55 protein-coding genes and 1 pseudogene (1 of these 56 only partly in view) are annotated in these 54,290 nt (G+C 69.7%); 28 read left to right on the top strand and 28 right to left on the bottom strand.

The window, feature by feature from the left end; translation table 11 throughout:
• On the top strand, positions 1-270 hold the final stretch of the coding sequence (locus E8D38_RS05980; protein ID WP_140626848.1) for a response regulator transcription factor. 387 nt of this gene lie to the left of the window's left edge; 270 of the gene's 657 nt are visible here — the last part of the coding sequence; the start codon falls outside the window, past its left edge; it ends in the stop codon at positions 268-270.
• A 15-nt stretch (positions 271-285) separates the two neighbouring features.
• Here the strand turns inward: E8D38_RS05980 and E8D38_RS05985 are convergent, their stop codons facing one another.
• The 5 genes from E8D38_RS05985 to E8D38_RS06010 all read right to left on the bottom strand — a co-directional run bounded on the left by E8D38_RS05985 (position 286) and on the right by E8D38_RS06010 (position 5,954).
• Positions 286-2,496: a hybrid sensor histidine kinase/response regulator gene (locus tag E8D38_RS05985; RefSeq protein WP_181178948.1), complete on the bottom strand. Its 2,211-nt coding sequence runs from the start codon at positions 2,494-2,496 to the stop codon at positions 286-288.
• A 92-nt stretch (positions 2,497-2,588) separates the two neighbouring features.
• Positions 2,589-3,467, bottom strand: a complete 879-nt coding sequence (locus E8D38_RS05995) for a hypothetical protein (protein WP_140626852.1) — start codon at positions 3,465-3,467, stop codon at positions 2,589-2,591.
• 105 nt (positions 3,468-3,572) lie between these two features.
• Positions 3,573-4,628, bottom strand: coding sequence for a tRNA preQ1(34) S-adenosylmethionine ribosyltransferase-isomerase QueA (gene queA, locus E8D38_RS06000; protein ID WP_140626854.1), 1,056 nt, complete (start codon positions 4,626-4,628; stop codon positions 3,573-3,575).
• 97 nt (positions 4,629-4,725) lie between these two features.
• Complete coding sequence (locus E8D38_RS06005; protein WP_140626857.1) at positions 4,726-5,313, bottom strand: hypothetical protein; 588 nt, start codon at positions 5,311-5,313, stop codon at positions 4,726-4,728.
• 17 nt (positions 5,314-5,330) lie between these two features.
• Complete coding sequence (locus tag E8D38_RS06010; protein WP_246099368.1) at positions 5,331-5,954, bottom strand: YgdI/YgdR family lipoprotein; 624 nt, start codon at positions 5,952-5,954, stop codon at positions 5,331-5,333.
• Positions 5,955-6,057: 103 nt separating this feature from the next.
• Between E8D38_RS06010 and recG the strand changes: the two genes are divergently transcribed.
• Complete coding sequence (gene recG, locus E8D38_RS06015) at positions 6,058-8,133, top strand: ATP-dependent DNA helicase RecG (RefSeq protein WP_140626859.1); 2,076 nt, start codon at positions 6,058-6,060, stop codon at positions 8,131-8,133.
• 17 nt (positions 8,134-8,150) lie between these two features.
• Here recG and E8D38_RS06020 read toward each other — a convergent pair whose 3' ends face one another.
• From E8D38_RS06020 to E8D38_RS06030, 3 genes are all read right to left on the bottom strand, one after another.
• The gene (locus E8D38_RS06020; RefSeq protein ID WP_181178949.1) at positions 8,151-8,663 is read right to left on the bottom strand and encodes a tetratricopeptide repeat protein; all 513 of its coding nucleotides are present in this window, start codon (positions 8,661-8,663) and stop codon (positions 8,151-8,153) included.
• Positions 8,664-8,841: 178 nt separating this feature from the next.
• Positions 8,842-9,585: an anti-sigma factor gene (locus tag E8D38_RS06025; RefSeq protein WP_140626861.1), complete on the bottom strand. Its 744-nt coding sequence runs from the start codon at positions 9,583-9,585 to the stop codon at positions 8,842-8,844.
• A 3-nt stretch (positions 9,586-9,588) separates the two neighbouring features.
• On the bottom strand, positions 9,589-10,182 hold the full coding sequence (locus E8D38_RS06030; RefSeq protein WP_140626863.1) for a sigma-70 family RNA polymerase sigma factor: 594 nt from the start codon (positions 10,180-10,182) through the stop codon (positions 9,589-9,591).
• A 278-nt stretch (positions 10,183-10,460) separates the two neighbouring features.
• On the opposite strand from E8D38_RS06030, the gene E8D38_RS06035 reads away from it, so the two are divergent.
• The 3 genes from E8D38_RS06035 to E8D38_RS06040 all read left to right on the top strand — a co-directional run bounded on the left by E8D38_RS06035 (position 10,461) and on the right by E8D38_RS06040 (position 12,180).
• Positions 10,461-11,384 (top strand): LysR substrate-binding domain-containing protein, encoded by a 924-nt coding sequence (locus tag E8D38_RS06035; RefSeq protein WP_140626865.1) that lies wholly within the window; start codon positions 10,461-10,463, stop codon positions 11,382-11,384.
• Between the two features lie 76 nt (positions 11,385-11,460).
• On the top strand, positions 11,461-11,595 hold the full coding sequence (locus E8D38_RS29275) for a hypothetical protein (protein WP_281286084.1): 135 nt from the start codon (positions 11,461-11,463) through the stop codon (positions 11,593-11,595).
• Between the two features lie 63 nt (positions 11,596-11,658).
• A complete protein-coding gene (locus E8D38_RS06040) occupies positions 11,659-12,180 on the top strand; it encodes a Dps family protein (protein ID WP_140626868.1) in 522 nt (173 codons plus the stop codon).
• A 31-nt stretch (positions 12,181-12,211) separates the two neighbouring features.
• Here the strand turns inward: E8D38_RS06040 and E8D38_RS06045 are convergent, their stop codons facing one another.
• From E8D38_RS06045 to E8D38_RS28800, 3 genes are all read right to left on the bottom strand, one after another.
• A complete protein-coding gene (locus E8D38_RS06045; protein WP_140626870.1) occupies positions 12,212-13,096 on the bottom strand; it encodes an Fpg/Nei family DNA glycosylase in 885 nt (294 codons plus the stop codon).
• 29 nt (positions 13,097-13,125) lie between these two features.
• Positions 13,126-13,959 carry an outer envelope protein gene (locus E8D38_RS06050; protein WP_140626872.1) on the bottom strand — a complete coding sequence of 278 codons (834 nt, stop codon included), beginning with the start codon at positions 13,957-13,959 and terminating at the stop codon, positions 13,126-13,128.
• 332 nt (positions 13,960-14,291) lie between these two features.
• Positions 14,292-14,918 carry a hypothetical protein gene (locus tag E8D38_RS28800; protein WP_246099369.1) on the bottom strand — a complete coding sequence of 209 codons (627 nt, stop codon included), beginning with the start codon at positions 14,916-14,918 and terminating at the stop codon, positions 14,292-14,294.
• Between the two features lie 32 nt (positions 14,919-14,950).
• On the opposite strand from E8D38_RS28800, the gene E8D38_RS28805 reads away from it, so the two are divergent.
• Both E8D38_RS28805 and ubiA read left to right on the top strand, forming a co-directional pair.
• The gene (locus E8D38_RS28805) at positions 14,951-15,691 is read left to right on the top strand and encodes a reverse transcriptase family protein (protein ID WP_246099370.1); all 741 of its coding nucleotides are present in this window, start codon (positions 14,951-14,953) and stop codon (positions 15,689-15,691) included.
• Positions 15,692-15,699: 8 nt separating this feature from the next.
• Positions 15,700-16,581 carry a 4-hydroxybenzoate octaprenyltransferase gene (gene ubiA / locus E8D38_RS06060; protein WP_140626874.1) on the top strand — a complete coding sequence of 294 codons (882 nt, stop codon included), beginning with the start codon at positions 15,700-15,702 and terminating at the stop codon, positions 16,579-16,581.
• Positions 16,582-16,624: 43 nt separating this feature from the next.
• On the opposite strand, the gene E8D38_RS06065 is transcribed toward ubiA, so the two are convergent.
• The 4 genes from E8D38_RS06065 to E8D38_RS06080 are packed head-to-tail and all read right to left on the bottom strand — an operon-like array spanning position 16,625 to position 19,543.
• Complete coding sequence (locus E8D38_RS06065; protein ID WP_140626876.1) at positions 16,625-17,104, bottom strand: anthrone oxygenase family protein; 480 nt, start codon at positions 17,102-17,104, stop codon at positions 16,625-16,627.
• 5 nt (positions 17,105-17,109) lie between these two features.
• Positions 17,110-17,616, bottom strand: a complete 507-nt coding sequence (locus tag E8D38_RS06070; RefSeq protein ID WP_246099371.1) for an SLOG cluster 4 domain-containing protein — start codon at positions 17,614-17,616, stop codon at positions 17,110-17,112.
• Positions 17,617-17,621: 5 nt separating this feature from the next.
• Entirely contained in the window at positions 17,622-18,083 is a 462-nt protein-coding gene (locus E8D38_RS06075; protein WP_140626880.1) for a methyltransferase family protein, read from the bottom strand.
• 20 nt (positions 18,084-18,103) lie between these two features.
• A complete protein-coding gene (locus E8D38_RS06080) occupies positions 18,104-19,543 on the bottom strand; it encodes a short-chain fatty acyl-CoA regulator family protein (RefSeq protein WP_140626882.1) in 1,440 nt (479 codons plus the stop codon).
• A 167-nt stretch (positions 19,544-19,710) separates the two neighbouring features.
• Between E8D38_RS06080 and E8D38_RS06085 the strand changes: the two genes are divergently transcribed.
• From E8D38_RS06085 to mmsB, 5 genes are read left to right on the top strand one after another with little or no spacing between them, the layout of a single operon-like run.
• Positions 19,711-21,222: a CoA-acylating methylmalonate-semialdehyde dehydrogenase gene (locus E8D38_RS06085; RefSeq protein WP_140626884.1), complete on the top strand. Its 1,512-nt coding sequence runs from the start codon at positions 19,711-19,713 to the stop codon at positions 21,220-21,222.
• Between the two features lie 60 nt (positions 21,223-21,282).
• Positions 21,283-22,443 carry an acyl-CoA dehydrogenase family protein gene (locus E8D38_RS06090; RefSeq protein ID WP_140626886.1) on the top strand — a complete coding sequence of 387 codons (1,161 nt, stop codon included), beginning with the start codon at positions 21,283-21,285 and terminating at the stop codon, positions 22,441-22,443.
• Positions 22,440-23,231 (top strand): enoyl-CoA hydratase, encoded by a 792-nt coding sequence (locus E8D38_RS06095; protein ID WP_140626888.1) that lies wholly within the window; start codon positions 22,440-22,442, stop codon positions 23,229-23,231. The genes E8D38_RS06090 and E8D38_RS06095 overlap by 4 nt, the downstream gene beginning before the upstream one ends.
• Entirely contained in the window at positions 23,224-24,348 is a 1,125-nt protein-coding gene (locus E8D38_RS06100; protein ID WP_140626890.1) for an enoyl-CoA hydratase/isomerase family protein, read from the top strand. Before E8D38_RS06095 ends, E8D38_RS06100 begins: the two co-directional genes overlap by 8 nt.
• A gap of 22 nt (positions 24,349-24,370) precedes the next feature.
• Entirely contained in the window at positions 24,371-25,276 is a 906-nt protein-coding gene (gene mmsB / locus E8D38_RS06105) for a 3-hydroxyisobutyrate dehydrogenase (protein ID WP_140626892.1), read from the top strand.
• A gap of 13 nt (positions 25,277-25,289) precedes the next feature.
• On the opposite strand, the gene E8D38_RS06110 is transcribed toward mmsB, so the two are convergent.
• From E8D38_RS06110 to E8D38_RS06125, 4 genes are all read right to left on the bottom strand, one after another.
• Complete coding sequence (locus E8D38_RS06110; protein ID WP_140626895.1) at positions 25,290-26,597, bottom strand: Glu/Leu/Phe/Val family dehydrogenase; 1,308 nt, start codon at positions 26,595-26,597, stop codon at positions 25,290-25,292.
• Between the two features lie 257 nt (positions 26,598-26,854).
• A complete protein-coding gene (proC, locus tag E8D38_RS06115; RefSeq protein ID WP_140626897.1) occupies positions 26,855-27,670 on the bottom strand; it encodes a pyrroline-5-carboxylate reductase in 816 nt (271 codons plus the stop codon).
• Between the two features lie 12 nt (positions 27,671-27,682).
• On the bottom strand, positions 27,683-28,138 hold the full coding sequence (locus E8D38_RS06120) for an Sbal_3080 family lipoprotein (RefSeq protein WP_140626899.1): 456 nt from the start codon (positions 28,136-28,138) through the stop codon (positions 27,683-27,685).
• Between the two features lie 34 nt (positions 28,139-28,172).
• Positions 28,173-29,024 (bottom strand): LysR family transcriptional regulator, encoded by an 852-nt coding sequence (locus tag E8D38_RS06125; RefSeq protein WP_140626902.1) that lies wholly within the window; start codon positions 29,022-29,024, stop codon positions 28,173-28,175.
• A 109-nt stretch (positions 29,025-29,133) separates the two neighbouring features.
• Between E8D38_RS06125 and E8D38_RS06130 the strand changes: the two genes are divergently transcribed.
• Positions 29,134-29,529, top strand: a complete 396-nt coding sequence (locus tag E8D38_RS06130) for a tautomerase family protein (protein ID WP_140626904.1) — start codon at positions 29,134-29,136, stop codon at positions 29,527-29,529.
• 720 nt (positions 29,530-30,249) lie between these two features.
• On the opposite strand, the pseudogene E8D38_RS06135 reads toward E8D38_RS06130, so the two are convergent.
• A pseudogene (locus E8D38_RS06135) lies at positions 30,250-33,156 on the bottom strand (L-glutamate gamma-semialdehyde dehydrogenase); the annotation flags it as partial.
• A gap of 87 nt (positions 33,157-33,243) precedes the next feature.
• Here E8D38_RS06135 and E8D38_RS06140 point away from each other — a divergent pair.
• From E8D38_RS06140 to E8D38_RS06155, 4 genes are all read left to right on the top strand, one after another.
• Positions 33,244-33,732 (top strand): Lrp/AsnC ligand binding domain-containing protein, encoded by a 489-nt coding sequence (locus E8D38_RS06140; protein WP_140626906.1) that lies wholly within the window; start codon positions 33,244-33,246, stop codon positions 33,730-33,732.
• A 131-nt stretch (positions 33,733-33,863) separates the two neighbouring features.
• Positions 33,864-35,024: a branched-chain amino acid ABC transporter substrate-binding protein gene (locus E8D38_RS06145; protein WP_342779513.1), complete on the top strand. Its 1,161-nt coding sequence runs from the start codon at positions 33,864-33,866 to the stop codon at positions 35,022-35,024.
• A 342-nt stretch (positions 35,025-35,366) separates the two neighbouring features.
• Positions 35,367-36,839: an SdrD B-like domain-containing protein gene (locus E8D38_RS06150; protein WP_181178950.1), complete on the top strand. Its 1,473-nt coding sequence runs from the start codon at positions 35,367-35,369 to the stop codon at positions 36,837-36,839.
• Positions 36,839-37,384, top strand: a complete 546-nt coding sequence (locus E8D38_RS06155) for a hypothetical protein (RefSeq protein WP_140626913.1) — start codon at positions 36,839-36,841, stop codon at positions 37,382-37,384. The genes E8D38_RS06150 and E8D38_RS06155 overlap by 1 nt, the downstream gene beginning before the upstream one ends.
• A 9-nt stretch (positions 37,385-37,393) precedes the next feature.
• Here E8D38_RS06155 and E8D38_RS06160 read toward each other — a convergent pair whose 3' ends face one another.
• Positions 37,394-38,299: a helix-turn-helix transcriptional regulator gene (locus tag E8D38_RS06160; RefSeq protein ID WP_181178951.1), complete on the bottom strand. Its 906-nt coding sequence runs from the start codon at positions 38,297-38,299 to the stop codon at positions 37,394-37,396.
• Between the two features lie 103 nt (positions 38,300-38,402).
• Here E8D38_RS06160 and E8D38_RS06165 point away from each other — a divergent pair, with 103 nt between their 5' ends.
• Complete coding sequence (locus tag E8D38_RS06165; RefSeq protein ID WP_140626917.1) at positions 38,403-39,302, top strand: DMT family transporter; 900 nt, start codon at positions 38,403-38,405, stop codon at positions 39,300-39,302.
• A gap of 9 nt (positions 39,303-39,311) precedes the next feature.
• Here E8D38_RS06165 and E8D38_RS06170 read toward each other — a convergent pair whose 3' ends face one another.
• Positions 39,312-40,514 carry a serine hydrolase domain-containing protein gene (locus tag E8D38_RS06170; protein ID WP_181178952.1) on the bottom strand — a complete coding sequence of 401 codons (1,203 nt, stop codon included), beginning with the start codon at positions 40,512-40,514 and terminating at the stop codon, positions 39,312-39,314.
• A 100-nt stretch (positions 40,515-40,614) separates the two neighbouring features.
• Complete coding sequence (locus E8D38_RS06175; RefSeq protein ID WP_140626922.1) at positions 40,615-41,304, bottom strand: YggS family pyridoxal phosphate-dependent enzyme; 690 nt, start codon at positions 41,302-41,304, stop codon at positions 40,615-40,617.
• Between the two features lie 85 nt (positions 41,305-41,389).
• Between E8D38_RS06175 and E8D38_RS06180 the strand changes: the two genes are divergently transcribed.
• From E8D38_RS06180 to E8D38_RS06195, 4 genes are all read left to right on the top strand, one after another.
• The gene (locus tag E8D38_RS06180; RefSeq protein WP_140626924.1) at positions 41,390-42,433 is read left to right on the top strand and encodes a type IV pilus twitching motility protein PilT; all 1,044 of its coding nucleotides are present in this window, start codon (positions 41,390-41,392) and stop codon (positions 42,431-42,433) included.
• An 11-nt stretch (positions 42,434-42,444) separates the two neighbouring features.
• On the top strand, positions 42,445-43,092 hold the full coding sequence (locus tag E8D38_RS06185; RefSeq protein ID WP_246099372.1) for a cyclic nucleotide-binding domain-containing protein: 648 nt from the start codon (positions 42,445-42,447) through the stop codon (positions 43,090-43,092).
• 59 nt (positions 43,093-43,151) lie between these two features.
• Positions 43,152-44,288: a PilT/PilU family type 4a pilus ATPase gene (locus tag E8D38_RS06190; protein WP_140626927.1), complete on the top strand. Its 1,137-nt coding sequence runs from the start codon at positions 43,152-43,154 to the stop codon at positions 44,286-44,288.
• Between the two features lie 144 nt (positions 44,289-44,432).
• Positions 44,433-45,326 carry an NAD(P)-dependent oxidoreductase gene (locus E8D38_RS06195; protein ID WP_140626929.1) on the top strand — a complete coding sequence of 298 codons (894 nt, stop codon included), beginning with the start codon at positions 44,433-44,435 and terminating at the stop codon, positions 45,324-45,326.
• 7 nt (positions 45,327-45,333) lie between these two features.
• On the opposite strand, the gene E8D38_RS06200 is transcribed toward E8D38_RS06195, so the two are convergent.
• The 3 genes from E8D38_RS06200 to E8D38_RS06210 form a co-directional block, all read right to left on the bottom strand.
• Positions 45,334-46,014 carry a BON domain-containing protein gene (locus E8D38_RS06200; RefSeq protein WP_140626931.1) on the bottom strand — a complete coding sequence of 227 codons (681 nt, stop codon included), beginning with the start codon at positions 46,012-46,014 and terminating at the stop codon, positions 45,334-45,336.
• The gene (locus E8D38_RS06205) at positions 46,011-46,607 is read right to left on the bottom strand and encodes a phosphoheptose isomerase (protein ID WP_140626933.1); all 597 of its coding nucleotides are present in this window, start codon (positions 46,605-46,607) and stop codon (positions 46,011-46,013) included. Before E8D38_RS06205 ends, E8D38_RS06200 begins: the two co-directional genes overlap by 4 nt.
• 70 nt (positions 46,608-46,677) lie before the next feature.
• The gene (locus E8D38_RS06210; RefSeq protein ID WP_246099373.1) at positions 46,678-47,046 is read right to left on the bottom strand and encodes a YraN family protein; all 369 of its coding nucleotides are present in this window, start codon (positions 47,044-47,046) and stop codon (positions 46,678-46,680) included.
• A gap of 19 nt (positions 47,047-47,065) precedes the next feature.
• On the opposite strand from E8D38_RS06210, the gene rsmI reads away from it, so the two are divergent.
• Positions 47,066-47,956 (top strand): 16S rRNA (cytidine(1402)-2'-O)-methyltransferase, encoded by an 891-nt coding sequence (gene rsmI, locus E8D38_RS06215; RefSeq protein WP_246099374.1) that lies wholly within the window; start codon positions 47,066-47,068, stop codon positions 47,954-47,956.
• A gap of 18 nt (positions 47,957-47,974) precedes the next feature.
• Here the strand turns inward: rsmI and E8D38_RS06220 are convergent, their stop codons facing one another.
• Positions 47,975-48,319 carry a hypothetical protein gene (locus E8D38_RS06220; protein WP_140626939.1) on the bottom strand — a complete coding sequence of 115 codons (345 nt, stop codon included), beginning with the start codon at positions 48,317-48,319 and terminating at the stop codon, positions 47,975-47,977.
• Between the two features lie 167 nt (positions 48,320-48,486).
• On the opposite strand from E8D38_RS06220, the gene tldD reads away from it, so the two are divergent.
• The 4 genes from tldD to E8D38_RS06240 all read left to right on the top strand — a co-directional run bounded on the left by tldD (position 48,487) and on the right by E8D38_RS06240 (position 52,121).
• On the top strand, positions 48,487-49,950 hold the full coding sequence (gene tldD, locus E8D38_RS06225) for a metalloprotease TldD (protein ID WP_140627072.1): 1,464 nt from the start codon (positions 48,487-48,489) through the stop codon (positions 49,948-49,950).
• Between the two features lie 256 nt (positions 49,951-50,206).
• The gene (locus E8D38_RS06230) at positions 50,207-51,325 is read left to right on the top strand and encodes a 3-deoxy-7-phosphoheptulonate synthase (RefSeq protein ID WP_140626942.1); all 1,119 of its coding nucleotides are present in this window, start codon (positions 50,207-50,209) and stop codon (positions 51,323-51,325) included.
• 34 nt (positions 51,326-51,359) lie between these two features.
• The gene (locus tag E8D38_RS06235) at positions 51,360-51,671 is read left to right on the top strand and encodes a hypothetical protein (RefSeq protein WP_140626944.1); all 312 of its coding nucleotides are present in this window, start codon (positions 51,360-51,362) and stop codon (positions 51,669-51,671) included.
• 138 nt (positions 51,672-51,809) lie between these two features.
• Positions 51,810-52,121 (top strand): EF-hand domain-containing protein, encoded by a 312-nt coding sequence (locus tag E8D38_RS06240; protein ID WP_140626947.1) that lies wholly within the window; start codon positions 51,810-51,812, stop codon positions 52,119-52,121.
• 78 nt (positions 52,122-52,199) lie between these two features.
• Here E8D38_RS06240 and E8D38_RS06245 read toward each other — a convergent pair whose 3' ends face one another.
• Entirely contained in the window at positions 52,200-52,775 is a 576-nt protein-coding gene (locus E8D38_RS06245) for a cob(I)yrinic acid a,c-diamide adenosyltransferase (RefSeq protein ID WP_140626949.1), read from the bottom strand.
• A gap of 75 nt (positions 52,776-52,850) precedes the next feature.
• Between E8D38_RS06245 and E8D38_RS06250 the strand changes: the two genes are divergently transcribed.
• Positions 52,851-54,266: an FAD-binding oxidoreductase gene (locus E8D38_RS06250; RefSeq protein WP_140626952.1), complete on the top strand. Its 1,416-nt coding sequence runs from the start codon at positions 52,851-52,853 to the stop codon at positions 54,264-54,266.
• Positions 54,267-54,290 lie beyond the last annotated feature (24 nt).

Genomic DNA, 54,290 nt, shown 5'->3' on the forward strand with positions numbered 1-54,290 from the left:
CTCGACGCACCCGGCGGTCAGCGGTTCGCCGGCCTGCTGCCGGCCGCCACGACGCCGCTCGACCTGTCGCCGCGGCAGCTCGATGTGCTGCGCCTGCTCATCGAAGGCAAGAGCAACAAGCTCATCTGCCGCGAACTCGACCTGTCGGAGTCCACCGTCAAGACGCACCTTGGCGCGATCTTCCGCCGCCTTGACGTGAACAGCCGCACGCAGGCGGTGCTGGCCGCCGCGCGGCTGGGTCTGCGACTGCAGCCGCGCAGCACAGCCTGAAGCACAGGCTGCCTTCTATTGCCCATGACGCCCCGGCCCGGCACGGGCCGCTTCGATGGCAGCCAGCAACTCGGCGGCGCGAAAGGGCTTGTGCAGCACCGGCACGTCACTGGCAGTCAACGCCGCGAGGTCGGCCGGCGCCGTGTCCCCGGTCACGACCAGTGCAGGCAGCGAGACGCAGATGCGGTGCACCTCGGAGATCACGCGCAGGCTGTCGGCGCCCGGCAGACGGTTGTCGGTGACCAGCAGGCCCCACGGCGGCCTCGTGCCGCGGGACGCATGCGCCGCCAGCACCCGCTGCAGCGCAGGCAGGCCGTCGAATGCTTCCACCTGCGCCCCCCAGCGCTGCAGCTGCAGGGTCATCGCCTCGCGAACTGCCGGCTCGTCCTCGACCATCACGATGCCCAGCCCCGCCAGCGGCTGCCGCTCGACCTCGGCGGGCGCCTGCGGCCGCGGCAGCGCATGCGTGAGGGGCAGTTCAAGGGAGAAGCACGAGCCGCGCTGCGGCACCGAACGCAGCCGCAGGGAATGGTCGAGCAGCAGCGCCGCCCGCTTGACCAGCGCCAGCCCGAGCCCCAAACCGCGCACGCCATCCCGGCTCGCGCCGAGTTGCGCGAACTCCTCGAACACGGCTTCATGCTGCGACTGCGGAATGCCCCGGCCCGTGTCCCACACCTGCAGCAGCACGCGGCCGCTGCCGGCCCGTTTTCGCACGCCGACCAACACCCCGCCGTGATCGGTATAGCGCACCGCGTTGTTGACGAGGTTGCGCACCACCTGCTCGAGCAGCACCGGGTCGGAATGCACCGCCAGCTGCGTGGGCCGGAAGCGCAGCCGCAGGCCCTTGAGCCTGGCCGCCTCCCCCTCGTGGGCGGCGATCGCGTCGAACAGCGCCTGCACGGCGACGGCTTGCAGACGAGGCCGCACCGTGCCGGCGTCGAAGCGTGAAAGGTCGAGCAGTCCCTTGAGCAAGGCCTCGAGCGAGGCCACCGCCTCGTTCAGGCGGTCCATCATGCCGCGCAGCTGCTGCGAGGGGACCTGCTCGCGCAGCAGGCCCACCAGCAGGCCGATGGTCACCACCGGCTGTCGCAGGTCGTGGCTGGCCGCGGCGATGAAGCGGGTCTTGGCGGTGTTGGCCTGCTGCAGGTCTCGTGTGCGTTCACGCACGCGCAGCTCCAGCGTCTGGTTGAGCTCCTCCACCTCGGACAGTGCTCCCACCACACGCTGCATCAGCACCGCTGAAAAGCCGGTCAGCGCCACCGGCACTGCGTACGGCAGCCAGTAGCCGTCCATGACGGACGTGTAGCCCTGCTGGTAGAGGTAGTCGTGCACGCCCGATGCCAGCACCGCCAGCAGGCCGGCCAGCAGCGCCAGCAGCGGCCCGACACGCAGTTCGCGCGCGCGACGCGCCACCAGCCACAGCGAAGGCAGCGTGAGCACCAGCAGGAGCGGATAGGCGAGCGCGCGAGCCGGATACAGCTGCCCGGTCGTCGCCGCCGCGGCGCCGGCCGACAGCAGCACGCCGCCCGTCGCCAGCAACGCCGGCCGGAAGCCCCGCAGCCGGTAGCCGGTCAGCGAGGTGGCGAAGAAGCCGAGCAGCACCACGCTGGTCACCTGCGCGGCGAAGTACAGCCAGTCGGTGAGAGCCAGCGGCAGCGAATTGCCGGGCTGGTAGTAGCCGAAGTTGCGCACCGACGTGAGGATGCCCAGCAGGCTGAAGGTGCCCAGCGCGACCTCGGAGCGCCGCCGCCACCACAGCAGGAGGGTGAAGAGGCTGACGCCGCAGCTGGCGACGTTGAGCAGCTGCGGGATGGTCACGCTGCGGTGGTAGCCCCACAGGAAGGCGGACTCCACCTTGCCCGCCGGGCCGACCTGCATTGCCGACAGGCCGGCGCGCTGCCCGCTGTCCACGGTGATCTCGACCAGGTTGTCGCCCGCGCGCAGCAGCGCCGGCGGCAGGCCGACGAGCGTGGGCACCGGGCGTCGCTGCACGATGTTGTCCGGCTGCATGGTGTCCTGCACCAGTTGGCCGTTCACCTGCAGCCGGTGCCGGGTGCTCAGCCGCTGCAGCTGCAGGGCCCACGCGCCCGCGGGCGCCCGGGCGAGCGTGAAGTTCGCCCGGTAGTAGCCCGTGCCCGGCGCAGGCTGGCCACGTGCCGCCCAGGTATCGGGCAGCGACACCGCCCGCCAGGGCCCCAGCGGCGACGTCGCGAACTGCGCCGCCACGATCTCGCGCGGCGCCTCGGCCGGATCACCGGCGAGCGCAGGCAGGATGCCGAGCAGGCATACCGCCGGCAGCCATCGCCAGGGGCTTGGCTTCAGAGCTTCCAGAGCAGTTCCAGGCCGTACGCGAGGCTGCGCAGCTCATGTCGCGGCAGCTCGACCAGGCCCTTGCTCTGGCGAGCACGTTCGGAGAACGTGTACTGCGCCCAGCCGCCCACCTGGACGTTCGGGTACACGCTCCAGCTGTAGCGCCCCGCCAGGCTCAGGTCATAGCCCCGCGTGCCGGTGAAGGTGACGCCCGGCTGAGAGGTGTTCTCGAGCCGCCGCCACACCGGCGTGGCCGCTACCAGGCGCAATCCATAGTGGCTGCGAGCGCCGCGCACCCGCTCCGAATCGAGCGCGAAGCCCACATGCAGCATCGCCTCGCTCGCCGTTTCGACGACCGTGCCATGCGACACGTCGGTGGCGCCATCGGTGCCGGCCACGAAACCCGAGCGTGTGAAGGTGTTGGTGCGGAAGCTGGGTCCCGCCAGCGCGAACAGCTGGCGGTGCAGGCGGTAGTGCAGCAGCAGCTTGGTATGGGTTTCCTGCAGGCTGAACTGGTTGGTCTGCAGCAGCGGATCGGTGATGGGCGTGTTGCCGATCACGGCCGCGCTGGTGGTCCAGCGTTCGGTGGACTTGCCCGGCGCGAAGGTGGACTCGCCGTCGAAGGTCATCAGCACGTCGGGCGACACCGAGTAAAGGGCGCCGGTCACCAGCATCGGGCTGGACACCTCGGCCTTGCTCCTGATCGGCCACATGCTCACGTGCTCCTGGTAGGTGACGGTCTGCCGGCCGAGACCCAGGAAATAGGAGAAGCCGCGGTCGTCGGCCGGCTCCGAGGTGGCGGCGGGCGTCTGGGCATGCCCGGCCGCGCAAGCGAGCAACAGCACGGCCGAGCCGGCCAGCGCGCGCAAGGGGTGGTGCTTGTTCAAGGTGCTTCCGTTGTCGAGTGGGAGAGTTGCGGTCATTGTCGAAATCGACCGCGCCGGCCACATCGTCCGAACGGTGGAGGCCTACTCCACGCGCCGTGCGGAAGTTCACGCACGGCCGTTGCGTTCGCGCTCGAGCAGCATCGCATCGCCGTAGCTGAAGAAGCGATAACGTCGTTCGATTGCATGGCGGTACAGCGCCATCACGTGCTCGTAGCCGGCAAAGGCCGACACCAGCATCATCAGCGTGCTCCGGGGCAGGTGGAAGTTGGTGACCAGCACGTCGACCACGCGGAAGTCGAAGCCCGGTGTGATGAAGATGTCGGTGTCGCGTGCGCCAGCCTGCAGCTCGCCACCGCGCGCGGCCGACTCGAGCGCGCGCAGCGTGGTGGTGCCCACCGCCACCACCTTCCGGTGCGCGGCCTTCGTCGTACGGATTGCCTGCACCGTGGCCTCGGGCACCTCGAACCATTCGCTGTGCATCTTGTGTTCGGCGAGGTTTTCGGTGCGCACCGGCTGGAAGGTGCCGGCCCCCACATGCAGCGTGACCTGCGCCGTACCGATGCCGCGCTCGCGCAAGGCGGCCAGCACGGACTCGTCGAAGTGGAGCGCGGCGGTGGGCGCGGCCACCGCGCCGGGCTTGTCGGCGAACACCGTCTGGTAGCGGCGCGCATCGTCGGCCGTGTCGGCGTGGGTGATGTAGGGCGGCAGCGGCACATGGCCGTGGCGCTCGAGCAGCGCCAGCGGATCGTCCGGGAAGCGCAGGTGGAACAGCCCGCCGTCGGGCCCGCCGCGGCCCAGCACCTCGGCATCGAAGGCTTCGGAGAAACGCACCACGGTGCCCGGCTTCGGCGACTTGCTGGCGCGCAGGTGTGCCAGCACCTCATGGCCGGGCAGCACCCGCTCGACCAGCGCCTCGACATGGCCACCGCTGGCCTTGGCGCCGAACAGTCGCGCCTTGATGACCTTGGTGTCGTTGAACACCAGCAGGTCGCCCGCGCTCAGCAGGCGGGGCAGCTCGCGGAAGACACGGTCCACCGGGTCGGAAGCACGGCCGTCGAGCAGGCGCGAGGCGCTGCGTTCTGCGGCGGGGTGCTGGGCGATGAGTTCGGGCGGAAGAGCGAAGTCGAAGTCGCTCAGGGTGAAGGTGCGGGAAGAGGACATGGCGCGCAGGCTGTACCGGCCTGGTGGGATGGCGAGGGCCGCATTCTCACATCCGCGCCTGCAGCAAGGCCGCCCGCGCGGCCTTGCTTCCATTCGCTCAGCTCGAGACCGCCCGGCGGAAGTCGGGGTCGCCGAGCAGCTGCCCGACCAGCTTGCGGTACAGGCCGGTGTACTCGTTGACCGCTGCGGGGATGGCCACCGCACCGACGAACGAGGACTCCCAGCTGGCCGCAACCTTGAGCTCCTTGTCGTAGACGGTGCGGCCGGCCCGCACGACGACGAAGCGCGCCCCCAGCGTGCCGCTGGCCTGGCTCGTCGGGACCGCCAGTTCGCTCTGCGTGAGCTGGCCCTGGATCACCAGGGTGGACGCGGCATCGAGCAGGCCGGCGGCCTTCAGTTCGGTCGCCAGCGTTTCCTTGAGGTACTTGGCGAACGAACCGTCGATGGGCGATGACAGCGTGTTCGAGCGCACGTCAAGCCCGGCGTCGAAGCCGGCGGGCTTGCCGGGCGCCGGAGCGAATTCGCCCAGGGAGGCCGGCGCCATGCCGGAGGCCTTGGCCATCCGGATGTTGTCGATGCTGGGCGCCGGAGCACCCATCTTGATCTGCGCGCAGCCGGTGAGCGCGGCAGCGCCGGCGATGAGCGCCGCGCAGAGCAGCCGCGAAGGGCGGTCAGCGAAAGACATGTGCTGCACTCCCTTGCCTACTTGAACGCCGCGTCCTGCGACAGGTCGTTGAGCGCCGTGCTGACGATCTGCCGGGTCATCAGGCGCACGCCCGCCTCGATGTTTTCGACCTTGACAGCGTTGTCCGGCGTCTTGCTCGCGCCCACCGTCGTGTGGATCGCATGGCGCGCCGTCTTGGTGAGGGCGTCGGTCTGTCCGTTGCCGAGGTACTTGACCGTGCACACATAGCCGTCGGACACCTGGGAACCCGCGAGACCGAAGGTCAGCCCGGCCGCGACCCCCTTGCTGAAGGCATCGTCGGTGAGCGGCACGTTGTTGAGGGTCACGCTGAGCAGTGCGCCGCCGGCCACCGGCTTGTTGTCGACCTGCGAGAAAAGGCCGCTGCCCTGGACCTGCTCGGTGACCTGGGCCTTGAGGAATTCGGTGGCCTGGGCGTTGGCCACGCCCTTGGTCTGGAACTCGAAGACCAGCTGGACCGGCTTGGCCTGTACCGGCTTTCTGAACTGCGCAGCATTGACCTCCTTGGTCGTGCCGTCGACGTAGTGGGTGGCGCAGCCTGTGAGCGCAGCGGCGCCCACCAGCGCGAACACGCTTGCGGCACGCCGCAGCCCGGCCGACATGGCCGAGAACTCATTCCTCATGGATCCCTCCGGAACTTGACTTGGACTTGGTTTTGAACGCGCGGCAGGTGCGCCGCGCGCGGCGATGCTAGCAGCGGCGCCCGAGGCGGCAGAATGCCCCGCCATGTCGAACGACGAGTCGAAGGCTTCAGTCAAGCCGGTGAAGGCCGAGAAGTCCGCCCCGCAACGGGCCATGGAAAAGCTCGGCCTGCTGCGCGACATCGACCTGGCCCTGCACCTGCCGCTGCGCTACGAGGACGAGACCCGCATCACCCGCATCGCCGATGCGCGCGACGGCGAGCCCGCGCAGGTCGAGGGCGTGGTGACCGACAGCCGCATCGAGTTCCGGCCGCGAAGGCAGCTCGTCGTGCGGCTCGACGACGGCAGCGACGAACTGGTGCTGCGCTTCCTGCACTTCTACCCTTCGCACCAGAAGGCGCTCGCCGTGGGCAAGCGCCTGCGGGTGCGCGGCGAGCCGCGCGGCGGCTTCCTCGGCCGCGAGATGGTGCACCCGGCCTTCAAGCCGGTGGACGAGGACACGCCGCTGGCCGCCGCGCTGACGCCGGTGTATCCCACCAGCGCGCAGCTGCCGCAGGCCTACCTGCGCAAGGCGGTGACCTCGGGGCTCTCGCGTGCATCGCTCGACGAGCTGCTGCCGCCGGCCATGGTGCCCCGGCACCTGCCCACGCTGAAGGAGGCGCTGCACTTCCTGCACCACCCGGCGCCGGACGTGAGCCTGGCCACCCTCGAAGATCATTCGCACCCTGCCTGGCAGCGCCTCAAGTACGAAGAGCTGCTGGCGCAGCAGCTGTCGCAGCTGCAGGCGCAGCGGGAGCGCGCCGCGCTCAAGGCCCCGGCATTGCGCGCGCGGCCCGGCGGCCTGCACGAGAAGCTGCTGGCCGCCCTGCCCTTTGCGCTCACGAAGGCGCAGCACCGCGTGGCAGAGGAGATCGCGCACGACCTCGCGCGGGCCCAGCCGATGCACCGCCTGCTGCAGGGCGACGTGGGTTCGGGCAAGACGGTGGTGGCCGCGCTGGCGGCCGCGGTGGCCATCGACGCCGGCTGGCAATGCGCGCTGATGGCGCCCACCGAGATCCTCGCCGAGCAGCACTTCCGCAAGCTGGTGGGCTGGCTGGAGCCGCTGGGCATCGGCATCGCCTGGCTGACCGGCAGCCGCAAGGGCAAGGCGCGCACGCAGATGGTCGAGCGGGTGAGAAGCGGTGAAGCGCAGCTGGTCGTCGGCACGCATGCGGTGATCCAGGACGACGTGCAGTTCGCGAAGCTCGGCCTGGCCATCATCGACGAGCAGCATCGCTTCGGCGTGCAGCAGCGCCTGGAGCTGCGGCGCAAGCTCGAAAGCGCCGGCGGCGAGGCACTGGAGCCGCACCTGCTGATGATGAGCGCCACACCCATCCCGCGGACGCTGGCGATGACCTATTTCGCCGACCTCGACGTGAGCACCATCGACGAGCTGCCGCCCGGCCGCAGCCCGATCGTCACCAAGGTGTTCGCCGACGGCAAGCGCGACGACGTGATCGCACGCATCCGCGACGAGGTCGAGCGGGGCCGGCAGGTCTACTGGGTGTGCCCGCTCATCGAGGAGAGCGAGGCGCTCGACCTGCGCAATGCCACCGAGACCCACCAGCAGCTGGTGGAGGCACTGCCCGGCCACCAGGTGGGCCTGCTGCACGGCCGCATGCCGGCCGGCGAAAAGGCCGCGGTGATGGGACTGTTCACCGGCGCCCGGATGAGCGTGCTGGTGTCCACCACCGTCATCGAGGTGGGCGTCGACGTGCCCAATGCGAGCCTCATGGTGATCGAGCATGCCGAGCGCTTCGGCCTGTCGCAGCTGCACCAGCTGCGCGGCCGCGTGGGCCGCGGCTCGGTGGCCAGCGTGTGCGTGCTGCTGTACACGCCGCCCCTGTCGGACACGGGCAAGGCCCGGCTGAAGGCGATGGTCGAGACCACCGACGGCTTCGAGATCGCCCGGCGCGACCTCGATATCCGCGGGCCCGGCGAGTTCATGGGCTCGCGCCAGTCGGGCGCGCCGCTGCTGCGTTTCGCCGATCTCGCCGAGGACGAGGCGCTGCTGCGCGAAGCGCGGCGCGTGGCGCCGCAGCTGCTGGACCGCCACCCGGCCGCCGCCCGGGCGCACGTGGCCCGGTGGCTGGGCGGCAAGGCGGAACTGCTGCGGGCCTAGCGGGCCGGGGCCCCGGCTTACCAGCCGCCGTTGCCGTCGGCCGCCACGTACTTGTTGCCCGCCTTCCTGTAGGACTCGACGGCCTTCTTCAGGTCGCGGTATTCGGCGCAGGAGAAGGTGCACACCTTGTCGAGCGTGGCCAGGCGCTCCTCGGCCTTGGCCAGGTCGCCCTTCATCAGGTAGAGCTCGCCGGAATACTCGAGAGCGCCGCGGTGCTTCGGGTCGATGCGCAGCGCTTCGTTGTAGTGGCGCTCGGCGGCGTCGTAGTCGGGCGTCTTGGCCTTGCGGTACGAGTAGCCCATGAGGTTGTTCCAGTCGGCGCTGTCGGTGGCATTGACCTTCTTGAGCTCGTCGATCGCGGCGACCCACTTCTTCGCGGCGATCTGCTCGCGCGCGGCCGCCAGCGGGTCGGCCTTGGCCGGCACGACGGCCGGGCCGGTGTCGGCTGCGAAGCTCGCGGTGGCGACCAGGGTCAGCGCGATGGCGGCGCACAGCTGGGTGAAACGGGCGGTGGTGCTGCGGGTGTGCATGAAGGGCTCCTCGGTTCGGTGATCGGTGGGCGGACGGACGGACGTTCAGGTCACGAGGACAGCGGTCGCATCGTAGGACTGTCGTTCGCGCCTGGCACACCCACTTACGGCAGCAGCCCGCGCGGCGGACGCACCGGCCGGCCGCCTCGTTGTGACAAATTGCTTTGGGCCGGCCCTGCTACCAGAGCTTGACGCAGTTGCCCGAGACCACGAAGCCGGTGCTCGGGGGGTCGCCGGCAGTCATGGGCCGGTCTTCGAACGTGACCCCCAGCCGCGGCACCTTGGCGAACAGCACCTCCGAGGTGGCCGGCAACGGCACCAGCGACTTGCCCGGCGTGTCGCCCACCACCGCCAGCGGCACCGGTGGGCCGTCGGTCGGCAGGGCCCACAGCTGCGCCACCTTGCCCTGCGGCACGCCGAGCGGTCGCAGCAGCCGCAGCGTGAGCTGCCGCCCGTGCCGCAGCGACCCGGCGAGCAGCACCGGCTGCTGCTGTGCGTCGGTCAGCACGCCGACGTAGCTGGGCGCGAAGGTGTCGGTGGACGCCTGCAGCCCGACGAGTTCGGGCTGGCTGCGCAGCACCAGCACGCACAGCAGCACGCCGGCAAGGGCCCCGCCGAGCGGGCGGGCGGCCATGCCGAGCCAGCTCCAGAGGGGCTGCAGCGCCGGCCTGGCTGCGGCCGCCGCCGCAGGTGCAGCGAACAGCCGCTGCTCCAGCCCCTGCCACACCGCCGGCGACGGCTGCATCTGCGGCACGCTGTTCGCGAGATGCCCCAGCCGCTGCTGCCAGCGCACCACCGCCATCGCGGCCAGCGGCGCGCGGCGGCGCAGTGTCTCGAAACGACGGCGCGCCGGGCCCTGCAGCGTGCCCAGCGCGTATTCGCGCGCCAGGCGGTCGAGCAGTTCGGGGCGCAGGTAGTTCATGGTTCAGGCGGCTTCGATGCCTGCAGCCTGCAGGCAGTCCTTGAGCTTGTCGAGCCCGCGGCGCACCCAGGCCTTGGCCGTGCCCAGCGGTGCGTTCAGCGCTTCGGCGATCTCGGTGTGCACCATGCCGCGGTAGTAGGCGAGCGCCAGCGCCTGGCGCTGCGAAGCCGACAGGCTGCCCATGCAGCTGTCGATGTTGAGCTTGGTGAGGCTCTCGTCCAGCAGGTGCTGCGGTTCCCAGTGGTCGTCGGCCGCGATGTCGAAGTCGTCGTCGATCGCGGTGGTGCTGGCCTTTTCGGTGCGGCCAGAGCGCGCGGCGTCGATCGCCTTGTTGCGCACGATGTTGATCATCCACGTCATGGGCGTCGCCACGGCGGCGTTGTAGCTGGCGGCCGCATGCCAGACGTTCATGTAAGCCTCCTGCAGCACCTCCTCGGCCCGCTCGCGCTGGCCGAGCACCCGGAAGGCGATGCCCAGCAGGTGACTGCTGGTGGCGCGGTACAGCGCCTCGAAGGCGACCCGGTCGTGCAGGGCCACCCGGGCCAGCAGGCTGGCGAGGTCGGGCGGCGGGCTCTTGGCGACGACGGGGCGTTGCATGGCGCGGGCAGTGTAGCGGCGGCCCCTTCGCGCCGGCTATCCCCCGGCCCCCCTGGTCAGCCAGGCCGGTTTCGCCATTGGCGTTTTCGATTGGATGCACCCCGGGTATCGCAAAGAACCGGTTTTGCGCAAAATCGCGGCATGACCCTCACCGAGCTCCGCTACATCGTCACTGTCGCCTGCGGAGGGCGAAAGAGGGGCCCCGCCGCAGGCGGGGATCGCAGCCCGCAGCAGGCGGTGGGCGACGGCGGCGCGTATGCCGCCATGGAAGTTGGAACATGACCCTCACCGAGCTCCGCTACATCGTCGCCGTCGCCCGTGAGAAGCACTTCGGGCGTGCGGCCGAGGCCTGCTTCGTGTCGCAGCCCACGCTCAGCGTCGCGATCAAGAAGCTGGAGGACGAACTCGACGTCAAGCTGTTCGAGCGGGGCAGCTCGGAGGTGAGCGTCACGCCGCTGGGCGAGGAGATCGTGCGCCAGGCGCAGGCCACGCTCGAGCAGGCCGCCGCGATCAAGGAGATCGCCAAGCGCGGCAAGGACCCGCTGGCCGGCCCGCTGCGGCTGGGCATCATCTACACCATCGGCCCCTACCTGCTGCCCGAGCTGGTGAAGAACGCCATCGAGCGGGTGCCGCAGATGCCGCTCATGCTGCACGAGAACTTCACCGTCAAGCTGCTGGAGCAGCTGCGCACCGGCGAGCTCGACTGCGCGATCATGGCCGAGCCCTTCCCGGACACCGGCCTTGCCATCGCGCCGCTGTACGACGAGCCGTTCGTCGTGGCGGTGCCCAGGACCCACCCGCTGGCCCGGCGCGACAGCATCTCGGCGCAGGAGCTCAAGCAGGAGACCATGCTGCTGCTGGGCACCGGCCACTGCTTCCGCGACCACGTGCTGGAGGTCTGCCCCGAGTTCGCGCGCTTCGCGAGCGACGCCGAAGGCATCCGCAAGAGCTTCGAGGGTTCGTCGCTCGAGACCATCAAGCACATGGTGGCCTCGGGCATGGGCATCACCGTGGTGCCGCAGCTGTCGGTGCCGGCGGATCCGCAGGCGCACCTCGCCTACGTCCCCTTCACCGAGCCGGTGCCCACCCGCCGTGTCGTGCTGGCGTGGCGCCGCACCTTCACCCGCTACGAGGCGATCGCGGCGCTGCGCAATGCCATCTACGCCTGCACGCTGCCGGGTGTGACGAGGCTCACCGCCTGAGCCGGGCTTGACGATCCTCAAGCCCGCAGGCAACCGCCCGAGGCAGCATGGCAGGGCCCATACGAAGGAGCCCACCATGAAGACCACCCCCACCGCCCCTTCCGGCCGCATCGAACTGGCCCGCGTGCGCGGCTGGCTGGGCTTCGGCCTGGTCGCCGCCGGCATGCTGTACTGGTTCGCCGACCTCGCACACTGGCTGGCGCCCGCCTGAACGCCTGCGCCGGCAGGCTGGGCTAAAGTGCGGCGCCATCGAAGCCCACCCTCAGGAGCGCCCATGGCCAAGAGCAAGAACGCCAGCACCGCCGCCGGCAGCAGGAACGTGCCGCCCATCAGCATCGGCATCAGCGACAAGGACCGCGCCGCCATCGCGAAGGGCCTGTCGGCCCTGCTGGCCGACACCTACACGCTCTACCTCACCACGCACAACTTCCACTGGAACGTCACCGGCCCGATGTTCAACACGCTGCACACCATGTTCATGGCGCAGTACACCGAGCTGTGGAACGCGGTGGACCCGATCGCCGAGCGCATCCGCTCGCTGGGCCATGCGGCGCCGGGCTCCTATGCCGAGTTCGGCAAGCTCAGCTCGCTGAAGGACGCGCCCACCACGCCGCCCAAGGCGCTGGACATGGTGCGCATCCTGGTCGAAGGCCATGAAGCCGTGGCCCGCACGGCTCGCAGCATCTTCCCCGCGGCCGGCAAGGCCGACGACCAGCCGACCGCCGACCTGCTGACCCAGCGGCTCGACGTGCACGAGAAGACCGCCTGGATGCTGCGGTCGCTGCTGGAGGAATGAGCCAGGAGCCCGGGCGCACGGGCTTCGTCCGCTAGGGCTCGATGTCGTCGATGTGCCGCGGCCAGCTCGCCTTGAGCAGCCGCGACAGCGCCCGGTCCGCCAGCAGCTTGCCGCCGGTCTGGCAGCGGGCGCAGTAGTTGGTCTCGTTGTCGGCGAACACGATGTGCTGCACCGGCGAGCCGCACACCGGGCAGGGCTGGCCGTAGCGGCCGTGCACCGCCATCGCCGGGTGGAACGCGGTCACCTTGTCGGGCCAGTCGCCCGCCTCCTGGCGCAATCGGTCGGTCCATTCGGCCATCACCTGCCGCGTCGCCTCGAACAGCGCGCGGACCTGCGCGTCGTCCATCGAGCGGGTGAGCATCACCGGCGACAGCCGGGCGCGGAACAGGATCTCGTCCGAATACGCATTGCCGATGCCGCTGAACAGGCGCGGGTTGGTGAGCGCGCGCTTGAGCGTGTGGTTCTCGGCACGCAGGCGCTCGGCAAACGCGGCCACGTCGCTCGTCATCACGTCGATGCCGCCCGGGTCCATGGCGGCCAGCGCCTCGCGACCGGCCACCAGGTGCATGGCCGCGCGGCGCTTGCTGCCGGCTTCGGTGAGCGCCAAGGTGCCGTTGTCGAACACCAGCGCCGCCAGGGTGATCTTCGCCGGCGGCCTGGCGCCCGCTGCGAGCCAGCGCAGCCGCCCGGCGATCATGAGGTGCAGCACCAGGAAGAGCTCGCCCTCGAGTGCCAGCACCACCCGCTTGCCCAGCCGTTCGGCCCCTTGCACCTTGCGGCCCTCGGCCGTGCCGATGGAGGGCACCGCAGTGCGCAGCACGAAAGGGTGCAGCACACGCACCGCTTCGAGCCTGTGGCCGAGCACCTTGTCCTGCAGGCGCTCGATGTAGACGCTGATGTCGGGCAGCTCCGGCATCGGGCGAGTGTGCCACCCGCAAGCAAGGGTCAGAAGTGCGCTTCGAGCTGCAGCGAAGGCGCCGACACCCGCGTACCCGGCAGCGACGACGGGTTGCCGAACTTGTTGCGGATGTACTGGTAGCCCAGGCCGGCGTAGAAGGTCTTGGGCTTGCCGGCGGCGGCGCCCAGGTCCCACAGCAGCGAGGTCTCGAGCCAGGTCTCGGCCGCGGTCTCGCCGCCGAAACCGTCGCGGCCCTTCTTGCCGGTGTAGTTGGCCCATCCCTTGAACACCATGGGCAGCCCGGCGTCGAAGCCGAAGTTCCACACCGTCGAAAGGCGCGGCGCCGCATCGAAGTCGACATCCTGGCCGGCGATCGAGTTGTTGTTGGTTTCCTTGTAGTACAGCAGGCCGAGGGTCAGGAGGCCGGGCACGTCGAACTCGACCTTGGGGCCGGCGATGAACTTCAGCAGCCCGGCGCCGAAGGCGTCGTTCTTCGAGTTGAAGTCGAAGCCGGCCTGCAGGCCGACGTCGCGCACTGGGCCGAACCTGAAGGTGTCGCCGCCCGAGAGCTTGCCCAGGCTCAGGGTGTGCTGGTAGACGACGTAGACCTCGTGTGCGCCGCGCGGGCTGTTGTTGGCGGTGTTGGCTTCGTCGGACTTCAGCAGCTCGGCATTGAAGAAGTTGGTGCCCCACCGGTAGCCGCCCACGTACTGCAGGTTGACCAGGTGCTTGGTCACGTCGGCGTCGCTGCCGGGCTCCTTGAACTTGCTGCCGTGGCCGTAGCTGATGAAGGCATCGCTCCACTCGGCGGCGCGGGCGGTGTTGCTCAGGCCGAGCAGGGCTGCGGCCGCAACGGGCAGCAGGCGGGAAAGGCGGGTCATGGTCTTGTCTCCTCGAACGGATGTCGTTGTGCTTGCGTGCGTGAGCTGCAGCGCGGCCGCGAATGCGGACCGCGAGCCATTGGACGGGGCCGGGCACCTTTCGACATACGGCAGGAGGCATGCACGCCATCGGTCAGCGCGTATGCAACGCGGCGCCGGGCGTGTTAGGTCCGTATGATCCCGCGCGGCGGCTGCACCTCAAGGGCATGGCAAACACTCGTCGAGCCTCGGCCCGGCAGGTTTGCGCTGCGGGGCACCCCCGCGGCGGTTGATGGAGTCAGGCGTTTCAACGCACGAGCGGCGTTGCGCCAGGGCGCGATGATGCTCGCGCTTCACCGGCAGGTTGGGGAGGCAGCCGCCCCTTTTGCCGAAGAACCATCACGACGACGATGAAAGACCCGCAGCGTGTCGAACTGGCAGCCCGGACGATGGCGCGCGCGATGCTGGCTGGCGAATCCGACCGCGACGGGCTGCTCGCCCGCGCGGCGGTGGCCCTCGCAGGCGAACCCGCCTGGCTGGCTCCGCTGATCGACGAGCTCGCCGCACCCTTGCAGGCGCTGTGGCCCTATCTCGATATCGACACGCTGGCCGCCCGGCTGCAGGCCCACCCGCGTTTCGAGCACGCCTGCATCAGCGCCTGGCCGCCACAGGTCCGGCGCTTCATCCTGCGGCCCTTGCACATGCTGCCCTCGCCGCTGGGCCTGCACGAATGGCCGCGGCCGGCCTTGCCCACCTTCGACGCGCTGGCGCAATGGCTGCAGCTGGAGCCGCGCACCCTCGAATGGCTGGCCGGCCCGACGGCGCGATGGCCCGCGGCCGGGCTCGCGCAGCACCACTACCGCTGCCTGCTGCAGCCCAAGCGCAGCGGCAGCCTGCGCCTGATCGAGGCCCCCAGGGCCCGGCTCAAGGCAGCGCAGCGCCGGTTGCTCGAAGGCCTGCTGCAACTGGTGCCGGTGCATGACGCAGCCCACGGCTTCGTGCCGGGCGCAGCGTGGTCACCCATGCCCGCCTGCATGCCGGCCAGCCGGTCGTGCTGCGCTTCGATCTGCGCGACTTCTTCACCAGCATCCGCGCTTCGCGCATCCATGCGCTGTGGCGCACGCTGGGCTACCCGCTGCCGATCGCCCGCGCCCTCACGACGCTCACCACCACGCACACGCCGCTCGCGGTGCGCCAGCGCCTGCGCGAAGACGGCTCGCTCGACTGGCAGGCCGCCCGGCGCCTCGCGTCGCCGCACCTGCCGCAAGGTGCGCCATCGTCGCCCGCCCTTTCCAACCTGTGCGCCTTCGGGCTCGACTTGCGGCTGGACGCGCTGGCCCGCAGCCTGGGCGCGCGCTACTCGCGCTATGCCGACGACCTCGTGCTCTCAGGACCCCGACTGCTGGCTCAGCGGCGCGATCCGCTGCAGGCGCTGGTGGCCGCCATCGCGCTGGAAGAAGGCTTTGCACTCAACCACCGCAAGACGCACTGCCTGTCGCAAGGGCGGCGGCAGCTCGTCACCGGCATCGTGGTGAACCAGGGGCTCAACACGCCCCGCGAACAGTTCGATCGCCTGAAGGCGGTGCTGCACCAGTGCGTGCTGCACGGCCCGGCCTCGCAGAACCGCGAGGGCCATGCGGACTTCCGTGGACACCTGCGCGGGCAGGTCGCCTGGCTGGCGCAGCTCAACCCGGCGCGCGGCGCGAAACTGTCGGCCCTGTTCGAGCGCATCGACTGGGCTCGAACTCGATAATCCCGCGCATGTCCGCCCTGCCCGCCTCGCGCCTGTCGCTCTACCTCGACCTCATCCGCTGGAACCGCCCCGCGGGCTGGCTGCTGCTGCTGTGGCCCACGCTCGCGGCGCTGTGGATGGCCGCAGGCGGCTTTCCCGGCTGGCACCTGCTGGCGGTGTTCACTCTCGGCACCATCCTGATGCGCAGCGCCGGCTGCTGCGTCAACGACGTGGCCGATCGCGACTTCGACAGGCATGTGAAGCGGACCGCGCAACGGCCGGTGACCAGCGGCGCGCTGCCGGTGCGCGAAGCCCTGCTGCTGGGCGCTGTGCTGGCCCTCGCAGCCTTCGGCCTTGTGCTCACCACCAATGCACTCACGATCGGGATGTCGTTCGCGGCGCTGGCGGTGGCCATCGGCTACCCGTATGCCAAGCGTTTCGTCTCGATGCCGCAGGCGGTGCTGGGCGTGGCCTTCAGCTTCGGCATCCCGATGGCCTTTGCGGCGGTGCGCTCGGAGGTGCCGGCGCTGGCCTGGTGGCTGCTCGCGGGCAACCTGTTCTGGGTGCTGGCCTACGACACCGAATACGCGATGGTCGATCGCGACGACGACATCCGCATCGGCATCAAGACCTCGGCGCTCACGCTGGGCCGCTTCGACGTGGCCGGCGTGATGAGCTTCTATGCGATCTACCTGGCCGGCTGGGCGGTGCTCGGCTGGCAGCAGGGGCTGCGCTGGGTGTTCCTGCTGGGCATCGCGGCCGGCGCGGCGCAGGCGCTGTGGCACTACACGCTGATCCGCACCCGCACGCGCGAAGGCTGCTTCAAGGCCTTCCGGCTCAACCACTGGGTGGGGTTTGCAGTATTCGCCGGCGCGGCAGGCGATCTCTTGCTGCGGGCTGGCTCTTCATGAGGCTGCGGGACCACCGCGTCCCGAGCGACTTCGTTCCCGGGCACTACACAGAGACGGCCAGCGCCCACGCTGAGCAGGCGCAAGCGGCCAGCGCGGCCACCGTGCGCACGTGATTCCAGAAGGTCCACTCGCGCACATAGACCGGCCAGTACGCGGCCGCTTCGGCCGAAGCGGCGGCCAGCCGCGCCAGCCGCTCGTTGCGCGGCACGTTGAACGCCATCGTGGTGCCGAAGCAGCCGACGGCGTACAGCAGCGAAGCGGCCAGCAGCCAGGCCGAGCCGGCCTGCGACCATGACATGAGCGCAAGGACTGCCGCCGCGGCGCAGAGCACCGCGGTGCCCATGAAGACGCCGAGGAAAGACGGGTTGAGCACCACGACGTTGATGCGCTGCATCGCCGCGATGCCCGCCTCGCCCGGCAGGTCGGCCAGCGACCGCATCACGAACGACGAGAAGCCGAAGAAGACGCCGCCGATGGCACCGGCGCCGAGGCAAAGCAGCAAGGTCAGCAGCACGGTGGACATGAGGGTCACCTGACCAGGCCGAGCGTGCGCAACTGCGCCTCCAGTTCCTGCACCGAGTGCCACGGCAGGATGGGCGAGTTCTGCCGCTCGTCCGGCGGGTTGGAAGGCAGTCCGTCGGACCAGCCGCCGCAGCCCACCAGCGGCAACAGCGGACGCTTGTGGAGCCAGGCCAGGCACACCTCCGAGATGGTGCCGGCCCGCCCGCCGATGACGATGCAGGCATCGCCGGCCAGTGCCATCAGCAGGTTGCGGGCGTCGCCCATGCCGCAGGGGATCACCACGGTGGCCGGCCAGTCGGCCGGCGGCATCTCGTCGGGCGGCACGATGCTCACCACCAGGCCGCCGGCGGCGACGGCGCGCTCGGCCGCCACCCGGGTGGCGGGGCTGCCGCAGCCGCTCACGACGGTGATGCCCAGGCGGGCCAGCGCGGCGCCTGCCGCGGCGGCCAGCTCGTAGGCCGCAGAGCCCGGCTCGGCACTGCCGAGGATGCAGATCTGCGGGCGTCGGGTCATGGAGTTCATAGCCACCTGCGAACGGTGTGGGTGTAGCGGAGGTAGTCGCCGCCGAACTGCTCGGTGAGCATCCGCTCCTCGGGCAGGATCTGGAAGCGGGTGACGTACAGCACGTACAGGGGCACCAGCAGCACGGCGGCTGCATTGGCCAGGAAGGCGGCCCAGCCCAGCAGCTGCAGCACCCGCCCGAGGTACATCGGGTTGCGGCTGAAGCGGTACACGCCGCGGCTCACGAAGGCCGACGAGCGCGACGGGTCCAGAGGGTTGACCGTGGTGCCCGCCTTCCTGAACGACAGCTGGGCTGCCAACCGCAGCACGAGGCCGGCGGCGAACAGCACGAGGGCAACGCACAGCCGGTAGACGGGCGGCACGTCGAGCGGCGGCGTGAGCTGCGCGCAGCCCCACATGAGCAGCGCGACGACCAATGCCACGACCGGCGGGGGAACCTTCAGCTCGAGCGCATTCATGGAACCGCGATTCTGTCCACTCAGGCGGCCGGCAACAACCCGCCCGGCGCCGGCGTGCCCGCGACGATCGAGGCGACCGCCCGCTGCGGGCAGTCGCCGCGTTCGCAGACCTTGCACCCCGGCCCGATCGGCGTGGCCTGGGCCCCCTTCGACGACGACAGCGCCAGGCCCTGCGCATACACCAGCCGGTGCGCCTGGCTCACGTCGCAGCCCAGCGCCACGGCGAACGTCTTCTGCAGCGACTGATAGCCCGGCGGGCCGCTGCTCACCTGGCGCGCGACCCAGAAGTAGGTGCGGCCGTCGGGCATGCGCGCGAGCTGGGTGACGATCTGCTGCGGGCGGCTGAAGGCTTCATAGACGATCCACAGCGGACAGGTGCCGCCCACGCGGGAGAAGTGGAAGGCCGTGGCCGACTGGCGCTTCGACACATTGCCTGCCCGGTCCACCCGCACGAAGAAAAACGGCAGGCCGCAGGCGCCCGGGCGCTGCAGGGTGCTGAGCCGGTGGCACACCGCCTCGAAGCCCACGCCGAAACGGAAGGCGAGGCGCTCGACGTCGTAGCGGTGCGCTTCGGCCGCTTCGAGGAAGCTGCGGTACGGCATCAGCAGCGCACCGGCGAAGTAGTTCGACAAGGCCACCCGCGCCAGCCGCCGCGTCTGCACGTCAGCGTCGAGGCCGGCCGCTGCGGCAAGGCCGTCGATCACGTCGCCGGCCTCCAGCAGCGCCAGCTCGGCCGCCATGGCAAAGGCCTGCTGCCCCACGCTCAGCGAAGGCGCAAGCCACAGCACGCGCTGCACCGGGTCGAAGCGGCGCTTGTCCATCAGGCCGTCGGGGCCGCCTGCGCCGCCGGCGGCCAGGGTGCGCACGCCATGCCGCGAGGCCAGGCGCTGCATCAGCGTTGCGGCAATGCGCTGCGGCGCATGGGCCTCCGCGTCGGCCATCGCGATCTCCTCGGCACGTTCGTCGAGCTCGGCCACGTGGTTCTGGCGCTGGTTGAGGTAGGCACGCACCGCCTCGTCGGCAGTCGGGCGGCTGTAGGCCATGTCGCGATCGCCGGCGCCCGCCTGCGCGGCCAGCAGGTCGGCGCGCTCGCCAGCGGCGCGCCACTGGCGGTGCAGGCGCAGGATGGCGCGCCCCACCTGAGGCATGTTGTCCACCAGTGCCTTGATCTCGGCCTGCGATACCGCGCCCGCGCCGTCGCTGCTGCTCGCGACCTCGCCCAGCACGGCGCGCAGGTCGGTGGTGAGCGCGGCCGCATCGTCCTCCGAGAAGAGCTGGGCATCAACGTTGAGCACCGCGCTGATCTTCAGCAGCACCGGCACGGTGAGCGGTCGCTGGTTGCGCTCGAGCTGGTTGAGGTAGCTGGCCGACAGGCCCAGCAGCCTGGCCAGCGCCACCTGGCTGAGGCCGCGTTCCTCGCGCAGGCGCTGCAGGCGCACCCCCATGAAGACCTTGCTCATGCCGCCGCCCGCCGCGCTGCTTCGCAACATTCGCAAGCCGGCGCTCTCGCCTTCGCAATACCTCGCATTTTCAGTGCTTCTACGCTGCCTACAGGCTGCGAATAATGCAAACAACCGGCCGCCTTCGCAAGCCTCGCGCTGCAGCGGAAGACACCAGGAGACCTCTCATGAGCACCCCGCAACCCCTTGCCCCCACCGTGCCGCTGCTGATCCATGGCGAGTGGGTGGAGTCACGCAGCACCCAGTGGCGCGACGTGGTGAACCCGGCCACGCAGCAGGTGCTGGCGCGCGTGCCGCTGGCCACGCCGGACGAAGTGAACGCCGCCGTCGCGGCGGCGCAGGGAACCTTCAAGGCCTGGCGAAAAACGCCGATCGCCACGCGCGCCCGCGTGTTCCTCAAGCTGCAGCAGCTCATACGCGAGCACATGGACGACCTCGCCGCCACGCTGACGGCCGAGCAGGGCAAGACGCTGGCCGACGCGCAGGGCGACGTGTTGCGCGGCCTCGAGGTGGTGGAACACGCGGCCGGCATCGGCACGCTGCAGATGGGCGAGTTCGCGCAGAACGTCGCCTCCGGGGTGGACACCTACAGCGTGCTGCAGCCGCTGGGCGTGTGCGCGGGCATCACGCCGTTCAACTTCCCCGCGATGATCCCGCTGTGGATGTTCCCGATGGCCATCGCCTGCGGCAACACCTTCGTGCTGAAGCCTTCGGAGCAGGACCCGCTGGTCACCGTGAAGCTGGCGCGGCTGGCGCAGCAGGCCGGCCTGCCGCCTGGCGTGCTGAACGTACTGCACGGCGCCGAGGAGGTGGTCAACGCGCTGTGCGACCACCCGGACATCAAGGCCGTCTCCTTCGTCGGCTCCACCCGCGTGGGCACGCATGTGTACCAGCGGGCCACGCTGGCCGGCAAGCGGGCCCAATGCATGATGGGCGCGAAGAACCATGCGGTGCTGCTGCCCGATGCCCACAAGGAGCAGGCGCTCAACCAGCTGGCGGGCGCGGCCTTCGGCGCGGCCGGCCAGCGCTGCATGGCCGCCTCGGTGGCGGTGCTGGTGGGCGAGGCGCGGCACTGGCTGCCCGAGATCGTGGAACGCGCGCGCAGCCTGAAGGTGGGCGCCGGCCGCGACAACCCCGACCTGGGCCCGGTGGTCTCGCGTGCCGCCAGGCAGCGCATCGAGCGGCTCATCGAGCGCGGCGTGGCCGAGGGCGCGCGGCTCGCGCTCGACGGCCGCGGCGTGCAGGTGCCGGGCTACCCCGAGGGCAACTTCGTGGGGCCCACCGTGCTGGCCGGCGTGAAGCCCGGCATGGCCGTGTACGACGAAGAGATCTTCGGGCCCGTGCTGGTGGTGGTGGAGGCAGCCACCCTCGACGAGGCGATCGCGCTGGTCAACGCAAACCCCAACGGCAACGGCGTGGCCCTGTTCACGCAAAGCGGCGCCGCGGCGCGCAGGTTCCAGGAAGACATCGACGTGGGGCAGGTCGGCATCAATGTGCCGATCCCGGTGCCGGTGCCGCTGTTCAGCTTCACCGGCTCGCGCGGCTCCAAGCTCGGCGACCTGGGACCTTACGGCAAGCAGGCGGTGCTGTTCCACACGCAGACGCAGACCATCACGCAGCGCTGGTTCGACGATGCCGCCTCGATCGGCAAGGTCCACACCACCATCAACTTGAAGTGACCCGCCCCCGCAGCGCCGCGCCATGCAGCAGCACACACAACCCACCACGGGAGCATGACGATGGAATTCGAGCTTTCCGAAGACCAGCGCAGCTTCCAGGGCGCCGCGCGCGACTTCGCCGAACGCGAGCTCGCGCCGCACGCGGCACGCTGGGACGCCGAGGCCGTGTTCCCGCGCGAGGCGATCCGCCGCGCCGGCGAGCTGGGTTTTTGCGGCCTGTACACCCCGCAGCACTGGGGCGGGCTGGGCCTCTCGCGGCTCGATGCGGCGATCGTGTTCGAGGAACTGGCCGCCGGCTGCACCTCGACCGCGGCCTATCTCACCATCCACAACATGGCGACCTGGATGATCGCCGCCTGGGGCCGGCCCGCGGTGTGCGACCGCTGGGTGCCGGCACTGGCGCGCGGCGACCGCCTCGCGAGCTACTGCCTCACCGAGCCGCAGGCGGGCTCCGACGCAGCCTCGCTGCGCACGCAGGCCGCAAGGCGCGAGGGCCGCTACCTGCTCAACGGCAGCAAGGCCTTCATCTCCGGCGCCGGCGCGACCGACGTGCTGGTGGTGATGGCACGCACCGGCGGGCCGGGCGCGGCCGGCATCTCGGCCTTTGCCGTGCCGGCCGACGCCCCCGGGGTGAGCTTCGGCAGGAAGGAAGAGAAGATGGGCTGGAACAGCCAGCCCACCCGCGCCGTGGCCTTCGACGACGTCGAGGTCCCCGAGGACCATCTGCTCGGCCGCGAAGGCGAAGGGTTCGCCATCGCGATGAAGGGGCTCGACGGCGGGCGCATCAACATCGCCACCTGCTCTGTGGGCACCGCGCAGGCCGCGCTCAGCCGCGCGCAGGCGCACCTCCATGAACGGACCCAGTTCGGCCGCGAGCTCGCGCAGTTCCAGGCACTGCAATTCAAGCTGGCGGACATGCTGACCGAGCTGGTGGCGGCGCGCCAGATGGTGCGCCTGGCCGCCTGGAAGCTCGACCATGCGAGCCCCGACGCCACTGCCTACTGCGCGATGGCCAAGCGCTATGCCAGCGACGTGGGCTTCGCGGTGGCCAACGAGGCGCTGCAGCTGCACGGCGGCTACGGCTACATCCGCGAGTACCCGCTGGAGCGCCACGTGCGCGATGCACGTGTGCACCAGATCCTCGAAGGCACCAACGAGATCATGCGCGTCATCGTGGCGCGCGCCGCACTGCGCGAAGGCGCACTGGAGACACTGCGATGACCCCCCTGCCCGCCTATCCCGGCCTCAGCCTGGCGCTCGACGGCCACACCGCCATCGCCACGCTGGACCACCCGCCGGCGCACACCTGGACGGCCGAAAGCCTCGCGGCGCTCGAGGGCCTTGTGGCCGACGTGTCGGCCGTGCCGGAGATCCGCGCGCTGGTGATCACCGGCAGCGGCTCGAAGTTCTTTTCGGCCGGCGCCGACCTGAAGCTGTTCGCCGGCGGCGACAAGGCTGCTGCCGCGGAGATGGCGCGGCGCTTCGGCAGGGCCTTCGAGGCACTGGCCGGCTTTCGCGGGGTGAGCATCGCGGCCATCAACGGCTATGCGATGGGCGGCGGCCTCGAATGCGCGCTGGCCTGCGACATCCGCATTGCGGAGGCCCATGCGCAGATGGCCCTGCCCGAGGCCGGCGTGGGCCTGCTGCCTTGCGCGGGCGGCACGCAGAACCTGGCATGGCTGGTGGGCGAAGGCTGGGCCAAGCGGATGATCCTGGCCGGTGAACGCATCGACGCGCATCGGGCCCTGGCCATCGGGCTGGTCGAGGAGGTGGTGCCCGAAGGTGCCGCGCTGGCCACCGCGGTGGCGCTTGCCGGCAAGGTGGCGCGCCAGAGCCCGGCGAGCGTGGCCGCCTGCAAGGCGCTGATCCAGGGGGCACGCCAGCGCCCGATGCAGCACTGCCTGCCGGTGGAGCGGGAGGCCTTCATCGACCTGTTCGACACCGCCGACCAGAAGGAAGGCGTGAACGCCTTCCTCGAGAAGCGCGCGCCGAGGTGGAGCCATGGCTGAGCCGGTGGTGCTCATCGAGGAGCACGACGCCGCCGCGGGCGGCTTCAAGGTCGGCGTGGCCACGCTCAACGCACCGGCGGCGCTCAACGCACTGAACCTCTCGATGATCCGCGCGCTGCACGAGCAGCTGCGTCAATGGGCCGACGATCCGCACGTTGCCTGCGTGCTGCTGCAAGGTGCCGGCGACAAGGCCTTCTGCGCCGGCGGCGACGTGCGCAGCCTGCATGCGGCCATCGCGGCCCATGGCGGCAGGCCTGCACCCAACCCGCAGGCGCAGGCCTTCTTCGGCGAGGAATACCGGCTCGACCATCACATCCACACCCACTCCAAGCCCATCGTCGTGTGGGGCGGCGGGATCGTGATGGGCGGCGGGCTGGGGCTCATGGCCGGCGCCAGCCACCGCGTGGTGACCGAGACTTCTCGCATCGCAATGCCGGAGGTGGCCATCGGCCTGTTTCCCGACGTGGGCGGCAGCTGGTTCCTGCGACGCATGCCCGGCCGCACGGGGCTCTTCCTCGGCCTCACCGGCGCGCCGCTGGCGGCGGCCGACGCGCTGTACACCGGACTGGCCGACCACCTGCTTGCCGAGGCGCAACGCCCGACGCTGCTGCCCGCCCTGCTGGCGCTGCCGTGGCAGCGCCAGCAGGGCGGGCAGCACAACCGGCGGCTGCTGTCGCGGCTGCTGGGCTCGCTGGCCCAGCCGCGGCCGGCCAGCGTGGTACAGGCACACCAGGCGGTCATCGACGAGATGACGGCGGGTGATGCGCTCCCCGCCGTGGTGGAGCGCATCACCGGCTACGCGGGCGACAGCGCCTGGCTGCGGCGCGCCGCGGCGGCGCTGGCGGCCGGTTCGCCGACGTCGATGGCGCTGGTGTGGGAGGCGTGGCGCCGGTCCGAGGGCCGCACGCTGGCCGAGATGCTGCGCATGGAACTCGTGCTCGCGCTGCAGTGCTGCGCCCATCCCGACTTCGCCGAGGGCGTGCGCGCACGGCTCATCGACAAGGACAACACGCCGCGCTGGACGCCCGCGACGCTCGACGAGGTGAGCCTCGCCTGGGTGGCACGGCACTTCGAAACGCCGGCCGGCTGGCCGGGGTATCCGCTCGCCGACCTGTGACCCCTGAGAAGGAGACAAGCTCATGACGACGCCCCCCCTGAACATCGCCTTCATCGGCCTGGGCCACATGGGCGGCCCGATGGCCGGCAACCTCCTGCGCGCCGGCCATCGGCTGCAGGTGTTCGATCTCTCGGCGCCGGCCGTGCAGCGGCTGGTCGACGCCGGAGCAGGCGCGGCACCCGGCGCCCGTGCGGCCGCCGAAGGTGCGCAGGTGGTCATCAGCATGCTGCCGGCCAGTGCGCACGTGCGCTCCCTCTACCTGGGCCGCGACGGCCTGGTCGATGCGGTGGCGCCCGGCACGCTGCTGATCGACTGCAGCACCATCTCGGCCGCGGTGGCCAAGGAAGTGGCCGGAGCCGCCGCGCAGCGCGGCCTCGACATGCTGGACGCGCCGGTGTCCGGCGGCACCGCGGGGGCCGCGGCCGGCACCCTCACCTTCATCGTCGGCGGCGGAGCGCAGGCGCTCGAACGTGCGCGGCCGGTGCTCGGCACGATGGGCAGGAACATCTTCCATGCCGGCGGCGCCGGTGCGGGCCAGACGGCCAAGCTGTGCAACAACATGCTGCTGGGCGTGCTGATGGCGGGCACAGCCGAGGCGCTGAACCTGGGCGTGGCGCACGGGCTGGACCCGAAGGTGCTGTCCGACATCATGAGCAGGAGCTCGGGCCGCAACTGGGCGCTGGAGCTCTACAACCCCTGGCCCGGCGTGATGGAAAACGCGCCCGCCTCACGCGGCTACGAAGGCGGGTTCGGCTGCGCGCTGATGCAGAAGGACCTGGGGCTGGCGCAGGAGGCGGCGCTCGCCGTCGGGGCGGCCACGCCGCTGGGGGCGCTGGCGCGGCAGCTCTATCAGCTGCACGGCGCCAGCGAAGCAAGCGGGCGCGGAACACTGGACTTCTCCAGCATCGTGCGCCTGCTGCAGGCTTGAGCCTGGCAATGGCTCAGGGGTAGAGGCCGCGCTCTTCCCGGGCCATCAGGATGCGCTCGCAGGCCACCGCGAACGTGGCGGTGCGCAGGCTGATCTTGTGGCGGTCGGCGGTGTCCCAGATCTTCTTCAGGGCGTCGACCATGATCTTGTCGAGCCGCACGTTGATCTCGTCCTCGCTCCAGAAGAAGGAGCTGAAGTCCTGCACCCACTCGAAGTAGGACACGGTCACGCCGCCGGCGTTGCAGATCACGTCGGGCACGACCAGCACGCCGCGCTCGCCGAGGATGTCGTCAGCCGCCGGAACCGTCGGGCCGTTGGCGCCTTCGAGCACCAGCTTGGCCTTGATGCGCTGAGCGCGGTCGGCGGTGATCTGGCCTTCGAGCGCGGCCGGGATGAGGACTTCGCAGGCCACGTCCCAGAAGGCTTCGTTCTCGATGCGCTCGGCGCCCTTGAAGTTGCCGACACCGCCGTCGCGCTTGAGCACCGGCATCAGCTCGGCCATGTCGAGGCCGTTGACGTTGTAGATCGTGCCGGTGTGGTCCTGCACCGCCACGATCTTGGCGCCGGCCTGGTGGAACAGCTCGGCCGCCGAGCTGCCCACGTTGCCGAAGCCCTGCACCGCGACGCGGGCGCCGTCGAGCGGCAGGCCGATGCGGCGCGCCGCCTCGCGGCCGGTGACGAACACGCCGCGGCCGGTGGCCTTCACGCGGCCCAGCGAGCCGCCCAGGTGGATGGGCTTGCCGGTGACGACGCCGGTGGCGGTGGCGCCGACGTTCATCGAATAGGTGTCCATCATCCAGGCCATGATCTGGCCGTTGGTGTTGACGTCGGGCGCGGGGATGTCGCGCTGCGGGCCGATGATGATGCCGATCTCGCTGGTGTAGCGGCGGGTGAGCTTCTCGAGCTCCTTCAGCGACAGCTTGGACGGGTCGACCCGCACGCCGCCCTTCGCGCCGCCATAGGGCAGGTTCACCGCGGCGCACTTCACCGTCATCCAGGCCGACAGGGCCATCACTTCCTCGAGCGTCACGTCGGGGTGGAAGCGCACGCCCCCCTTGCCCGGGCCGCGGCTCAGGTTGTGCTGCACGCGGAAGCCCTCGAAGTGGGCCACGCTGCCGTCGTCCATCTCGATCGGGCAGTCGACGATCAGCGCACGCTTGGGCCGCTTGAGCGTTTCAGCCCAGCGGGCCAGGTTGCCCAGGTAGGGGATGACGCGGTCGACCTGCGAGATGTAGGTGCCCCACGGGCTCTCCGGTGACGGGCTGACGTAGGACAGCGTGGAGGACGAAGTGTGGCCATCCTTGGACGAAGGGGTGCTCATGGCGGATCCTTTGGTTGATCGAGCGCTGGCGTTCATCAATGGGTTTCGCGAGCGCTTGTGGCGCACGCGGCGCTCGGGGCCGGACTGTAGGCGCGCAGGCACCGAATTTGTCACGGTGGCTCATGCCTTGTTTGCATGACCTGCGCGAGCCGCGTTCATCAACCGGGGACTGCGACCCTCAAGACAGCGCTGGCAGTGTGGCACCGGGCCGCCCGGACGGCACAGTGCCGGCGATGGCGCAAGGGGTTTGGCGGCGCTCAGCGGCCGAATTCGTCGCCGAGCTCGGCAGCGCGATGCTGCGCTGCACGCAAGGCCGCGACGAACGCGTCCTTCATGCCGGCGGACTCCATCGCAGTGAGCGCCGCGTGGGTGGTGCCGCCCTTGGACGTGACCCGCTCGCGCAGCACCGAAGGCGGCTCGGGCGAGCGGCGCGCCAGCTCGGCTGCGCCGGCAAAGGTGGCGACGGCCAGCGTCTTGCCCTGCTCGGCCGACAGGCCCATCTGCTCGGCGGCAGCCATCATCGCCTCGACGAAATAGAACACATAGGCAGGGCCCGAGCCCGACAGTGCGGTCACCGCGTCGAGGTCGGCCTCGCGCTCCACCCACAAGGTGCTGCCGGTGGGCGCGAGCAGGGCCTGCGCCTCCTGCCTTTCGCCCGCACTCACCGCCGGCCGCGCATACAGGCCCGCAATGCCGGCACCGATGAGCGCCGGCGTGTTGGGCATGCTGCGCACGATGCGCTCGGTTCCGAGCAGGCGCGCCATGTCGTCGCTGCGGATGCCGGCCATCACCGACAGGTGCAGCGCGCCCTTCACGAACGGCGCGCAGGCCTGCGCCGCCTGCTTGAACTGCTGCGGCTTGATGGCCCACAACACCAGCCCGGCACGCGACAGCGAAGCATCGGGGGCTCCCAGCGCCGTGACGCCGAACTCCTGCTGCACGCGCTCGCGCGTGCCGTCATGCGGGTCGAGCACAAGCATGTCGGCCGGCTTGCGGCCGCTCCTGACGAGTCCGCCGAGGATGGCACTGGCCATGTTGCCGCCGCCGATGAATGCAAGGGTGTCGATGGTCATGGTCACTCCGACTCAGGACTTGGCCGGCGCCTTGGCGAACAGCCGGTCCGTCAGTTCGCGGATCTTCTTGCCGGCATCGATGAACTTGTCCAGGCTGCCCGCGCCCTGGGTCGCGTCATACAGTGCCTCTCCTGCCGGCTTGCCATCCACGAAGACCTTCAGCTCGGCATACGCCATGTAGAGCCGCAGATCCCAGCTCCAGCGTGCGTTGTAGGTCGAAACGAGGGGGCAGGCGTCCAACGGCGTCGCCATGGGCAGCAGGCGCACGACCAGGCCGTTGGCTTCCAGCGCGCGGGTGTATTCGTCGAGGAACCCCTTTCGGACTGACGGGGACTCGACCACGCAGATCTCGGTGTGCTGACCCTGCGGCACAGGCTTGACGGTCTGGTGGATGGCGCAGGCAGACAGCGCCAGCGCTGCCAGGAGCGCGAGCAGGCCTGTCATGTTGAAGCTGCGGCGCAGGTTCATGGCGTGGTTCTCCGGAATAGAGGGCGAGGGATTATCAAGTGCCAGTGGCAGCCCAGCGCCGCAAGGCCTGGGCGACTTTGTACACCTCGGGCTTCCACAGCAGGTAGAAGGCGAGCCTGCCCGGAGATGGCCAGCGCGACGCGCGCCCGGTGCCCCAGGCAGCGAGATCGGACGGGATCGCCGCGGCGTTGAGGCAGCCGACACCCCAGCCGGCGCGCACGGCTGCCACCGCGGCCTGGCTGCCGGTGCAGCTGACCTGCACGTGGTGCGCCCGGCCGCTGCGCGCCAGGGCGGTGAGCGCGATCTCGCGCACCGGGCACTCGGGACCGAGCAGCACCAGCGGTGTTGATTTGTCGCTGGCAGGCACATGGCCGGCCGCGGCGACCCACGCCAGGGGCTCGCGGCGCAGCAGCCGCGCCCCGGCCACCGGCTGCGTGCTGGTGACCACGGCCAGGTCCATCTCGCCGGCCTGCCACAGCCGCCGCAGCGGCGCCGAGTTCGACCACATCAGCTCGAAGCGCGCCTGTGGCGCCGCTTCGCTCAGCACCGCCAGCAGTTCGGCCAGCTTGCCCGGGAAGAAGTATTCGGACAGCCCCAGCCGCAGCACCGGCTGCCGGGCCGCGGCAGGCTGCACCGAGGCGCGCGCCTGCGCCTGCAGATCGATCAGCGTGCGCGCGTGCGGCAGGAAGCGCTCGCCGGCCTCGGTGAGAGCCAGCGCCCGCGTGGTGCGCTCCACCAGCCGCGTGCCCACCGCCGCTTCGAGCTGCTGCAGGTGCGTGCTCACCGCCGACTGCGTGCGGTGCACCTGCTGGGCGGCCCGGGTCACCGAGCCGGCCTGCGCGATGGCGACGAAGCTACGCAGCCATGAAGGGTCCAGGTCAGTCATCTCGTTGTCTGATGAATGGCATCGAATCTATCTGCTTCCAAGAACGATGCTCGCTGCCTAGAGTGAGGCTGTCAACACGGTCTTCCTCATCTTCATCCAAGGAGTGCACATGCCCTACATCCATGTCCAGGTTTCGGGCCCGGCCGACGATTCGCTTGCAGCCCGCGTGGCAGGCCAGGCCGTCGAGCTGACTTCGCGCCTGCTCGGCAAGGACCCGCAGCTCACCGCAGTGGTGGTCGACTTCATCGAGCCCGGCCGCTGGTTTATCGCCGGCCGGCCGCTGGGCGGCGCGAGCCCGCGCAGCTACCACTGGATGGTGAGCATCACCGACGAGACCAACACCAAGCGCGAGAAGGCCGCCTACCTGGCGGCGGTGCACGCGGCGATGCGCGAGCTGCTGGGCGAGGTGGCCGAGCACTCCTATGTGCACATCGCCGACCTGCGTGCCAGTGCCTACGGCTTCGGCGGCCTCACCCAGGAGTACCGCTACCAGCATGCGGGCTGACGGGAACGAACGTCAGCCCGCGGCCAGCAGTGCCGCGTTGCCGCCGGCTGCGGCGGTGTTGATGGTGAGCGTCTGCTCGGCGCAGAAGCGGAACAGCCGGCGCGGGTCGTGCACGTCGGCCGCGCCCAGCAGCGGCAGGATGGCGCCGCGGCGGGCGGCCAGCTTGCGCGCTGCGGCACGCGACGCGTCGCGGGCGTTGGCGGCCGCGATGCACACGCCATGCAGCAGCGGCTGCTCGAGCAGGGCATCGGCTGCGACGGCAGGCAGCACGGCCACTGCGTCCTGCGGCACGCCGGCAGCGCAGAACGCCTGTGCCAGGCGCGCGGCCAGCGCATGCCCGCCGTTGACGCTGGCCACCAGCGCCACGCTGTTGCCGGCCAGCAGCGCACCGGCGAGCGCGGGCGCCAGCTCGGCCTCGCCCGCCCCCATGGCAAGGCAGGCGAACATGCCGCGGCCATGCAGCCGCAGCTCGTTGCTTTCGCCGGTGGGACCGGGCAGCGCGAGGGGTTGCTGGGCCTGCTGCGCGGCGTCGGCCAGCCGCACGCAGGCGCCGGCCGCGGCCGGTGAGAACGCGCCGGCCGCGCGACGCACGCAAGCCGCGCGATCGCTTGCGTCGACGCGACTCCAGCGCTCATGGGCCGTCTGCAGCCGCCCGCATACCGCGGCCAGGTCGTCGCCGGGGTAGCGGCTTTCGGCGGCCGGCGACACGCTGTCGTCCTCGCCGGCCAGGGGCGGCGCCTCGGCCGCCACCTGCGCTTCGGCGCAGAAGCGCCACAGGTAGTGCGGGCCGCCCGCCTTGGGCCCGGTGCCCGACAGCCCTTCGCCGCCGAACGGCTGCACACCGACCACCGCGCCGATCATGTTGCGGTTGACGTAGACGTTGCCGATGCGCGCTTGCGCCGCCACGCGCCGGGCGCGCGAGTCGATGCGCGTCTGCACGCCGAGCGTGAGGCCGTAGCCCAGCTGGTTGATCTGCTCGACCAGCGTGTCAATCTCGCCCTTCCAGCGCACCACGTGCAGCACCGGGCCGAAGATTTCCTGCCGCAGGTCGGCCACGCGGTCGAGCTCGAAGGCGGCCGGCGCGATGAAGTGCCCCGCGAGCCCGGCGGGCAGCGGCGTGCGGCCGATGAGCCGCGCTTCGCGCTGCAGCCGCTCGACGTGGGCCGCGAGATTGGCGGCGGCTTCGAGATCGATGACCGGTGCCACGTCGGTGGCGAGGTCGCCCGCCTCGCCCAGGCGCAGCTCGGACATTGCGCCCTCGAGCATCTCGATCACGCCGTCGGCCACCTCGTCATGCACGCACAGCAGGCGCAGGGCCGAGCAGCGCTGGCCGGCCGAGCGGAAGGCGCTTTGCACCACAGCGTCGATCACCTGCTCGGGCAGCGCGGTGGAGTCCACGATCATCGCGTTCAGGCCGCCGGTTTCGGCGATCAGCGGCACGATGCCGCCGTCCTTCGCGGCCAGCGTGCGGGCGATGATCTGCGCCACCTCGGTGGAGCCGGTGAAGCACACGCCGGCACAGGACGGATGCGCCACCAGCGCGGCGCCGATGGTTTCGCCCGGGCCGTGCTGCAGCACCAGCGCGTCGCGCGGCACGCCGGCCTCGTGCAGCAGTTCGACGAAGGCAGCCGCGACGCCCGGCGTCTGCTCGGCCGGCTTGGCCGCCACGGTGTTGCCTGCCACCAGCGCGGCCACCACCTGGCCGGCAAAGATGGCCAGCGGGAAGTTCCACGGGCTGATGCACACGAACACGCCACGGCCTTGTTCGGCCTGCAGCTGCTCTTCGGCCTGCAACGCGTAGTAGCGGCAGAAGTCCACCGCCTCGCGCACCTCGGCCACGCAATCGCCCCAGGTCTTGTGGCCTTCCTTCACCAGCAGCGCGCAGAACCCGGGCAGGCGCGCCTCCAGCAGGTCGGCGGCACGCCGCAGCATCGAGGCACGGCGTGCCGCCGGCACGGCGTTCCAGGCCGGCCAGGCGGCATGCAGCCGGTCCATCGCGACATGGGCGCCCACGTGGGTGGCCTCGGGCACCAGCGGCACGGTGGTGCTGCCCAATGCCGCCAGCAGGGGCTCGCGCATCGCCACGCAGGCGAGGTCCACCCCCACCGAGTTGGCGCGCCCGGCGCCATAGAGCTGCAGCGGCGCCGGCTGCCCCGGCTCGCGGGTCAGGTGCAGGGGCGAGGTCAGGAGTTCGTCGAAGCCCACGGTCTCGTCGGCCAGCTGGTGCACGAACGACGAGTTGGCGCCGTTCTCGAGCAGGCGGCGCACCAGGTAGGCCAGCAGGTCGCGGTGCTGGCCCACGGGCGCGTAGACGCGGCAGGCGACCGCCGGGTCCTTCAGCACTTCGCGGTAGATGCCATCGCCCATGCCGTGCAGGCGCTGCATCTCGAACGGCGCGTTCACCGCACGCGCCATCTGCACGATGGCCGCGATGGTGCCGGCGTTGTGGGTGGCGAACTGCGGGTAGATCAGCGGCGCGTGGCCGAGCAGAGCACGTGCGCAGGCCAGATAGGAGATGTCGGTGTGGTGCTTGTGGGTGAACACCGGGTAGCCGGGCAGGCCGAGCTCCTGGGCGCGCTTGATCTCGCCGTCCCAGTAGGCGCCCTTCACCAGCCGCACCATGAAGCGAAGCCCGCGCTCACGCGCGATGCGCGCCACTTCATGCACGACGTCGAGTGCGCGCGTCTGGTAGGCCTGCACCGCCAGGCCGAAGCCGCACCACTTCGGGTGCCGGGCGGCAATGTGATCGGCCAGCGACTCGAACACGTCGAGCGAGAGTTCGAGGCGGTCACTCTCTTCCGCGTCGATGGTGAGATTGAGGTTGGCGCCGGCCGCGGTGTCCACCAGCTGGCGCACCCGCGGCAGCAGCTCGGCCATCACCCGCCCGTGCTGCGCGTCTTCATAGCGCGAGAACAGCGCGGAGAGCTTGATCGAGATGCCGTCGGCGGTCTGCGGGCTGTCGGCGGCGCGGCCGGCGGCGATGGTGTCGAGCGCGTTCACGTAGGCAGCGAGGTAGCGCTTCGCGTCGGCCTCGGTGCGGGCGCCCTCGCCCAGCATGTCGAACGAGAAGCGCAGGTTGGGCTGCTGGCGACGCTGCGCACGGGCTTCGTCCAGCGCTTCGGCAATGGTCTGGCCCAGCACGAACTGGCGGCCCAGCAGCTGGATGGCTCGCACCGTGGCGGCCACCACCGTCTGCGAGCCCAGGCGCTTGAGCAGCCCCGGCGGGTGGTCGCCTTCGGGCAGGAACTTCTTCGAGAGGCTGATCGCGCTGGCTGACAGCGAAGCCAGCATCTTGTGCTGGCTGCCGGCACCGGCGCCGTCGAAGTCGGCGCGGCCGAGCTGGTCGGCGGTGAGGGCGATCGCGGTTTCGGCATCCGGCACACGCAGAAGCGCCTCGGCCAGCCGCATCAGTGCGAGCCCCTCGGCGCTGGAAATCGGGTACTCGCGCAGCAGCGATTCGAGCGCCCAGAACGGCGCCGGCCTTTCGCGCACGGCCTGCACCCAGGGCTTGGCAGCCGTCATCGCGGCCGGCCATTGCAGGGCGCCGTGCAGGCTGTCGAGGCTGGCCTGCACCACCGCGGTCTCGTCGCGGTAGGGAAACGGCAGGCGGGCGGAATTGGCAGGCATGGAAAGTCCCTAAGGGTTGAATCTATGCCTAGCTTATGAAGGACTTGGTAGCATGATTCACCAAAGAGAGGACTCAGCGTAGATTTAATGTCAACCACCTACGAAGACGACGGCCCCAAGGCGCTCGACAAGATCGACCGCAAGATTCTGCGCGTGCTGCAGGCCGACGGGCGCATTTCGAACCTCAAGCTGGCCGAGACGGTGCACTTGTCGCCCACGGCCGTGCTCGAGCGCGTGAAGCGCCTCACGCGTGACGGCTACATCCTGGGCTACGAGGCCCGGCTCAACCCCGCCAAGCTGGGCGCAGGAATGATGGTCTTCATCGAGGTGGTGCTCGACCGCACCACGCCCGATGTGATGAACGCCTTCAAGGCCGCAGTGCAGACCCGCCCCGAGATCCTCGAATGCCACCTGGTGGCCGGCGGCTTCGACTACCTCATCAAGACCCGGGTGGCCGACATGCAGGCCTACCGCGAACTCATCGGCTCGGTGGTCTGGGCGCTGCCCGGCGTGCGAGAAACGCACACCTACGCAGTCATGGAAGAAGTGAAAAACGGCACAGCCTTGGCCATTTGATTTCGCACAGCGCTACCAGCCGTGCATTCTTTGGCTCGGCTCTTGCAAATCACTCACTCTGACGGTGCTATATCTGGCACCGTGCGTGCCGCGCTGCGGCGCGACACACATCTCTTCGAGGGGCAATGGGAATGGTTATCAGCAATCGGGTGCGTCGCACCCTGGGCGCCGCCGTGGCGGCCGTGTTTTCTCTGGCAGGCCTCGGCGGGTGCGAACGCGTGCCCGAAGTGGTGAAGATCGGCGTGGGGCAGCCGCTCACCGGCAACCTCAAGACGCTCGGGCAGGACCTGCTCAACGGCGCGCAGATGGCGGTCGACGAGATCAACGCGGCCGGCGGCGTGCGCATCAAGGGCAGCCACGTGAAGCTCGAGATCGTGTCGGCCGATGACCAGGCCAACCCCGAAGCCGGCAAGGCGGCAGCGGCGCAGCTGGTCAATGCCGGCGTGGTGGCCGCCATCGCGCACCTCAACTCGGGCGTCAGCATCGCTGCGGCCCCGATCTATGCCGAAGCCAAGGTGCCGCAGCTGGCCATCTCGACCAAGCCCGAATACACGCAGCAGGGCGTGCCCACCACGCTGCGGCTGGTGGCCAACGACGCGCTGCAGTCGCGCGCCATGGGCGACTACGCCGCCCAGCTCACCGGCGCCAACACCTTCGCGGTGGTGGACGACAACACACCCTACGGCAAGGGCCTGGCCGACACGGCGGCCAAGGCCATCGGCGAGCGCGGCAAGCAGATCGTGGTGCGCCAGTCGTTCGACGACAAGACCACCGAGTTCCCCGGGCTGGTGGCCGAACTGGCCAAGACGAACACCGACGTGGTGGTGACCACGCTGTCGGACTTCCAGATGGAAGCGCTGATCCAGCAGATGAGCCAGGCCGGGCTGAGCAAGATCCGCATCCTGGGCGGGGACACCATCAAGACCGACAAGCTGGCCAAGGTGGCCGGCCTGGTGCAGGCCATCTATGCCACCTCGCCCATCATCGAGGCGCGCGAATTCCCGGCTGGCAAGCCCTTCCTGGCGAAGTTCAACGCCCGCTTCAAGAGCGACCCGGTGTACGGCGCGCACTACGCCTACGACGCGGTGTACCTGGTGGCCGATGCGTTGTCGCGCAACGGTTCGGTCGACAAGCAGAAGCTGCTCGAGCGCCTGAAGACCATCGACGGCAACTCGCCCGTGACCGCGTCGATGCGCTTCCGCGAGGACGGTGAACAGCGCTACGGCGCCATCTCGGTGTACCAGCTGCGCAAGGGTCAATGGGAAGCGCTGATGCGCTCCGACCGCTGGTAATAATCCGTCTGCAGTGTGACGTGCTCCGCGCGCCACCTGCCAACCCCTAGTCATAGGGCTCAGCGCCGCGGCCACCGCCAACATAATGGCGGGCCCGCGGCGCGCAGCTCTTCAACCGCGTCGTTCGTGACCTCTTCTCCTTTTTGCAGGGATGGCAGCGTGACCCAACTCTCGATCTCGCAACCCCAACGTTGCGCTCGACTGGCCTTGTTGATGTCCACCGTGGCAGTGGTGGCAGCGTGTGGTGGCGGTGGCGGCGGCAGCAGCCCCCCGCCTCCGCCTCCCCCGCCCCCCGGGTCTGCCATCACGATCAGCGGCACGGCCAGCTACGAGTCGGTGCCGGTGCGTGCCAACGGAATCGGCCTCAACTACACCGCCATCACGGCCAAGCCCATCCGTGGCGCCACGGTGGAGCTGCTCAACAGCGCCGGCAACACGCTGGCCACCACGGTGACCGACGCGCAAGGCGCCTACTCGTTCAACACCACCAGCAACCAGGCGCTGCGCGTGCGCGTGCGCGCCGAGCTGAAGGACACCACGCCGGCCAACGGCATGTGGGACATGACCGTGCGCAGCAACACCGCGGGTGACGCGCTGTACACGCTCGACTCCGCGCAGTTCACGCCCACCGCCAGCGAAACGCGCAACCTGCTGGCCGGCTCCGGCTGGGGCGGCAGCAGCTACAGCGGCACGCGTGCGGCTGCGCCGTTCGCGATCCTCGACGTGGCCTACCAGGGCCTGCAGAAGGTGCTGAGCGCTTCGCCCAACATCAACCTGCCGGCCGTGCGGCTGTTCTGGAGCGCCAGCAACCGCCCGGCCACCAAACCGGACGGCTCGCTGGATCTCGCCGCCGGCCTCATCAACACGTCGCACTACCGGATGAACGGCGACCACGCGCTCTACCTGCTCGGCGCCGAAGACACCGACACCGACGAGTACGACACGCACGTGGTCGAGCACGAGTTCGGCCACTACCTGCAAAGTGCGGTGTCCGAGGACGACAGCGTCGGCGGCCCGCACGGCAGCGACGACAAGCTCGACATGCGCGTCGCCTTCTCCGAAGGTTGGGGCAACGGCTGGTCGGGCATCGCGCTGAACGACCCGCGCTACTTCGACACCCTGTCGACCGACCAGGCCAACGGCTTTTCGTTCGACGTCAGCACAGCGCCCACCACCAACCGCGGCTGGTACTCCGAGTCCACTGCGCAGTACCTGGTGTGGTCGGTCAATGCAGACGCGAACATCGGCTTCACGCCGATCTTCGATGCGCTGCAGGCCCTGAAGACCGAGCCGACGCTCACGAGTCTGTATAGCTTCAAGGCAGCACTCAAGGCGGCCGCGCCGGCCGGCGCGCCAGCGATCGACGCGCTTTGGACCCAGCAACAGATCTTCGGCACCGATGCACTGGGAACTGACGAAACCAACGCGGGTGGTCTCGGCACGGGTGCCGCTTCCGTGCTTCCGGTCTACAAGGAGCACACAGCCGGCATCGGGGCATCGCAGAACTATTGCCTGCAAGCGGGGGCGGTTGCGGATGAAAGCGACCTGGGCAACAAGCTCGGCAACTATGTCTACATCCGCTTCACGGCCAGCGGTGCCCGCACGCTGACCGTCACTTCGACCAACGGTGGCGCGGAGACCGACCCCGACTTCCTGCTGGTGCAGGCCGACGGCACGCGACAGAACGCTTTCTCGAGCACGGTCAACAGCGAGGCGCTGAACGTCACGCTGTCAGCCGGACAGCACGTCATCGCGTTGAACGACTACACGCTGCCGCTCGACACGACGCGCTGCTTCAACTTCAAGGTGGACTGATGACTCACTCGACCCACAAGCTTCACCGCCTGGCCCTGGCCACCTTGTGTGCCGCGGCCTGCTCCTTCAGCGTGGCGGCCTTCGCATGCGCCGAGGGCACCCACAAGACATCCAGCGCCACCCCCAGCAAGAAGACCCCCTGGGTCAAGCTCGCCCAGAAGCACAACGGCTCGGGCGTTCAAGTGCGCTACAACGTGCCGGCCTCGCTGCAGGCCGGGCAGCCCTCGACGGTGCGGCTGCAGTTCAACGCCGTGTCCGACGCGGCCGGCGCGGTGGCCGAGATCAAGGCGCCTGCCGGCGTGACGCTCACCGGCGCGGCCGGTCCGCTGACGCTGCCGCAGGGCCGCGCCACGACCGTCGCCCTGCAGGCCACCGCCGCAGCCGACGGCCAGTATTTCGTCGACGTGCTGACCACGCAGGGCGGGCGCACCAGCGTGCAGTCCATTCCGCTGCAGGTGGGCAATGCCAAGCCCCAGCTCAAGACCACCGGCAAGCCGGAAACCACGCCCAGCGGCGAAAAGGTGATCTCGCTGCCGTCGCAGTAAGCCCCTGGCTCAGGTGCCGGGCGCCAGCGCCCGGTATCGCGACGCCGACCCCAGCCCCGCGCGGCGCAAGGCCGCGCTCAAGTGAGACAGGTGTGCATAGCCGCAGCGCTGCGCCACCTCCTCCAGCCCCAGCCGGCCCGAGCCCAGCAGCTCGCGCGCCCGCTGCAGCCGCCGCGCCATCACCCAGGCATGCGGGCTCATGCCGAAACTGGCCTTGAACATCCGCGCGAAGTGGTACTCCGACAGGTGCGCCACCTCGGCCAGGGCCGCCAGCGACAGCGCCGCTGCACCGCCTCGTCCGAGCGCGGCCTCGATGCTTTCGAGCACGCGCCGGCGCACGGCGGGCGACAAGCCGCCCTTCGCCGTTGCAAGCCGGCGCGGCTGCAGGTGGCCGGTCAACAGCTGCGCCTGCACTTCGAGCGACAGGTGCTGCAGCCGCAGGCCGGCATCGGTGCCGCTCCAGTCGGTGGCCGCCAGGCTGCCGCACAGCCGGGCCAGACGCTCGTCGTGGAAGTAGATGCGGTCTGCCAGCTGCGCCGAGCGCGGCTCCAGGTCGAACCAGCGTTCGGCGGCCTGCGCGAGCTGCAGCTTCGGCAGGTACAGGTGCAGCAGCTCGAGCGAGCCGCGCACTTCCCAGCGCGACTCGTGCTCGGCCGGCATGCAGCACAACGCACCCGGCTCGCCGCGGGCCGAGGGCGCCTGCAGGCAGCGCACCGCGTGGCCGCCGCGCAGATAGAACGACAGCGTGTGGTGGCCCGGGTGCGAATACGCCGCCTCGGTGTCGGCATTGCGCCAGTGCACCAGCCAGGCCCCATCGGGCCCCACCGGCGCGGCGCGCAGCGGCGTGGCACGCGAGCGCAGCAACTCGGCAAACACCGGGAAGCGTTCGGCCAGTGACGACGGGGACGTGAACATGGCCGCAAGCTTAGCGAGCCCTCCTTCCTCCACCCGGGCCGGGCGCACAAATGCGCAACTTCCTGCCAGCCGAAGCGGCGACCGGGCCACAGACTCCCGGCACATGACGACCAACGCCCTGCTCTATTTCCTCACGGTGCTGATCTGGGGCACCACCTGGATCGCACTGAAGCTTCAGCTGGGCGTGGTGCCGATCGCCTGGTCGATCGCCTACCGGTTCTGGCTGGCCGCCGCGGTGCTGCTGCTGTGGCTGCTGTGGCGACGCCAGTGGCGGCTGCCGCCGCGTTCGGTGTGGCCGCTGCTGGCACTCCAAGGCGCCACGTTGTTCTGCCTCAACTTCATGTGCTTCCTGCACGCGAGCCGCTGGATCGCCAGCGGCCTGGTGGCGGTGTGCTTCTCCACCGCGCCGCTGCTCAACGCGCTGAACGGCCGGCTCTTCCTGCGAAAGCCGCTGTCACCCCAGGTGCTGGCCGGCAGCGCGCTGGGCGTGGCGGGCCTGCTGCTGCTCTTCGGCAGCGAGGTGGCCAAGGACCTGGCGCGCCCCGAGACCCTGTGGGGTCTGGGCCTCGCGCTGGCCGGCACCTACTGCTTTTCGCTCGGCAACCTGCTGTCGGGCGCGATGCAGCGTCAGGGGCAGACACCGGTGCAGACCAACGCCTGGGCCATGCTGGTGGGCGCCACGCTGGTGGCCGGCCACGCTCTGGCGAGCGGCCAGCCCATGGTGTTCGACACCTCGGCCACCTATGTGGGCGCGTGGCTGTACCTGGCCATTCCCGGCTCGGTGATCGGCTTCACCGCCTACCTCACGCTGGTGGGCCGCCTGGGGGCCGACCGTGCGGCCTACTGCACGGTGCTGTTCCCGGTGGTGGCGCTCAACATCTCGGCCTGGCTGGAGGGCTACACCTGGACGCCGGCAGCGCTGCTCGGCCTCGCGCTGGTGGCCGCCGGCAACGTGGCGGTGTTCTGGCGCGGGCCGTGGCTGCGGCTGCTGCGCGCCGGTTGAGCGCCGGCCTCACAGCCGTGCAGCCCGCAGCAGCAGATCGCGCCAGAACATGTCGCGCTGGCGGCTGAGGGCGGGATCGTTGGATGTGGGCCATACGGCCGTCTGCACCATCACCAGCCGTGACGGCGCGTGCACGAAGACGGCCTGCCCGCGCACGCCCAGCAGCGCAAACCCGAGCTCGTCCGGAAACACCCAGATCTGGTAGCCATAGCCGAAGTACGGCGTGGCCCGGCGGGGCTGCAGATGCCAGTCGCGCAGCCGCACGCTGGTAGCCGCCTCGATCCACGCAGCCGGCACGATGCGCCGCCCATCGACCTGGCCCTTGTCGAGCAGCAGCATGCCCAGCCTCGCGTAGTCGCGCAGCCGGGCGTTCAGGCAGCAGTAGGCGGCCTCCATGCCGCTGGCGTCGACCAGCCAGCTGGCGTCGGCCTCGGCGCCCATCGGCACCCACAGCTTCTCGCTCACGTATTCCGCGAGCGGCCTGCCGACCGCGGCAGCAAGCGCCTGCCCCAATGCCTGGCTGTCGGCGGAGCTGTACTTGAAACGGCTGCCGGGCTCGGCGTCGCGCTGCTCCATGGCCCCCAGCGCGTCGATGAACCGCCCTTCGCCACGCGTCCAGGCGCGGGAGAAGCGGGCAATGTCCGAGCCGGGCTTGTCATAGGCCTCGTCGAACCTCACGCCCGAGGCCATGTTGAGCGCCTGGCGGATCGACACGCCCTTCCAGGCGGATGCCGCCAGACCCGGCTCGTACTTGTCGAGCGGGTCATCGATGGAAGCGATGCGCCCTTCGGCCACGGCAATGCCCACGGCCAGCCCCACCACCGTCTTGGCCATCGACCACGACGTGAATCTGTCGCCGGCACTGCGGCCGTACTGGTAGCGCTCGAGCAGCACCGTGCCGTCCTTCACGATGAGCAGGCCGGTGGCGGGGTGGGTGTCGAGGTACTGGCGCGCGGGCTGCCAGTCCTCGAGGGCGCCGCCGGGCTTCAGCGCCCTGGGCCGGTCGCCGGCGGCCACGGTGCGCGCGGCGAACAGCTCGCCCATGGCCGACTGAGCCCCGACGAGGTGGCGCTGCTGCCACCAGTCGTCACGGCTGCCTCGCGGGTACTGGTTGTCGCGGCCGTAGGCGGCTTCATCGGGCGCTGCGTGCAGCGTGGCCGTGAGGCCGAGGGTCAGCAGGGCCGCGATCGCGAGGGGCAAGGCAGTGGACATGGGCACCTCCTCCGGGGCTGTGGGCCACCGGATCGCAGCATGCCAATGCGCGGCCGGCGCGGCCATCACCCATTCGAACGAGGCTGCGGCCGGCCGGTGCCTAGCCGCGCGCGCCGAAGATTGCCGTGCCGATGCGCACCAGCGTCGAGCCCTCGGCAATGGCGGCCTCGAGGTCGGCGCTCATGCCCATCGACAGGGTATCCAGCGGTAGGCCATCGCGCACCAGCACCTGCTGCAGTTCGCGCAGCAGCCGGTGCGGCGCACGCTGCGCCTCGAAGTCGCCTTCCGGTTCGGGAATGGCCATCAAGCCGCGCAGTCGCAGCCGCGGCAACGCCGCCACCGCGTGCGCCAGCGCATGCACCTCGGCCGGCGCCGCTCCGCTCTTGCTGGATTCGCCGCTGATGTTGACCTGCAGGCACACATTGAGCGGCGGCAGATGGGCGGGGCGCTGCTCCGACAGGCGCTGCGCCACCCTCAGGCGGTCCACGCTGTGCACCCAGTCGAAGTGCTCGGCCACCACGCGCGTCTTGTTGCTCTGCAGCGGGCCGATCAGGTGCCACTCGACCTGCGGCCGCAAGTCGGCCAGGGCGGCCATCTTGTCCAGCGCCTCCTGCACATAGTTCTCGCCGAAGGCGCGCTGGCCGGCGCCGAAGGCGTCGCGCACCGCGGACGCTTCCTGCGTCTTGCTCACCGCCAGCAGCGTGACGCTTTGCACGGGCCGTTGCGCGGCCGCACACGCAGCCGCGATGCGGCGCTGCACTTGTTGTATGTTGTTTGCGATCGTCGCCATAATGGCCCGAGCTTAAGTGACGCGGCCGCCCCCGCTGCAGCCCGCGCACAGAACCCGAGGCGCCCACCGCCTCCCGCGAGACAACATGGACATCACCCAACTGCTGGCGTTCTCGGTCAAGAACAAGGCTTCCGACCTTCACCTTTCCGCCGGCCTGCCCCCGATGATCCGTGTGCACGGCGACGTGCGCCGCATCAACGTGGACCCGCTGGAGCACAAGCAGGTGCACGACATGGTGTACGACATCATGAACGATGCCCAGCGCAAGGCCTACGAAGAAACGCTCGAGTGCGACTTCTCGTTCGAGATCCAGGGCCTCGCGCGCTTTCGCGTCAACGCCTTCAACCAGAACCGCGGCGCCGGCGCCGTGTTCCGGACCATCCCGAGCAAGATCCTCACGCTCGAGCAGCTCAATACGCCGAAGGTGTTTGCCGACCTCGCGCTCAAGCCGCGCGGCCTGGTGCTCGTGACCGGCCCCACCGGCTCGGGCAAGTCCACCACGCTCGCGGCGATGGTGAACCACCTGAACGAAAACGAGTACGGCCACGTGCTCACCGTCGAGGACCCGATCGAATTCGTGCACGAGTCGAAGAAGTGCCTGGTCAACCAGCGCGAAGTCGGCCCGCACACGCTCTCCTTCTCAAACGCGCTGCGTTCGGCGCTGCGCGAAGACCCCGACGCGATCCTCGTGGGCGAAATGCGCGACCTCGAAACCATTCGCCTGGCGCTCACCGCAGCCGAAACCGGCCACCTGGTGTTCGGCACGCTGCACACGTCGAGCGCAGCCAAGACCATCGACCGGGTGGTCGACGTGTTCCCCGCCGCCGAGAAGGAAATGGTCCGCGCCATGCTGTCGGAGTCGCTGGTCGCCGTGATCTCCCAGACGCTGTGCAAGCTCAAGGACGGCTCGGGCCGCGTGGCGGCGCACGAGATCATGCTGGGCACCTCGGCCATCCGGAACCTGATCCGCGAGAACAAGATCGCGCAGATGTACTCCGCCATCCAGACCGGCCAGGGCATGGGCATGCAGACGCTCGACCAGAACCTGACCGAGCTGGTGCGGCGCAACATCATTTCGCCGGCCGAAGCCCGCGGCAAGGCCAAGATCCCCGAAAACTTCCCCGGCTGAAGCACACCGTCGTGAAGAAGCTCATCGAACGCCTGAAGGGCGCGCCCAGTTCCGGCGCGTCGCCGGCCGTGAGCCCCGAGGACTCGGGCTACTTCTCGACCATGTTCATGGAGCACCAGGGCGACGAGACGCAGATGCTTGTGACCTGGCTGGCGCGCGCCCAGGAAATCAAGGCAGAGCCATTCGACCGCAAGCGCGGCGCCGAGATGTTCGCCAAGCTGTGGGGCGCCGACCGCTACGTGGCGGCCCTGAGCGCCGACGAACTGCAGCGCATGAGCCAGTACCTCGAATTCGTCACGGTCGCGGCCAACCACGAAGTGATCGGCCAGGACGAACAGGGCGACTACATGCTCATCGTGCTCGACGGCACGCTGGCCGTGGACCGCGTCCAGCCCTGGGGCGACCGCGCAAGGCTGGCCGAAGCACGCTCCGGCGACATGCTGGGCGAGATGTCCTTGCTCGACGCCGGCGCGCGTTTTTCGGCGTGCACCACGCTTACGCCTTGTATCCTCGCTGTGGTCGACGCACAACGGCTTGATGAGATGATCATGTTCGAGCCGCGCCTGGGACTGGCACTGCTCGCTTCGCTGTCGCGGCGGCTCTCGCTGCGGTTGCGTCAGGTGAGCGCGCGGCTTTCGGCCCTGCTTTCACGCACTTGACTGTTTGACGAAGTAACGAACGCACCAGGGTGCCGGGTGCCTCGGGGGAATGGCTCACTATGGAACGCGACCAGGCATCAAAGTTCATCAATGACCTGCTGCGGCTGATGATGGCCCGCGGCGGCTCCGATCTCTTCCTGACGGCCGACTTCCCGCCGGCCATCAAGGTCGACGGCAAGGTCACCAAGGTGTCGCCGCAGCCGCTGACCGGCCAGCACACCATCGCGCTGGCCCGTTCGATCATGAACGACAAGCAGGCGGCAGAGTTCGAGCGCACCAAGGAGTGCAACTTCGCGATCGCGCCGCAAGGCACCGGCCGCTTCCGCGTCAACGCCTTCATCCAGCAGGGCCACGTGGGCATGGTGCTGCGGACCATTCCGCAGCAGCTGCCCACCATCGACTCGCTGGGCCTGCCCGGCGTGCTGAAGGACGTGGCGATGACCAAGCGCGGGCTGGTCATCTTCGTCGGCGCCACCGGCTCGGGCAAGTCCACCTCGCTGGCGGCGATGGTCGACTACCGCAACGAGAACTCCTACGGCCACATCATCACCATCGAAGACCCGGTGGAGTTCGTGCACCCGCACAAGAACTGCATCGTCACGCAGCGCGAGGTGGGGCTGGACACCGACGGCTGGTTCAACGCGCTGAAGAACACGCTGCGCCAGGCCCCCGACGTCATCCTGATGGGTGAGATCCGCGACCGCGAGACGATGGAACATGCGGTGGCATTTGCCGAGACCGGCCACCTCTGCCTGGCCACGCTGCACGCCAACAGCGCCAACCAGGCGCTCGACCGCATCATCAACTTCTTCCCCGAAGAGCGGCGTGCGCAGCTGCTGATGGACCTCTCCCTGAACCTGAAGTCGCTCGTCTCGCAGCGCCTGCTGCCGCGCCAGGAAGGCAAGGGCCGTGTTGCCGCGGTGGAGATCCTCCTCAACACGCCGCTCATCTCAGAGCTGATCTTCAAGGGCGAGGTTTCCGAGATCAAGGAGCTGATGAAGCGCAGCCGCGAACTCGGCATGCAGACTTTCGACCAGAGCCTGTTCGACCTCTACGAGGGCCAGTTCGTCACCTACGAAGACGCGCTGCGCAACGCCGACTCGGTGAACGACCTGCGGCTGCAGATCAAGCTCAACAGCCAGCGCGCACGCAACTCCGACCTCGCTGCCGGCACCGAGCACCTGACGATTGTTTGACCACCCCCGTAGCGCCTGCGGCGCTCCCCCTTGAGGGGGCGGCGCAGGCAGACCGGCAAAGCCGGATCTGCGGCGCCCACTTTGACCCGGCCCCATGTGCGCAGCACTGGGGCCGTCTCACTTCCGACGACCCAAGGAGGCTTGATGAACACCAAGAGCTATGAGCCCATCGCATCGCAGACCGTCGCTTTCCTGGGCCTGGGGGTGATGGGCTACCCGATGGCCGGCCACCTGGCACGTGCCGGTCATGAGGTCACGGTCTACAACCGCACGGCTGCCAAGGCCGAGGCGTGGACCCGAGAGTTCGGCGGCAGGAGCGCCGCCACGCCGCGCGAAGCCGCCGGGGGCGCCGACATCGTGTTCTGCTGCGTGGGCAACGACGACGACCTGCGTTCGGTGGTGATGGGCGGCAACGGCGCGTTCGCCGGCATGAAGCCCGGCGCCATCTTCGTGGACCACACCACCGCTTCGGCGGAAGTGGCCCGCGAGCTGGCGGCCGAGGCGCGCGGGCGCGGGCTGAATTTCATCGACGCACCGGTGTCCGGCGGCAATCTGGGGGCCATCAACGGCGTGCTCACCGTGATGTGCGGGGGCGACGCGGCGGCCTTCGCCCAGGTGCAGCCGGTGGCGATGGCCTTCGCCAAGGCAGTCACGCTGCTGGGCGACAGCGGCGCCGGCCAGCTGGCCAAGATGGTCAACCAGATCTGCATCGCGGGCCTCGTGCAGGGGCTGGCCGAGGCCATCGCCTTCGGTCAGAAGGCCGGGCTGGACATGAAGGCCGTGCTCGGCGTCATCGGCAAGGGCGCGGCGCAAAGCTGGCAGATGGACAACCGTGGGCCGACGATGGTCGACGACAAGTTCGACTTCGGCTTTGCGGTGGACTGGATGCGCAAGGACCTGGGCCTGTGCCTCGAGGAGGCGCGCCGCAACGGCTCGCGGCTGCCGGTCACGGCGCTGGTCGATCAGTTCTATGCCGACCTGCAGGCCGAAGGCGGCGGACGCTGGGACACCTCCAGCCTGGTCCGTCGCCTGAAATAGGCCGGCGTTACTGGGCCGTCGAAGCTGCGGGCGCCGCCGGCTTGGGCGCCACGTGCTCCTTGCGGCCCAGGGCGGCGAGTTCCTCCTCGCTGAGGATCTCGAACGCCTTCACCACCTTGCTGACGCCGGCAATGCTGCGTGCCAGCTCGGCGCCGCGGTTGGCCTCGCGTTCGGTGACGCGGCCCATCAGGAACACCGTGCCGCGCTCGGCCACCACCTTGTAGGCGTTGGACATGATGTCCTTGGCGTCCACGAAGGTCGCCTTGACCTTGCTTTCGAGCAACAGGTCGTTCGAGCGCGAGCCGATGGTGCTGTTGGGGCCGACCACCAGCTCGTTGAAGGTGCCGCGCACGTTCTCGATGCGCGACAGGCTCTGCTCCACCGCCACCCGCTCGGCTTCGGTGGGCACTTCACCGGTGATCAGCAGCATGCGGTTGTAGCTGGTCACGTTGACGTGGCCTTTTTCGCCCAGCACGTCCTTCACGCGGTTGGACGCCTTCAGTTCGATGGCCTGGTCTTCGATCTGCGTGCCGGAGGTGCGCCGGTCGGTGGCCATCAGCGCACCGCCCACCGCGGCACCGCCGATCAGCAGCGGCGCGCAGCCGCTCAATGCACCGCCCAGCGTGCTCGCCGCCAGCAGCGCCAGCACCAGTGAACGCAGTTTGGTCTTCGAGTTCGTCATGGTCATCCGTTGTCGGTTTCGCCCAGCAGCTGCGCGTCCACCGCATCGCACAGGCAGTGCACGACCAGCAGGTGGACTTCCTGGATGCGTGCGGTGCGGTCGGCCGGCACGCAGATGTGCACGTCGGTCTCGGTCAGACGCTCGCGCAGCTTGCCGCCGCCCTTGCCGGTGAGTGCGATCACCGTCATGTCCTTCTCGTGTGCGGCATCCACCGCGGCCAGCACATTGGCCGAGTTGCCGCTGGTGGTGATGGCGATCAGCACGTCGCCGGGGTTGCCCAGCGCCTGCACCTGCTTCGAGAAGATCTGGTTGAAGTCGTAGTCGTTGGCGACGGCGGTGAGGATGGAGCTGTCGGTCGTGAGCGCGATGGCCGCCAGGCCCGGGCGCTCTCGCTCGAAGCGGCCGACGAACTCGGCCGCGAAGTGCTGCGCGTCTCCGGCGGAGCCGCCATTGCCGCAGGCGAGCACCTTGCCGCCCGCGGTGATGCACCCCAGCAGGGCGCTGGCTGCGTCGGCCACCGGCCGCGTCAGCACTTCCGCGGCCTTGTACTTGACGTCGGCACTGTCGAAGAAGTGCTGCTGTATGCGTTGTTCCAACATGGGTGGGGATGATAAGTCAGCCGGTTGGTGGGGCCGCGCCGCCGGGAGGTTCCGCGGTTTTGCAGGATTTTCAAAGTGCGTCGAAGGCGGCTCGCAGCCATTCGATGCGGTCGGCGTCGATGGCCACCACGTCGAAGCGGCAGGGGGGCGGCGTGGCGTGCCTTTGGAGGTAGTTCTGGGCGGCGAACACGAGGCGCCGGCGCTTGGCGACCGAGATGCTTTCTGCCGCGCTGCCGTGGCCGCCGCCGGCACGCCGTCGCACTTCGACGAACACCAGCGTGCCGTCGCGGTCGCGCATGATGAGGTCCACCTCGGCCCCGTGCGAGCGCGGGCCGGCCGCCACCCGATAATTGCGCTCCACCAGCTTGAGGCCCTGCCGCTGCAGATGCGCCAGGGCCCGGCTCTCGCCCTCGTCACCGCTCGCCTTGGTCGTGACCACTTCCGAAGCCTCCTCCCTCTTGAGCACCGCGGCCGCTGCCGCAGGCTCGCAGCAGTATCCCAAAGGGGCGCTGTATGTCGTGGCCACGCCGATCGGCAACCTGGCCGACATGAGCCTGCGCGCCATCCATGCGCTGGCGCTGTGCGACGCGGTGGCCTGCGAAGACACCCGGGTGACCGCCGGACTGCTGCGCCACTTCGGGCTCGACCACAAGCCGCTGCTGGCGGTGCACGAGCACAACGAAGCCGGCGCTGCCGCCGGCATCGTCGAGCGCCTGCAGCGCGGCGAACGGGTGGCCTATGCCAGCGACGCCGGCACGCCGGCGGTGAGCGACCCCGGCGCGCGGCTGGTGGCCGCCGTGCAGGCCGCGGGGCTGCGCGTGCTGCCGCTGCCGGGCGCCAGCAGCGTGGTCACCGCCCTCAGCGCCGCCGGCGACGTGGCCGGCAGCGACTTCCGCTTCATCGGCTTCCTGCCGGCCAAGGGCGGGGAGCGCAGCGCGGCGCTGGCGCAGCTGGCGGCGGAGCCCGGCACCACGGTGCTGTTCGAGGCGCCGCATCGAATCGAAGCCCTGGCACGGGCCCTGGCCGATGCCTGCCCGGCGCGGCGCGTCACCGTCTGCCGGGAACTCACCAAGCAGTTCGAGAGCATCCACACGCGCGAAGCGGGTGAGCTGCCCGCCTGGCTGGCCGAAGACGCCAACCGCACCCGCGGTGAGTTCGTGCTGGTGCTGCATGCCGTGCCGGGCGCCTCGGCGAGCCAGGACGCGCTGCCCCCCGAAGCCGAGCGGCTGCTGAAGGTATTGCTGGCCGAGCTGCCGCTGAAGCAGGCAGTGGCACTGGCGGCCGAAGCGAGCGGCGTGGCGCGCAATGCGCTGTACCAGCGGGCGCTGCAGCTCAAGCAGGAAGGCTGAGCGCGCGGCCGCCCGGTTTCAGTGGCGATCCTGGCCGTCGTGCTTTTGACGGCGGATGTCGCGGCTGGCATGGTCCTGCATCTTGTGCAGCCGCTTGCGCTCGGCGGTCGTCACCGTCCCGTCGGCCCGGGCCTTGTCTTCGGCGCGGTTGATGACCGCCTGCTCCCGCTCGAGGCGTCGGGTTTCGCGCTGGGTGAGCTCGCCCGAGGCGATGCCCTGGTCGATGCGCTGCTCCTGGCGCGCCTGGCGGGCGTCGATGCGCGGCTTATGGGTGCCCGGGGCGGAAGCGGCTGCGTCCTGCGCAAAGCTGGTCGCGGCCAGCATCGACAAGCCGGCGGCAGTGATCCAGGTCCTGAAGTTCATGGTGTGCGTCCTCGTCTGGTTGGGATGGATGGGTTGTGGGTCGCGACCCCCTCGCCACAACGGTGCCCATCCAACCCCGGACGACTGCGAGACTTGTCGCCGGGGTAAAGAAGCGTGAAGCCACATGGGCAGTGCACCGGACAGCCTGCATGCCTAGAATGGCCCGCATGATTTCGCGCGAACCCACCCTCGAGCGACTGGCGACCGCCAAGTCGCTGCTGCTTGAACCCTTCGGCCTCGACGAGACCAAGCTGGCGCAGGCGCTGGCGGTGATCGGCGAGCACCGCATCGACGACGCGGACCTGTACTTCCAGTACACCCGCAGCGAAGGCTGGAGCCTGGAAGAGGGCATCGTCAAGAGCGGCAGCTTCGGCATCGACCAGGGCGTGGGCGTGCGCGCAGTGGCCGGCGAAAAGACCGCCTTTGCCTACAGCGACGACATCTCCGAAGCCTCGCTGCTCGACGCGGCCCGCACCGTGCGCAGCATCGCCGCGGCCGGCGCGAGCCGGCGGGTGAAGGTGGGCGGTGCGCCCACCGTGGCGGGCAGCCGCGTGCTGTATGCGCCGATGGACCCGATCGCCACGCTCGACAGCACGCAGAAGGTGGCGCTGCTCGAGAAGGTGGAGCAGCTCGCGCGCAAGCGCGATCCGCGCATCGTGCAGGTGATGGCCGGCCTGGCCAGCGAATACGACGTGGTGATGGTGGCGCGCGCCGACGGCACGCTGGCCGCCGACGTGCGGCCGCTGGTGCGCCTGAGCGTGACCGTGATCGCCGAGCAGAACGGCCGCCGCGAAGTCGGATCGGGCGGCGGTGGCGGGCGGTTCGGCCTGGGCTACTTCCACGACGACGTGATCGTGGGCTATGTAGATCAGGCGGTGAATGCGGCGCTCACCAACCTCGAAAGCCGCCCGGCACCGGCCGGCGAGATGGACGTGGTGCTGGGCCCGGGCTGGCCGGGCATCCTGCTGCACGAGGCCATCGGCCACGGACTCGAAGGCGACTTCAATCGCAAGGGCTCGAGCGCGTTCTCGGGCCGCATCGGACAGCGTGTCGCGGCCAAGGGCGTGACGGTGCTCGACGACGGCACCATCCCCGACCGCCGCGGCTCGCTCAACGTCGACGACGAAGGCAATGCCTCGCAGCGCAACGTGCTGATCGAGGACGGCATCCTGCGCGGCTACATCCAGGACGCGATGAATGCGCGGCTCATGAAGGTCAAGCCCACCGGCAACGGCCGCCGCGAAAGCTATGCGCACGTGCCGATGCCGCGCATGACCAACACCTACATGCTGGGCGGCGACAAGTCGCGCGACGAGATCGTCGCGAGCCTCAAGCGCGGGCTGTATGCCACCAACTTCGGCGGCGGCCAGGTCGACATCACCAGCGGCAAGTTCGTGTTCTCGGCCAGCGAGGCGTTCTGGGTCGAAAACGGCAAGATCCAGTACCCGGTCAAGGGCGCCACCATCATCGGCAACGGGCCCGACGCCCTGACGCGGGTGAAGATGATCGGCAACGACATGGAGCTCGACACTGGCGTGGGCACCTGCGGCAAGGAAGGCCAGAGCGTGCCGGTGGGCGTGGGCCAGCCGACGCTGCGCATCGACGGGCTCACCGTCGGCGGCACCGCCTGACGGGCCTCAAACCGGAAAAAACTGCTTGACGCGGTGCACAAGCGCCGTGCTACATTCGCGCCCATGCTTCGCGCTTCCAGCTTTTACTTTGCGTACTTTTGGTTCTCGCACCGCCCCGGCGGAGGAGAGGCAAGCGCCTAAGCAAAGCAAGTAGCGCAAACCGAACCTCAAAAACCGCCGGGTCCCCCCGGCGGTTTTTTTTCGCCCCTGCGCTGCCCACACAACACCAAGCCCACCGACGAAGGAGCCCGCCGTCATGAATGCCAAGTCCGCCACTGCCACCGAGGGTTGGTATGCGCACGGAGAGAAAACCTCGCAGACCGACGACGAAAGGATCAAGGACGTGACGCCGCTGCCGCCGCCGGAGCACCTGATCCGCTTCTTCCCGATTCGCGGTACCCCGGTGGAAACGCTGGTGGCCGAGACCCGCCACAACATCCGCCGCATCATGCATGGCAAGGACGACCGGCTGCTGGTGATCATCGGCCCGTGTTCGATCCATGACCCGTCGGCCGCGCTCGAGTACGCACAGCGCCTGAAGACCCAGCGCGAGAAGTACGCCGACACGCTGGAGATCGTGATGCGGGTGTACTTCGAGAAGCCGCGCACCACGGTGGGCTGGAAGGGCCTCATCAACGACCCCTACCTCGACGAGAGCTTCCGCATCGACGAGGGGCTGCGCATCGCCCGCCAGCTTCTGCTGGAAATCAACCGCCAGGGCATGCCGGCCGGCAGCGAGTTCCTCGACGTGATCTCGCCGCAGTACATCGGCGACCTCATCTCCTGGGGCGCCATCGGCGCGCGCACCACCGAAAGCCAGGTGCACCGCGAGCTGGCCTCGGGCATCTCGGCGCCGATCGGCTTCAAGAACGGCACCGACGGCAACATCAAGATCGCCACCGACGCGATCCAGGCGGCGGCACGCGCGCACCACTTCCTGTCGGTGCACAAGAACGGCCAGGTCGCCATCGTCGAGACCAAGGGCAACAAGGACTGCCACGTGATCCTGCGCGGCGGCAAGACGCCCAACTACAGCGCCGAGCACGTGGCCGCCGCCTGCGCCGACCTGGAAGCCGCCAAGCTGCCGTGCAACCTGATGGTCGATTGCAGCCATGCCAACAGCTCCAAGCAGCACGAGCGCCAGATCGACGTGGCCAAGGACATCGCGGGCCAGATCGCCGCGGGCAGCCGCAGCATCTTCGGCGTGATGGTCGAAAGCCACCTGAAGGGCGGCGCACAGAAGTTCACGCCGGGCAAGGACGATGCTTCGCAGCTCGAATATGGCAAGAGCATCACCGACGCCTGCATCGCCTGGGACGACTCGCTGCAGGTGCTCGACGTGCTGAGCCAGGCGGTGAAGCAGCGCCGTCGCTGACGCACACTACGGGATCGCCCAGGAGGGATCTCGCATGCGCAGCACCGTGGTGATTCATTTCGGCCCGTCCGACGACGTGACGCTGTACCTCGACGGCCCCGCCATGGCGGCCGACGAGGCCCGGGCCTGGCTCGACGAACAGTTCGTGCAGGAAGACTGCGAGCCGCTGCGCGCAAGCGGCAAGGTGCTGATCGCCGACAAGGTGCTGGCCCTGGCGCAAACCGTGGGCCGCAGCCGCTTCGACGGTGATGCGGCCTGGGCTCAGGCCTTTGCCCGCGCCTCGAGTGCCGCGCTGGCCAAGCCCACCGTGCGGGTGGACCTGGTGGCGCTGGCGCTGACCTTCTGATCCGAGGGTGAGCGGCTGCAAAGCCGGGTAAGTCACCTCGGGCCGGCTGTAACCCAGGCAACCTGCGGCAAAAGCGCTGGTCCGGCGCCTGCGAGGCAGTTGCAATGGCGCCTCTTGCAACTCCTCCGGAGAACATCCATGACTCGCTCTACCGTGCTCGTCAACGCCCGCCGTGTGCTGCTGGTCAGCGCCGCGAGCTTTGCACTCGTGGCCCAGGCGCAGACCTCGCCGTCGACGACCACGTCACCGGCCGAGCAGAAGCCTGCGGCGAAGCAGCAGTCCGCAGCGCAGTCAGCCTTCCAGCGCGCCGACAGCAACAGGGACGGTCGCCTCACCCAGGAAGAAGCGGCGCGCATGCCTGCCATCGCCGCCAAGTTCAGCGAACTCGACGGCGACAAGGACGGCAACCTGTCGGTGAGCGAGTTCGCCATCGGCTACGGCGACAAGTAGGCGCATCACCGCACCACGCGCATCACGCGCATCAAAGAGGCCCGGGACAGGTGTTCCGGGCCTTTTTGCCTTGGCCTCTCAGGCGCCGTCGCGCGCCAGCCGCTCGCTGTGCCAGTACACGTCGTCGCCGCCCAGCCCGTCGAGGTTGGCGCGGTTGAGCACGCGGGCCAGCACGAACAGCAGGTCCGACAGGCGGTTGAGGTACTGGCGCGGCTCGGCACGCACCGGCTCGACCCCGGCCAGCGCCACCACCGCACGTTCGGCGCGGCGCGCCACGGTGCGGCCCACGTGCGCGATGGCGGCGCTGCGGGTACCCGCCGGCAGGATGAACTCCTTGAGCCGCGGCAGCGTGCCGTTGTAGTGGGCCAGCGCCGTGTCGAGGCGGGCCACCGCATCGGCCTTCAGCAGCTCGTAGCCGGGGATGGACAGCTCGCCGCCCAGGTTGAACAGCTCATGCTGGATGGTGACCAGCAGCTCGCGCACATCCGGCGGCAGCGGCTCGGCCAGCAGCACGCCGATGTGGGAATTGAGCTCGTCGACGTCGCCCATGGCCTGGACGCGCAGGTGGTCCTTGGGCACGCGGGTGCCATCGCCCAGGCCGGTGGTGCCGTCGTCACCGGTGCGCGTGGCGATCTGAGAAAGTCTGTTGGACATGACAAGGTTTCCGTGAGGCCGAGTGCCTAGAATTCTTGCACTGCCTTCGCAGCGACCCACCGCAGGAGCCGTTTCATGAATGCGATCACCGATCTGCCCTTCCGCATCGAGCCGCGCCCGGTGCCTGCGGCCATGCTGGCTGCCCTGAAGGCGCGCTTCGCCGGCCGCTGCTCGACGGCGCAGGCGGTGCGCGAGCAGCACGGCCGCGACGAGTCGCCGTTCGACGTCCCGCCGCCCGAGGCGGTGGTGTACTGCGAGAGCAACGAGGACGTGGCCTTCGTCGTGAGCCTGGCGCACGAGCACGCGGTGCCGGTCATTCCGTTCGGCGCCGGCTCGTCGCTCGAAGGCCACCTGCTCGCGGTGCAGGGCGGCGTGAGCATCGACCTGAGCCGCATGAACCGCGTGCTGCGCGTCAACGCCGAAGACCTCACCGTCACCGTGCAGGCCGGCGTGACGCGCAAGCAGCTCAACGACGAGCTGAAGCATGAAGGCCTGTTCTTCCCGATCGACCCGGGCGCCGATGCGTCGATCGGCGGCATGAGCGCCACGCGAGCCAGCGGCACGAACGCCGTGCGCTACGGCACGATGCGCGAGAACGTGCTGGGGCTCACCGTGGTCACCGCGAGCGGCGAGATCGTGCACACCGGCACGCGAGCCCGCAAGTCGAGCGCGGGCTACGACCTCACCCGGCTGTTCGTCGGCAGCGAAGGCACGCTGGGCGTGATGACCGAGGTCACGCTGCGGCTGTACCCGCTGCCCGAAGCGGTGTCGGCCGCGGTGTGTTCCTTTCCCGACGTGGAAGCGGCCGTGCGCACCACCATCCAGATCATCCAGCTGGGTGTGCCCATCGCGCGCTGCGAGCTGCTCGATGCGAATGCGGTGCGGGCGGTCAACAAGCACGACAAGCTCGCGCTGCGCGAAGCGCCGATGCTGCTGATGGAGTTCCACGGCAGCGACGCCGGTGTAAAGGAGCAGGCCGAGCTGGTGCAGGAGATCGCGGCCGAGTTCGGCGGCCAGCAGTTCGAGTGGGCCACCACGCCGGAAGAACGTACGCGCCTGTGGACCGCGCGGCATCACGCCTACCTGTCGGCGCTGCAGATGCGCCCCGGCTGCCGCTGCATCACCACCGACACCTGCGTGCCGATCTCGCGACTCGCCGAATGCGTGAGCGCCACGGTGGCGGATGCGGATGCCGCGGGCCTGCCCTACTTCATCGTCGGCCATGTGGGCGACGGCAACTTCCACATGGGCTACCTGATCGACCCCCACCAGCCGGCCGAGCACGAACTGGCCGAAAAGCTCAACCGCGAACTGGTGGCTCGAGCCCTGGCGCTGGAGGGCACCTGCACCGGCGAGCACGGCATCGGCCTGCACAAGATGGGCTTCCTGCTCGACGAGGCCGGCGCCGGCACGGTGGCGCTGATGCGCAGCGTGAAGCAGGCGCTGGATCCGAAGAACATCATGAATCCCGGAAAGATCTTCACGCTCTGACTCGCTCTGACTCGCCGCTCTGTG

It is taken from the genome of Methylibium rhizosphaerae (genome assembly GCF_006386545.1).
GTDB classification, from domain to species: domain Bacteria; phylum Pseudomonadota; class Gammaproteobacteria; order Burkholderiales; family Burkholderiaceae_C; genus Pseudorivibacter; species Pseudorivibacter rhizosphaerae.

Excerpts from the sequence above, each read along its gene's own strand:
- queA (WP_140626854.1), bottom strand. The coding sequence starts at position 4,628 with ATGTCCTCTTCCCGCACCTTCACCCTGAGCGACTTCGACTTCGCTCTT.
- E8D38_RS06005 (WP_140626857.1), bottom strand. The coding sequence starts at position 5,313 with ATGTCTTTCGCTGACCGCCCTTCGCGGCTGCTCTGCGCGGCGCTCATC.
- E8D38_RS06010 (WP_246099368.1), bottom strand. The coding sequence starts at position 5,954 with ATGAGGAATGAGTTCTCGGCCATGTCGGCCGGGCTGCGGCGTGCCGCA.
- recG (WP_140626859.1), top strand. The coding sequence starts at position 6,058 with ATGTCGAACGACGAGTCGAAGGCTTCAGTCAAGCCGGTGAAGGCCGAG.
- E8D38_RS06020 (WP_181178949.1), bottom strand. The coding sequence starts at position 8,663 with ATGCACACCCGCAGCACCACCGCCCGTTTCACCCAGCTGTGCGCCGCC.
- E8D38_RS06025 (WP_140626861.1), bottom strand. The coding sequence starts at position 9,585 with ATGAACTACCTGCGCCCCGAACTGCTCGACCGCCTGGCGCGCGAATAC.
- E8D38_RS06030 (WP_140626863.1), bottom strand. The coding sequence starts at position 10,182 with ATGCAACGCCCCGTCGTCGCCAAGAGCCCGCCGCCCGACCTCGCCAGC.
- E8D38_RS06035 (WP_140626865.1), top strand. The coding sequence starts at position 10,461 with ATGACCCTCACCGAGCTCCGCTACATCGTCGCCGTCGCCCGTGAGAAG.
- E8D38_RS29275 (WP_281286084.1), top strand. The coding sequence starts at position 11,461 with ATGAAGACCACCCCCACCGCCCCTTCCGGCCGCATCGAACTGGCCCGC.
- E8D38_RS06040 (WP_140626868.1), top strand. The coding sequence starts at position 11,659 with ATGGCCAAGAGCAAGAACGCCAGCACCGCCGCCGGCAGCAGGAACGTG.
- E8D38_RS06045 (WP_140626870.1), bottom strand. The coding sequence starts at position 13,096 with ATGCCGGAGCTGCCCGACATCAGCGTCTACATCGAGCGCCTGCAGGAC.
- E8D38_RS06050 (WP_140626872.1), bottom strand. The coding sequence starts at position 13,959 with ATGACCCGCCTTTCCCGCCTGCTGCCCGTTGCGGCCGCAGCCCTGCTC.
- E8D38_RS28800 (WP_246099369.1), bottom strand. The coding sequence starts at position 14,918 with ATGCACCGGCACCAGTTGCAGCAGGCCTTCGAGCAACCGGCGCTGCGC.
- ubiA (WP_140626874.1), top strand. The coding sequence starts at position 15,700 with ATGTCCGCCCTGCCCGCCTCGCGCCTGTCGCTCTACCTCGACCTCATC.
- E8D38_RS06065 (WP_140626876.1), bottom strand. The coding sequence starts at position 17,104 with ATGTCCACCGTGCTGCTGACCTTGCTGCTTTGCCTCGGCGCCGGTGCC.
- E8D38_RS06070 (WP_246099371.1), bottom strand. The coding sequence starts at position 17,616 with ATGACCCGACGCCCGCAGATCTGCATCCTCGGCAGTGCCGAGCCGGGC.
- E8D38_RS06075 (WP_140626880.1), bottom strand. The coding sequence starts at position 18,083 with ATGAATGCGCTCGAGCTGAAGGTTCCCCCGCCGGTCGTGGCATTGGTC.
- E8D38_RS06080 (WP_140626882.1), bottom strand. The coding sequence starts at position 19,543 with ATGAGCAAGGTCTTCATGGGGGTGCGCCTGCAGCGCCTGCGCGAGGAA.
- E8D38_RS06085 (WP_140626884.1), top strand. The coding sequence starts at position 19,711 with ATGAGCACCCCGCAACCCCTTGCCCCCACCGTGCCGCTGCTGATCCAT.
- E8D38_RS06090 (WP_140626886.1), top strand. The coding sequence starts at position 21,283 with ATGGAATTCGAGCTTTCCGAAGACCAGCGCAGCTTCCAGGGCGCCGCG.
- E8D38_RS06095 (WP_140626888.1), top strand. The coding sequence starts at position 22,440 with ATGACCCCCCTGCCCGCCTATCCCGGCCTCAGCCTGGCGCTCGACGGC.
- E8D38_RS06100 (WP_140626890.1), top strand. The coding sequence starts at position 23,224 with ATGGCTGAGCCGGTGGTGCTCATCGAGGAGCACGACGCCGCCGCGGGC.
- mmsB (WP_140626892.1), top strand. The coding sequence starts at position 24,371 with ATGACGACGCCCCCCCTGAACATCGCCTTCATCGGCCTGGGCCACATG.
- E8D38_RS06110 (WP_140626895.1), bottom strand. The coding sequence starts at position 26,597 with ATGAGCACCCCTTCGTCCAAGGATGGCCACACTTCGTCCTCCACGCTG.
- proC (WP_140626897.1), bottom strand. The coding sequence starts at position 27,670 with ATGACCATCGACACCCTTGCATTCATCGGCGGCGGCAACATGGCCAGT.
- E8D38_RS06120 (WP_140626899.1), bottom strand. The coding sequence starts at position 28,138 with ATGAACCTGCGCCGCAGCTTCAACATGACAGGCCTGCTCGCGCTCCTG.
- E8D38_RS06125 (WP_140626902.1), bottom strand. The coding sequence starts at position 29,024 with ATGACTGACCTGGACCCTTCATGGCTGCGTAGCTTCGTCGCCATCGCG.
- E8D38_RS06130 (WP_140626904.1), top strand. The coding sequence starts at position 29,134 with ATGCCCTACATCCATGTCCAGGTTTCGGGCCCGGCCGACGATTCGCTT.
- E8D38_RS06140 (WP_140626906.1), top strand. The coding sequence starts at position 33,244 with ATGTCAACCACCTACGAAGACGACGGCCCCAAGGCGCTCGACAAGATC.
- E8D38_RS06145 (WP_342779513.1), top strand. The coding sequence starts at position 33,864 with ATGGTTATCAGCAATCGGGTGCGTCGCACCCTGGGCGCCGCCGTGGCG.
- E8D38_RS06155 (WP_140626913.1), top strand. The coding sequence starts at position 36,839 with ATGACTCACTCGACCCACAAGCTTCACCGCCTGGCCCTGGCCACCTTG.
- E8D38_RS06160 (WP_181178951.1), bottom strand. The coding sequence starts at position 38,299 with ATGTTCACGTCCCCGTCGTCACTGGCCGAACGCTTCCCGGTGTTTGCC.
- E8D38_RS06165 (WP_140626917.1), top strand. The coding sequence starts at position 38,403 with ATGACGACCAACGCCCTGCTCTATTTCCTCACGGTGCTGATCTGGGGC.
- E8D38_RS06170 (WP_181178952.1), bottom strand. The coding sequence starts at position 40,514 with ATGTCCACTGCCTTGCCCCTCGCGATCGCGGCCCTGCTGACCCTCGGC.
- E8D38_RS06175 (WP_140626922.1), bottom strand. The coding sequence starts at position 41,304 with ATGGCGACGATCGCAAACAACATACAACAAGTGCAGCGCCGCATCGCG.
- E8D38_RS06180 (WP_140626924.1), top strand. The coding sequence starts at position 41,390 with ATGGACATCACCCAACTGCTGGCGTTCTCGGTCAAGAACAAGGCTTCC.
- E8D38_RS06190 (WP_140626927.1), top strand. The coding sequence starts at position 43,152 with ATGGAACGCGACCAGGCATCAAAGTTCATCAATGACCTGCTGCGGCTG.
- E8D38_RS06195 (WP_140626929.1), top strand. The coding sequence starts at position 44,433 with ATGAACACCAAGAGCTATGAGCCCATCGCATCGCAGACCGTCGCTTTC.
- E8D38_RS06200 (WP_140626931.1), bottom strand. The coding sequence starts at position 46,014 with ATGACCATGACGAACTCGAAGACCAAACTGCGTTCACTGGTGCTGGCG.
- E8D38_RS06205 (WP_140626933.1), bottom strand. The coding sequence starts at position 46,607 with ATGTTGGAACAACGCATACAGCAGCACTTCTTCGACAGTGCCGACGTC.
- E8D38_RS06220 (WP_140626939.1), bottom strand. The coding sequence starts at position 48,319 with ATGAACTTCAGGACCTGGATCACTGCCGCCGGCTTGTCGATGCTGGCC.
- tldD (WP_140627072.1), top strand. The coding sequence starts at position 48,487 with ATGATTTCGCGCGAACCCACCCTCGAGCGACTGGCGACCGCCAAGTCG.
- E8D38_RS06230 (WP_140626942.1), top strand. The coding sequence starts at position 50,207 with ATGAATGCCAAGTCCGCCACTGCCACCGAGGGTTGGTATGCGCACGGA.
- E8D38_RS06235 (WP_140626944.1), top strand. The coding sequence starts at position 51,360 with ATGCGCAGCACCGTGGTGATTCATTTCGGCCCGTCCGACGACGTGACG.
- E8D38_RS06240 (WP_140626947.1), top strand. The coding sequence starts at position 51,810 with ATGACTCGCTCTACCGTGCTCGTCAACGCCCGCCGTGTGCTGCTGGTC.
- E8D38_RS06245 (WP_140626949.1), bottom strand. The coding sequence starts at position 52,775 with ATGTCCAACAGACTTTCTCAGATCGCCACGCGCACCGGTGACGACGGC.
- E8D38_RS06250 (WP_140626952.1), top strand. The coding sequence starts at position 52,851 with ATGAATGCGATCACCGATCTGCCCTTCCGCATCGAGCCGCGCCCGGTG.